At 29.8% G+C, this 57,671-nt stretch carries 57 protein-coding genes, 1 pseudogene and 1 riboswitch (2 of these 59 cut by a window edge); of the genes and pseudogenes, 14 read left to right on the plus strand and 44 right to left on the minus strand.

Features of this window, described 5'->3' with window-relative positions; genetic code table 11:
- The 9 genes in view from ACOTVC_RS01975 to ACOTVC_RS02015 are tightly spaced (at most 11 nt apart) and all read right to left on the minus strand, a layout consistent with a single transcriptional unit that may run on beyond the window.
- Positions 1–264 carry the 5' end (the start) of a pseudouridine synthase family protein gene (locus tag ACOTVC_RS01975; RefSeq protein ID WP_214116414.1) on the minus strand. 489 nt of this gene lie to the left of the window's left edge, so the window shows 264 of its 753 coding nt (coding positions 1–264); the start codon lies at positions 262–264; its stop codon lies beyond the left edge, outside the window.
- Positions 245–1,429 (minus strand): lipid IV(A) 3-deoxy-D-manno-octulosonic acid transferase, encoded by a 1,185-nt coding sequence (waaA, locus tag ACOTVC_RS01980; RefSeq protein WP_421627577.1) that lies wholly within the window; start codon positions 1,427–1,429, stop codon positions 245–247. The genes ACOTVC_RS01975 and waaA overlap by 20 nt, the downstream gene beginning before the upstream one ends.
- A complete protein-coding gene (locus ACOTVC_RS01985) occupies positions 1,426–2,145 on the minus strand; it encodes a zinc ribbon domain protein (protein ID WP_039628482.1) in 720 nt (239 codons plus the stop codon). Before ACOTVC_RS01985 ends, waaA begins: the two co-directional genes overlap by 4 nt.
- 11 nt (positions 2,146–2,156) lie before the next feature.
- Positions 2,157–2,882, minus strand: a complete 726-nt coding sequence (locus ACOTVC_RS01990) for a Nif3-like dinuclear metal center hexameric protein (RefSeq protein WP_214099102.1) — start codon at positions 2,880–2,882, stop codon at positions 2,157–2,159.
- Positions 2,860–3,732: a glycine--tRNA ligase subunit alpha gene (gene glyQ / locus ACOTVC_RS01995; protein ID WP_087690711.1), complete on the minus strand. Its 873-nt coding sequence runs from the start codon at positions 3,730–3,732 to the stop codon at positions 2,860–2,862. Before glyQ ends, ACOTVC_RS01990 begins: the two co-directional genes overlap by 23 nt.
- Positions 3,729–4,235 (minus strand): DUF3972 domain-containing protein, encoded by a 507-nt coding sequence (locus tag ACOTVC_RS02000; RefSeq protein ID WP_039618600.1) that lies wholly within the window; start codon positions 4,233–4,235, stop codon positions 3,729–3,731. The genes glyQ and ACOTVC_RS02000 overlap by 4 nt, the downstream gene beginning before the upstream one ends.
- Positions 4,236–4,244: 9 nt before the next feature.
- Positions 4,245–4,739, minus strand: a complete 495-nt coding sequence (purE, locus tag ACOTVC_RS02005) for a 5-(carboxyamino)imidazole ribonucleotide mutase (protein WP_039641771.1) — start codon at positions 4,737–4,739, stop codon at positions 4,245–4,247.
- Complete coding sequence (locus tag ACOTVC_RS02010; RefSeq protein WP_087690713.1) at positions 4,736–5,992, minus strand: peptidase U32 family protein; 1,257 nt, start codon at positions 5,990–5,992, stop codon at positions 4,736–4,738. The genes purE and ACOTVC_RS02010 overlap by 4 nt, the downstream gene beginning before the upstream one ends.
- Positions 5,989–6,696 (minus strand): hypothetical protein, encoded by a 708-nt coding sequence (locus ACOTVC_RS02015; protein WP_039641775.1) that lies wholly within the window; start codon positions 6,694–6,696, stop codon positions 5,989–5,991. The genes ACOTVC_RS02010 and ACOTVC_RS02015 overlap by 4 nt, the downstream gene beginning before the upstream one ends.
- Positions 6,697–6,894: 198 nt before the next feature.
- On the opposite strand from ACOTVC_RS02015, the gene glnA reads away from it, so the two are divergent.
- A complete protein-coding gene (gene glnA, locus ACOTVC_RS02020; RefSeq protein ID WP_214116416.1) occupies positions 6,895–8,325 on the plus strand; it encodes a type I glutamate--ammonia ligase in 1,431 nt (476 codons plus the stop codon).
- A gap of 29 nt (positions 8,326–8,354) precedes the next feature.
- Here glnA and purU read toward each other — a convergent pair whose 3' ends face one another.
- From purU to ACOTVC_RS02090, 14 genes are all read right to left on the minus strand, one after another.
- Positions 8,355–9,182, minus strand: a complete 828-nt coding sequence (gene purU, locus ACOTVC_RS02025; protein ID WP_421627581.1) for a formyltetrahydrofolate deformylase — start codon at positions 9,180–9,182, stop codon at positions 8,355–8,357.
- Positions 9,183–9,184: 2 nt separating this feature from the next.
- Positions 9,185–10,288, minus strand: a complete 1,104-nt coding sequence (locus ACOTVC_RS02030) for a CCA tRNA nucleotidyltransferase (RefSeq protein ID WP_421627583.1) — start codon at positions 10,286–10,288, stop codon at positions 9,185–9,187.
- Positions 10,257–10,694, minus strand: coding sequence for an effector protein CiaD (gene ciaD / locus ACOTVC_RS02035; RefSeq protein ID WP_421627585.1), 438 nt, complete (start codon positions 10,692–10,694; stop codon positions 10,257–10,259). The genes ACOTVC_RS02030 and ciaD overlap by 32 nt, the downstream gene beginning before the upstream one ends.
- On the minus strand, positions 10,691–10,939 hold the full coding sequence (locus ACOTVC_RS02040; RefSeq protein WP_087691144.1) for a hypothetical protein: 249 nt from the start codon (positions 10,937–10,939) through the stop codon (positions 10,691–10,693). The genes ciaD and ACOTVC_RS02040 overlap by 4 nt, the downstream gene beginning before the upstream one ends.
- A 63-nt stretch (positions 10,940–11,002) precedes the next feature.
- Positions 11,003–12,175, minus strand: a complete 1,173-nt coding sequence (locus ACOTVC_RS02045) for an MFS transporter (protein WP_421627586.1) — start codon at positions 12,173–12,175, stop codon at positions 11,003–11,005.
- A 2-nt stretch (positions 12,176–12,177) separates the two neighbouring features.
- Complete coding sequence (locus tag ACOTVC_RS02050) at positions 12,178–12,345, minus strand: hypothetical protein (RefSeq protein ID WP_087685005.1); 168 nt, start codon at positions 12,343–12,345, stop codon at positions 12,178–12,180.
- 2 nt (positions 12,346–12,347) lie between these two features.
- A complete protein-coding gene (locus ACOTVC_RS02055) occupies positions 12,348–12,683 on the minus strand; it encodes a chaperone NapD (RefSeq protein WP_087689859.1) in 336 nt (111 codons plus the stop codon).
- The gene (locus tag ACOTVC_RS02060; protein WP_087689861.1) at positions 12,670–13,596 is read right to left on the minus strand and encodes a WD40 repeat domain-containing protein; all 927 of its coding nucleotides are present in this window, start codon (positions 13,594–13,596) and stop codon (positions 12,670–12,672) included. The genes ACOTVC_RS02055 and ACOTVC_RS02060 overlap by 14 nt, the downstream gene beginning before the upstream one ends.
- Before the next feature lie 4 nt (positions 13,597–13,600).
- The gene (locus ACOTVC_RS02065) at positions 13,601–14,119 is read right to left on the minus strand and encodes a nitrate reductase cytochrome c-type subunit (RefSeq protein ID WP_421627588.1); all 519 of its coding nucleotides are present in this window, start codon (positions 14,117–14,119) and stop codon (positions 13,601–13,603) included.
- A complete protein-coding gene (napH, locus tag ACOTVC_RS02070; protein ID WP_039641794.1) occupies positions 14,109–14,900 on the minus strand; it encodes a quinol dehydrogenase ferredoxin subunit NapH in 792 nt (263 codons plus the stop codon). Before napH ends, ACOTVC_RS02065 begins: the two co-directional genes overlap by 11 nt.
- The gene (napG, locus tag ACOTVC_RS02075) at positions 14,897–15,646 is read right to left on the minus strand and encodes a ferredoxin-type protein NapG (RefSeq protein ID WP_039641796.1); all 750 of its coding nucleotides are present in this window, start codon (positions 15,644–15,646) and stop codon (positions 14,897–14,899) included. The genes napH and napG overlap by 4 nt, the downstream gene beginning before the upstream one ends.
- Before the next feature lie 2 nt (positions 15,647–15,648).
- Positions 15,649–18,423 (minus strand): periplasmic nitrate reductase subunit alpha, encoded by a 2,775-nt coding sequence (gene napA, locus ACOTVC_RS02080; RefSeq protein ID WP_087689863.1) that lies wholly within the window; start codon positions 18,421–18,423, stop codon positions 15,649–15,651.
- Between the two features lie 170 nt (positions 18,424–18,593).
- Positions 18,594–19,388, minus strand: a complete 795-nt coding sequence (flgG, locus tag ACOTVC_RS02085) for a flagellar basal-body rod protein FlgG (protein ID WP_039626513.1) — start codon at positions 19,386–19,388, stop codon at positions 18,594–18,596.
- A 17-nt stretch (positions 19,389–19,405) separates the two neighbouring features.
- Positions 19,406–20,218 (minus strand): flagellar hook-basal body protein, encoded by an 813-nt coding sequence (locus ACOTVC_RS02090; RefSeq protein ID WP_039641801.1) that lies wholly within the window; start codon positions 20,216–20,218, stop codon positions 19,406–19,408.
- 134 nt (positions 20,219–20,352) lie between these two features.
- Here ACOTVC_RS02090 and rpoD point away from each other — a divergent pair, with 134 nt between their 5' ends.
- Positions 20,353–22,230, plus strand: coding sequence for an RNA polymerase sigma factor RpoD (rpoD, locus tag ACOTVC_RS02095; protein WP_039618635.1), 1,878 nt, complete (start codon positions 20,353–20,355; stop codon positions 22,228–22,230).
- 20 nt (positions 22,231–22,250) lie between these two features.
- Here rpoD and ACOTVC_RS02100 read toward each other — a convergent pair whose 3' ends face one another.
- Complete coding sequence (locus ACOTVC_RS02100) at positions 22,251–24,344, minus strand: RNA degradosome polyphosphate kinase (protein WP_214116292.1); 2,094 nt, start codon at positions 24,342–24,344, stop codon at positions 22,251–22,253.
- A 227-nt stretch (positions 24,345–24,571) separates the two neighbouring features.
- Here ACOTVC_RS02100 and nrfH point away from each other — a divergent pair, with 227 nt between their 5' ends.
- Both nrfH and ACOTVC_RS02110 read left to right on the plus strand, forming a co-directional pair.
- Complete coding sequence (gene nrfH / locus ACOTVC_RS02105; protein WP_039618639.1) at positions 24,572–25,066, plus strand: cytochrome c nitrite reductase small subunit; 495 nt, start codon at positions 24,572–24,574, stop codon at positions 25,064–25,066.
- A 16-nt stretch (positions 25,067–25,082) separates the two neighbouring features.
- Positions 25,083–26,900, plus strand: a complete 1,818-nt coding sequence (locus ACOTVC_RS02110; protein ID WP_039618641.1) for an ammonia-forming cytochrome c nitrite reductase subunit c552 — start codon at positions 25,083–25,085, stop codon at positions 26,898–26,900.
- Positions 26,901–26,927: 27 nt separating this feature from the next.
- On the opposite strand, the gene thiC is transcribed toward ACOTVC_RS02110, so the two are convergent.
- The 3 genes from thiC to rpe form a co-directional block, all read right to left on the minus strand.
- The gene (gene thiC, locus ACOTVC_RS02115; RefSeq protein ID WP_257906241.1) at positions 26,928–28,226 is read right to left on the minus strand and encodes a phosphomethylpyrimidine synthase ThiC; all 1,299 of its coding nucleotides are present in this window, start codon (positions 28,224–28,226) and stop codon (positions 26,928–26,930) included.
- A gap of 45 nt (positions 28,227–28,271) precedes the next feature.
- Positions 28,272–28,375: riboswitch (TPP riboswitch) on the minus strand.
- Between the two features lie 32 nt (positions 28,376–28,407).
- Positions 28,408–29,172, minus strand: coding sequence for a 3'-5' exonuclease (locus ACOTVC_RS02120; RefSeq protein ID WP_039641808.1), 765 nt, complete (start codon positions 29,170–29,172; stop codon positions 28,408–28,410).
- Entirely contained in the window at positions 29,169–29,816 is a 648-nt protein-coding gene (rpe, locus tag ACOTVC_RS02125; protein WP_039641812.1) for a ribulose-phosphate 3-epimerase, read from the minus strand. Before rpe ends, ACOTVC_RS02120 begins: the two co-directional genes overlap by 4 nt.
- Before the next feature lie 142 nt (positions 29,817–29,958).
- Between rpe and rpmB the strand changes: the two genes are divergently transcribed.
- The 5 genes and pseudogenes from rpmB to ACOTVC_RS02150 all read left to right on the plus strand — a co-directional run bounded on the left by rpmB (position 29,959) and on the right by ACOTVC_RS02150 (position 32,733).
- On the plus strand, positions 29,959–30,153 hold the full coding sequence (gene rpmB, locus ACOTVC_RS02130; RefSeq protein WP_039618647.1) for a 50S ribosomal protein L28: 195 nt from the start codon (positions 29,959–29,961) through the stop codon (positions 30,151–30,153).
- A 25-nt stretch (positions 30,154–30,178) separates the two neighbouring features.
- Positions 30,179–31,306 carry a potassium channel family protein gene (locus ACOTVC_RS02135; protein WP_039641814.1) on the plus strand — a complete coding sequence of 376 codons (1,128 nt, stop codon included), beginning with the start codon at positions 30,179–30,181 and terminating at the stop codon, positions 31,304–31,306.
- A gap of 48 nt (positions 31,307–31,354) precedes the next feature.
- Positions 31,355–31,570: a YdcH family protein gene (locus ACOTVC_RS02140; protein WP_039641816.1), complete on the plus strand. Its 216-nt coding sequence runs from the start codon at positions 31,355–31,357 to the stop codon at positions 31,568–31,570.
- Between the two features lie 431 nt (positions 31,571–32,001).
- Positions 32,002–32,283, plus strand: a pseudogene (locus ACOTVC_RS02145) (methyl-accepting chemotaxis protein); the annotation flags it as partial.
- A 102-nt stretch (positions 32,284–32,385) separates the two neighbouring features.
- On the plus strand, positions 32,386–32,733 hold the full coding sequence (locus ACOTVC_RS02150; RefSeq protein ID WP_373274444.1) for a CZB domain-containing protein: 348 nt from the start codon (positions 32,386–32,388) through the stop codon (positions 32,731–32,733).
- Between the two features lie 13 nt (positions 32,734–32,746).
- Here the strand turns inward: ACOTVC_RS02150 and ACOTVC_RS02155 are convergent, their stop codons facing one another.
- The 3 genes from ACOTVC_RS02155 to groES form a co-directional block, all read right to left on the minus strand.
- Positions 32,747–33,316: a nudix-type nucleoside diphosphatase gene (locus tag ACOTVC_RS02155; protein WP_039641820.1), complete on the minus strand. Its 570-nt coding sequence runs from the start codon at positions 33,314–33,316 to the stop codon at positions 32,747–32,749.
- Positions 33,317–33,427: 111 nt separating this feature from the next.
- Entirely contained in the window at positions 33,428–35,065 is a 1,638-nt protein-coding gene (gene groL / locus ACOTVC_RS02160) for a chaperonin GroEL (protein ID WP_214097520.1), read from the minus strand.
- 13 nt (positions 35,066–35,078) lie between these two features.
- Positions 35,079–35,339, minus strand: coding sequence for a co-chaperone GroES (groES, locus tag ACOTVC_RS02165; RefSeq protein WP_039641825.1), 261 nt, complete (start codon positions 35,337–35,339; stop codon positions 35,079–35,081).
- 162 nt (positions 35,340–35,501) lie between these two features.
- On the opposite strand from groES, the gene ACOTVC_RS02170 reads away from it, so the two are divergent.
- Positions 35,502–38,045 (plus strand): hypothetical protein, encoded by a 2,544-nt coding sequence (locus ACOTVC_RS02170; protein WP_421627593.1) that lies wholly within the window; start codon positions 35,502–35,504, stop codon positions 38,043–38,045.
- A gap of 29 nt (positions 38,046–38,074) precedes the next feature.
- Here the strand turns inward: ACOTVC_RS02170 and hpf are convergent, their stop codons facing one another.
- The 13 genes from hpf to yajC form a co-directional block, all read right to left on the minus strand.
- The gene (gene hpf / locus ACOTVC_RS02175; RefSeq protein WP_214099114.1) at positions 38,075–38,593 is read right to left on the minus strand and encodes a ribosome hibernation-promoting factor, HPF/YfiA family; all 519 of its coding nucleotides are present in this window, start codon (positions 38,591–38,593) and stop codon (positions 38,075–38,077) included.
- An 80-nt stretch (positions 38,594–38,673) separates the two neighbouring features.
- Positions 38,674–39,354, minus strand: a complete 681-nt coding sequence (locus tag ACOTVC_RS02180; RefSeq protein WP_214116875.1) for an endonuclease III domain-containing protein — start codon at positions 39,352–39,354, stop codon at positions 38,674–38,676.
- Positions 39,351–42,290 carry a DEAD/DEAH box helicase gene (locus ACOTVC_RS02185; RefSeq protein ID WP_421627594.1) on the minus strand — a complete coding sequence of 980 codons (2,940 nt, stop codon included), beginning with the start codon at positions 42,288–42,290 and terminating at the stop codon, positions 39,351–39,353. Before ACOTVC_RS02185 ends, ACOTVC_RS02180 begins: the two co-directional genes overlap by 4 nt.
- A complete protein-coding gene (locus ACOTVC_RS02190) occupies positions 42,280–42,684 on the minus strand; it encodes a bactofilin domain-containing protein (RefSeq protein WP_039618668.1) in 405 nt (134 codons plus the stop codon). Before ACOTVC_RS02190 ends, ACOTVC_RS02185 begins: the two co-directional genes overlap by 11 nt.
- Complete coding sequence (locus tag ACOTVC_RS02195; protein ID WP_236681335.1) at positions 42,612–43,523, minus strand: M23 family metallopeptidase; 912 nt, start codon at positions 43,521–43,523, stop codon at positions 42,612–42,614. The genes ACOTVC_RS02190 and ACOTVC_RS02195 overlap by 73 nt, the downstream gene beginning before the upstream one ends.
- On the minus strand, positions 43,510–44,679 hold the full coding sequence (locus ACOTVC_RS02200) for a Mur ligase family protein (protein ID WP_087684994.1): 1,170 nt from the start codon (positions 44,677–44,679) through the stop codon (positions 43,510–43,512). Before ACOTVC_RS02200 ends, ACOTVC_RS02195 begins: the two co-directional genes overlap by 14 nt.
- Positions 44,676–46,049: a hypothetical protein gene (locus ACOTVC_RS02205; protein WP_087684993.1), complete on the minus strand. Its 1,374-nt coding sequence runs from the start codon at positions 46,047–46,049 to the stop codon at positions 44,676–44,678. The genes ACOTVC_RS02200 and ACOTVC_RS02205 overlap by 4 nt, the downstream gene beginning before the upstream one ends.
- 1 nt (position 46,050) lies before the next feature.
- Positions 46,051–46,548 (minus strand): LPS assembly lipoprotein LptE, encoded by a 498-nt coding sequence (gene lptE, locus ACOTVC_RS02210; protein WP_039641839.1) that lies wholly within the window; start codon positions 46,546–46,548, stop codon positions 46,051–46,053.
- Positions 46,545–48,974, minus strand: coding sequence for a leucine--tRNA ligase (leuS, locus tag ACOTVC_RS02215; RefSeq protein ID WP_421627598.1), 2,430 nt, complete (start codon positions 48,972–48,974; stop codon positions 46,545–46,547). The genes lptE and leuS overlap by 4 nt, the downstream gene beginning before the upstream one ends.
- An 8-nt stretch (positions 48,975–48,982) precedes the next feature.
- On the minus strand, positions 48,983–49,324 hold the full coding sequence (locus ACOTVC_RS02220) for a DUF6394 family protein (protein WP_039618681.1): 342 nt from the start codon (positions 49,322–49,324) through the stop codon (positions 48,983–48,985).
- Positions 49,325–49,326: 2 nt separating this feature from the next.
- Positions 49,327–50,298, minus strand: a complete 972-nt coding sequence (secF, locus tag ACOTVC_RS02225; protein WP_214099119.1) for a protein translocase subunit SecF — start codon at positions 50,296–50,298, stop codon at positions 49,327–49,329.
- Positions 50,298–51,878 (minus strand): protein translocase subunit SecD, encoded by a 1,581-nt coding sequence (secD, locus tag ACOTVC_RS02230; protein ID WP_421627600.1) that lies wholly within the window; start codon positions 51,876–51,878, stop codon positions 50,298–50,300. Before secD ends, secF begins: the two co-directional genes overlap by 1 nt.
- Positions 51,871–52,146 carry a preprotein translocase subunit YajC gene (gene yajC / locus ACOTVC_RS02235; RefSeq protein ID WP_039618686.1) on the minus strand — a complete coding sequence of 92 codons (276 nt, stop codon included), beginning with the start codon at positions 52,144–52,146 and terminating at the stop codon, positions 51,871–51,873. Before yajC ends, secD begins: the two co-directional genes overlap by 8 nt.
- Between yajC and ACOTVC_RS02240 the strand changes: the two genes are divergently transcribed.
- Complete coding sequence (locus ACOTVC_RS02240) at positions 52,116–53,438, plus strand: apolipoprotein N-acyltransferase (protein WP_421627601.1); 1,323 nt, start codon at positions 52,116–52,118, stop codon at positions 53,436–53,438. The two genes, yajC and ACOTVC_RS02240, sit on opposite strands and share 31 nt — an antisense overlap.
- Before the next feature lie 10 nt (positions 53,439–53,448).
- Here ACOTVC_RS02240 and metK read toward each other — a convergent pair whose 3' ends face one another.
- On the minus strand, positions 53,449–54,642 hold the full coding sequence (metK, locus tag ACOTVC_RS02245; RefSeq protein WP_039628549.1) for a methionine adenosyltransferase: 1,194 nt from the start codon (positions 54,640–54,642) through the stop codon (positions 53,449–53,451).
- Between the two features lie 131 nt (positions 54,643–54,773).
- Between metK and sstT the strand changes: the two genes are divergently transcribed.
- The 3 genes in view from sstT to ACOTVC_RS02260 are tightly spaced (at most 9 nt apart) and all read left to right on the plus strand, a layout consistent with a single transcriptional unit that may run on beyond the window.
- Positions 54,774–56,000: a serine/threonine transporter SstT gene (gene sstT, locus ACOTVC_RS02250; RefSeq protein ID WP_214115309.1), complete on the plus strand. Its 1,227-nt coding sequence runs from the start codon at positions 54,774–54,776 to the stop codon at positions 55,998–56,000.
- Positions 56,001–56,009: 9 nt separating this feature from the next.
- The gene (locus ACOTVC_RS02255; protein WP_214099123.1) at positions 56,010–56,888 is read left to right on the plus strand and encodes an aspartate carbamoyltransferase catalytic subunit; all 879 of its coding nucleotides are present in this window, start codon (positions 56,010–56,012) and stop codon (positions 56,886–56,888) included.
- Between the two features lie 4 nt (positions 56,889–56,892).
- A protein-coding gene (locus ACOTVC_RS02260) for a M3 family oligoendopeptidase (protein WP_214099124.1) crosses the window boundary here: on the plus strand, positions 56,893–57,671 show its 5' end (the start). 943 nt of this gene lie beyond the right edge of the window; the window shows 779 of its 1,722 coding nt (coding positions 1–779); the start codon lies at positions 56,893–56,895; its stop codon lies beyond the right edge, outside the window.

A 57,671-nucleotide genomic window follows, 5' to 3' on the forward strand; every position in this document is an offset into this window, starting at 1 on the left:
TAATTTAGCATTATAAACACTTTCTAAATTCTCACTAATCTCTCCATAAGGCTTATTTAAAGCTATGATTTTATCATCTTCAAAAAGTATTTTTGCTTTTTTTATTTTTTGCACAACAAATCTTGTTTTAGAACTCATCAAAGCTCTAGCTATAACAACCTTTTTGCCCATAGCAAAAACACAGCCTTTGTCAATCAAATCTTTTGCTGCGTTATTAGAAATTTTTTCTTGCACTGCAAGCAATTTATAAGCTTTTTCTTGCATCTAAACCTTCTTTTATACTTAATATAACTTCACTTAAATCACTTTGTTCTTTAAGTTGTGCTTGTGATAATTTTTGCTTTAAAAAATTATTTATATCTTTTACACTCTCACAAATATACAAATCATCAACTTCTTGATATAAACTTTCTTGATTAAAAAAATATTTCCCTGAGATAATAACATTATTCCATCTAGCTGCTTCTATGGGATTATGCCCACCTATATTATCTACAAAAGAGCCACATAAAAAAACCACATCACTAATCTTATAAAAACTTTCTAGCTCACCTAAAGTATCTAGTAATAAACATTTGGTATTAAAAAAATTTGCAAAATCATTTTCACTTAAAGTAAAGTCTGAAAATTTTTGCATATTATAGTGGTTTTTTTGACAAAAATCTTTTAAATTTTTCTCAACCTCACCAAAGCGCTCTGGATGTCTTGGAGCAATAATCAATTTATCATTTTCTTCTAAATTAATTTCATCAAGCAATAATCGCTCTTCATTTTCATGTGTACTAGCAAATATAATAATCCTAGCTTTAGGTTTGGAATAGTTTTTCACTTGCTCTTGTTTTATATTAGCTTTGATATTTTTATATGCTATAATATTTTTAGCACCCAAATACTCTAATCTTTCCTTGTCTTTTTGACTTTGTGCAAATACAACATCAATATATTTAAAAATCAAACGATAAAAAAAACTAAAGCGCCTATAGTTTTTTAAAGATCTATCACTAATTCTAGCATTTAATAAAATCACTTTTGCATTATAAAATTTAGCCATAAACACAAGCATAAGCCAAAGCTCTGCTTCAAAAATAATCAAAACTTTGCAAGGTCTCATCCAAAAAGGCACAAAAATTTCAAATGGTAAAAAATTTACATTTTTAGAATATCTTAAAGCTTCATTAAATCCAGTTTGCGTGATGGTTGAAATTTTACAAGTTGGAAAAAGTTTTATTAAAGGAATAAGGCTTTTAATCTCACCAAAGGAACAAGCATGAAAATACACATCACCTTGTTTTTGTCTTAAATTTTTGTAAAGAAAAAACCTTGATTTTAATGATATTTTATACTTTTCCTTGCAAAAACTTAAAATCAATAAAAAAGGAGCTGCAATTATATATATAATCACAGCAAAAATATAATAAAAAAAAATCAATTTTGATTTTCTTCTTTTTCTTTGTATAAAATTCTTCCACAATGTGGACAAGTTACGATTTCATCGCCTTTTAAAACTGCTAAATAAGTTTTATCATAAATTCTCATAAAACAACCATAACAAGCATGTTTTTTTACAGGAACTACTGCAGTATTTCCCGCCCATTTTCTAATTTTTTCATAAAAAGTTAAAACTTTTTGGTTTATTTCACCTACTAGTTTTACCTTTTTATCATAAATTTGTAATCTTTCTTTTTCGATATCTACCAAAACAGTTTTAGTTTGAGCATCGATTTGATCCACTTCATTTTCAAGTTCGCTTCTTTTTGCTTGTAATTCTTGTATAAACTTTTCTTTATTTTCTAAAATTTTATCCAATCTTTCAATTTCTTCATTTGCTGCATCAAGTTGTTCTTTAGCTATATCCTCTTCAATTTTTAAAGCATTTGCTTCTTTTTCAGTTTTTACTGCTGCACTTTTTTTTGCTATTTCTTTTATTTTTACACCAAATTCTGCAATATGATTGTTGTTTTGAATTTTTTGATTTTCTATATCTTTAATATCTTTCTCAAAACCTGCAATTTCCTCTTCTGTTTTATCAAGCAAATTGCGTTTTTCTTTTAAATCTTTTGTAGCATCTTCTACTTTATTTGCAAAACCATCAAGTTCTTTATCAATTTGCGATAAAGCTATAAGTTGTTCTAAATATTTACTCATTGAAATTTTCCTTAAAAATATTGAAATGGATTTTTTGAAACTGATATTATAACTTCTAAATGAAATTTTTGCAAATCTTTTGCTAAAATTTTACCAAAACAAGATTCGCTTTCATAGTGTCCTATATCAATCAAACTAAGTTTATTATGATAACTTTCCAAAGCTTGATGATATTTAAAATCTCCACTTAAAAAGCAATCTGCCTTAACACTAGAAATTAAATCTCCACCACTGCCTGTGCATATTGCTAAAGTTTTAATTTTCTCATTACCTGCATTTACAACTCTTATACAATCAAGCTTTAAACTTTTTTTTACATGATTAATTAAATCACTAAATTTAAAATCAACATCACAATAAATTAAAAACTCATTTTGTTCTTTAATCTTAAAACCTAAAATTTCACGAGCGAAATAAGCATTTAAATGACTTAAGTCAAAATTCGTATGCATAGCGATTAAGGCTATGTTTTTTTGTATCATTTTAGTAAGAATATTTTGCGGATAAAACACCCCGCTTAAGTTTTTTAAACCTTTAAAAATCAAAGGATGATGAACTATAAAAAGTGAATTTTCACGTGCATTTTCAATTAAATACATATCCACATCAAGAGCAAGATAAATTTGACTTACTTCTTGATCTAAAGTTCCAAGTAATAAGCCACTATTATCCCATGAACTTTGCGTGTTAAATGGGCTAATAGTATCCAAATAATCATAAATTTCTTTGATTTTCATCTAAACTTTCTTTATACACCGAGGCACAATTTTTAGATAATTCTCTAATTTTAAGCATAAAGTCTTGTCTTTGAGTTACTGAAATAGCTCCTCTTGCATCAAGCAAGTTGAAAGTATGTGCTGCTAACATACAATAATCATATGCGGGTAAAGCAAGCTTTGCTTCTAATGCATTTTTACACTCATTATAAGCATTTTCAAATAGCACATTTAAAGTTTTAACATCACTTACTTCAAAATTATATTTACTAAATTCAAACTCACCTTGCTTATGGACATCTTTATAAGTAATTTTTTCACCGTTAAATTCATTCCAAACTATATCATACACATTATCTACATCTTGTAAATACATTGCAAGTCTTTCTAAACCATAAGTAATTTCAGCACTTACTAAATCTACGCTTATACCACCAACTTGTTGAAAATAAGTAAATTGTGTCACTTCCATACCATCAAGCCAAACTTCCCAACCTAAACCCCAAGCGCCTAAACTTGGACTTTCCCAATTATCTTCAACAAAACGAATATCATGCGATTTTAAATCAAAACCTAAATTTTCTAAACTTTTTAAGTATAATTCTTGAATATTATCAGGACTTGGTTTAATCAAAACTTGAAATTGATAATAAGCACCTAGTCTATTAGGATTTTCTCCATATCTTCCATCAGTTGGTCTTCTACTTGGTGCTACATAAGCAGTTGCCCATGGTTTTTTTCCTAAACTTCTTAAAAAAGTTGCCGGATGAAAAGTCCCTGCACCTGCTGGAAAATCATAAGGTTGCATAATAGCACAACCTTGCTTTTGCCAAAATTCTTGCAAATTTAATATCATTTGAGAAAAGGTCATTTTTCTTCCTTTATTTCTTCTGGCTTTTCAGGCGAATTTGCATATAATTCTACTGTTTTATTCCACATCATTTTATATTTTCTTTTTAGAAATTCTACTTCATTGCGCGCATATTTAAGTTGCTCGTTAAGATTTTCTATAGTTTTTCTATCCTCATCATAAAGTTCTTGCATAGAATAAAGAGCATCTTTTAAAAATTTATTCTCACCTTTTAAAGCTTCTAAGGTCTCATCCTTAGCATCAAGAACTTTTTCATGTAAATTTAAAATAGTTCCTATGGTTTTTTCTACAAAACTTTCTCCTGCTAAAGTCATAGAGTTTACCATAGCAGGTTGTTTTGAGCTCATAGGTACCACACTAAAAGTTCCTTGGTTGGCTTCTATATAAATTTTACCCTCTTCTTCTTTGAAATTTAAAGCACCATTTGCCATCATTCCTTTTACAACATCTTCAGATAAATGCACTAATTGACAAAATTCTTTTAATTCCAAGTAAGTTTGCATATATGCTCCTTAAAGAAAAACTTCAATTGTATTAGAATCTTGGATTAATTTTTCTTGTTGTTTTTGTCTATCTTCTAGTAATTTTTGCACTAAAGATTCATCTTCTATTGCTAAAATTTGTACAGCTAAATAAGCTGCATTAATAGCTCCTGCTTTACCTATAGCTACAGTTGCCACAGGAATTCCACTTGGCATTTGGACAGTTGAAAATAAAGAATCCATGCTTGCTAAATTACTTCCTGGCATAGGTATACCTAAAACAGGTTTTGTTGTGTGTGCTGCAACAGCTCCTGCTAAATGTGCCGCCATGCCCGCTGCGGCGATAAATACTTTAGCACCTTTGTCTTCTGCGTTTTTAATGTATTCTTGGGTTCTTTGAGGACTTCTATGAGCTGAAGTGATTAAGATTTCATATTTAACATCAAATTTTTCCAAAATTCCCAAAGCTTCTTTCACTATATCATAATCACTCTTGCTTCCCATCAATATAGAAACAAATTTCATTCAACACTCCTTCTTAAAAAGCTAAATTCTGGAAGCTTAAATGGTAAAGCAATTTCGTTTTCATTACCACTATGAATTTCACTAAATTCTTTATTATTTTTGGCTAATAATTGTTTAAAAACTATAAATTTTTTACCATCATTTTCATAAATTAAGCCTAATTTATTTTCTCCTAATTCTATATTAGAATTAACCGGGGCTAAAATTTCATATTCTTTGTTTAATTCTATTTTGCCTTTACATTTAAAAAACTCACCATCTTCACTAATAGCATGCACTTGATGAGTTCCTTCTTCTATACTTGTGTTATGGTTAATAGAATCTGTTTTTTCATAAGCTCTTGAAACTAAATATCCATCTGTAAAACCTCTGTGTTTTAAAGTATGGATTTCTTTTTCGTATTTAATAGCATCAAAAGTATTTTGCAATACATCTTGCACTGCCATTTTATAAGTTCTTGTGGTCAAAGCTACATAATACTCACTTTTTGTTCTGCCTTCTATTTTAAAGGCATGAGTACAATTTTCTTGCATAATTTTTTGAACATATGAACTTAGATTTAAATCTTTAGAATTAAATACATGTGTGCCATTTTCATCTTCTTCTAATCTAAAAAGCGTATTTGTTTCTGGATTTTTCGCATAAAGCTCATAGTTAAACCTACAATCATTTGCACAAGAGCCACGATTACTCATGCGTCCACTTTGCACTGAACTTATTAAACATCTACCAGAATATGCAAAGCACATAGAACCATGGACAAAACTTTCAAGCTCGATATCGCAATTATTTTTTAAATCTTTTGCATCTTTTAAGCCAAGTTCCCTTGCTATAACAACACGCTTTGCGCCCATATCTTTATAAACTTGAGCGTCTAAATAGTTTAAAATATTAGCTTGGGTGGATACATGAAGATTAATTTCAGGTGCAAGTTCTTTAACTAAACGCATAGCACCCACAGAAGCTACTATAAAAGCATCGGGTTTCATTTCTTTTAATTTTAAAATATGTCTTTTTAAACCCTCAATTTGCGAACTAAAATGAAAACCATTAATAGTTACATAAATTTTTTTTCCTCTTGCATGAGTATAATCAATAGCTTCTTTAAAAGTTTCATAATTAAAATCTCTAGCAGTTCTTGCTCTTAATGAAAAATTACTCACTCCTGCATAAACAGCATCAGCCCCATAAGCTAATGCTATTTTTAATTTTGTAAAATTTCCCGCAGGAGCTACTATTTCAGGAATAATCATTTTTTTCCTAAACTTGCGATTAATGCCTCAATATCATCATTACTTACAACATCTGTAGTGGAATCCCCTTGAATATGCACAGCTGAGCCAACACGTTTTTCATCATCAATTTTACCTTCAAACAGACTACTCATATATCTACTTAAAGCTCTCATAACATTAATAACACGCTCGATTTTTTGACGATGAATATCTTGATATTGCATAGCATCCATTGCCATCATAACCTCATCTTGTCCAGTTTGTAAACAACCTGTAATCTCATCTATAATATTTTTAGCATTGTTATTAGTTTCTATAGCTTCTTTAAAACTTGCAACATTAGGAAATTTCGCATTTAGTTTTTCAAAAATTTCTATATTTTTATTTAAAGCATCACTAATTACACAAAGCTCATTTTCTGAATTTGCAAAAAAATCATTAATAGCTTCTAATTTTTCCATCATTTCAGTAGCTTTGATTTCACTATCTCTTGTAACATCATCAAGTTGATGCACAACTTTATGTTCTTTACTAGGTGGTGGTGGTGGCCAAGCCATATCTGCCCTTGCTTTATAATCACCATTAATCATTTCTTCTACAATTTGCTGGTTTTTTGCTTCATCTTCATAATCTGTCTCAGGTTTTGCTTCCACATCCTCCGCAGAGTCAAGATCTAAGTCTTCAGTGCTATTCATTAAAGCATCTAATTCTTCTTGAGTCATTGTCACACCTTTTTTAATAATAAAAACTAATGCGAGATTATATTACAAAAAAATATAAACCAATATTAATTTTATTAATTAATTATATAAATTTATATTTTTTACATTTGACTATAAAAAAAATATTAATTTAAACTTAATTTAAAAAAAATATACTACAATCTTAAAAATAAAAAACTAATTTAAAAAGGAGAGAAAATGGGTAAGTTTGTAAATAATATTGATGAATTTTTTAGTTATTGTCAAGGGCATGAAGTAATGTTTGTTGATTTTAGATTTACCGATATGATAGGTACTTGGCACCATATTACTTACAATATAAAAGCAGTTGATGATAAAACTTTCGAAAATGGAATTCCGTTTGATGCAAGTTCTTTGCACGGTTGGCAACCTATAGAAAAATCGGATATGATTTTAAAACCTGATATAGAAAGTGCGTTTTTAGATCCTTTTACAGCAGATCCTACTATCATAGTAATTTGTGATGTATATGATATTTACAAAGATCAAATGTATGAAAAATGCCCAAGAAGTATTGCCAAAAAAGCAATGCAACACTTAAGTGCAAGCAATATCGCTGACATAGCTTATTTTGGTCCTGAAAATGAATTTTTTATTTTTGATAATGTAAAAATAGTTGATTCTTCTCATTGTGCAAAATATGAAGTAGATACTGAAGAAGGTGAATGGAATGATAATAAAGACTTCACAGATAGTTATAATAGCGGACATCGCCCAAGAAACAAAGGCGGATATTTTCCTGTAAGTCCTATTGATTCTAGCGTGGATATTAGAGCTGAAATGGTGCAAGTTTTAGAAAGAGTGGGTTTAAAAACTTTCGTACATCACCATGAAGTAGCACAAGGACAAGCTGAAATTGGTGTAGAATTTGGAAATTTAGTTGAAGCTGCTGATAATGTGCAAATTTACAAATATGTAGTAAAAATGGTAGCACATTTAAATGGAAAAACAGCAACTTTCATGCCAAAACCACTCTATGGAGACAATGGAAGCGGTATGCATGTGCATATGAGTCTTTGGAAAGATGGAGTAAATTTATTCTATGATAAAGAAGGCTATGGAAAATTAAGCGAATGTGCGATTAATTACATCGGTGGAATTTTAGCTAATGCAAGAAGTGTTGCGGCATTTACTAATCCTAGTTCAAACTCTTATAAAAGAATAGTTCCAGGTTTTGAAGCACCTTGTATATTAACTTATTCTTGTCAAAATCGCTCTGCAAGTTGTCGCGTGCCTTATGGTATTAATGAAAAAAGCGCAAGAGTAGAAATAAGATTTCCTGATAGCACTTCTAATCCTTACCTAGCTTTTACAAGCTTGCTTATGGCAGGACTTGATGGCATTAAAAATAAAACCATGCCGGTTGGCCCTATGGATGAAAATTTATTTGCACTAACTCTAGATGAAATTAGAGAAAAAGGTATAGAACAATTACCTCATACTTTAAGAGGATCTTTAGAAGCACTCATTAGAAAAAATGCTTTCTTAAAGCCTGTTATGAGTGATGTGTTTATTGATGATTATCAACATATGAAATTTGAAACACAGGTATGGCCTGTAGAAGCTAGACCAACTGCATATGAGTTTAAAACTTGTTATTCTTGCTAATTTTTGATGCCTTTTTTGGCATCAAAAATTTAAAACACTATTGTTTTATTTTCGTGTATAAAAATCTTATCATCAAACACTAAATCCAAAGCCTTAGAAAAAACATTTTTTTCCACATTACGTCCTGCTTGTTGCATAGCCTGCCAAGAATATTCATGAGTAACCGGTATAACATCTTGGGTGATAATTGGTCCCTCATCTAAGTTATTATTTACAAAATGCGCTGTTGCACCTATAATCTTCACTCCTCTTTCATAAGCTTGCTTATAAGGATTAGCCCCTATAAATGCAGGTAAAAAAGAATGGTGGATATTAATAATTTTTCCTTCAAAATGCTCCACAAAAGATGGAGATAATATTCTCATATATTTTGCTAAAACAATATAATCAAATTCATATTGTTTTAAACACTCTAGTAATTTTTCTTCATGCTCTTGTCTGCTTAAATCCTGTGCTAAAATAGTATGAAAAGGTATGTTAAATTTATCCACTAAAGGTTTTAATATCTCATAATTTGCAATAACTGCTTTAATATTTGCGTTAAATTCCCCACTAAATTGGCGGATAAGTAATTCGCCCAAACAATGAGTTTCTTTAGTAGCTAAAACAATAATATCTTTTTTTCTCCTTGGTGTAATTTCAATTTGTGCATTATCAGGAAGCATGGCTTCAAGCGTTCCTTTAAAAGCTTTTATATCAAGCTCACCTTCTAAATGCGCCCTAAAGAAAAAACGATTTTCTCCAACAAATTCATCATTTTTTATAATATTGATTCTATATTTAAAAATAACATCTGAAATTCTATAAATCAATCCTTTTTCATCACTACTTGAAATTTTTAAAATATATTCATTCATTTTTACTCCTTTATATAGTTTTTTAATTCTTGTAATCTTCTTTTTTCAAGCTCAATCCCAAGTTCTTTTCCACTAAATCCTTCCTTTAGTAAATCATTTGCATTTATTTTACTTTCAAAAGTATGATGATATAAATTTAATTTCTTTGCTTGTGTTATGCGCTCATTATCCCAAAGCCCAAGCCATTTACAAAGTGGAATTTTTAAAGCAATTTTGGCTAAATTAAAATCATCAATTTTACCCAAAATAAACTCTTGTTCGCATTTTTTTAATAGTTCTTTTTTTAATTTTGTTTTTTTAAAAAAAATTTCTTTATTTATATGAAAAAAATTCAAATACAAATACAAAAACAAAGCCTCACTGTAAATTAATTTTTGACTTTGCTCTAAAAGTCTTTCAAATTCTTTATTACAGCTTTGATAAAAAAAGATTTTTTCTTCTAAATTTAAAATTTTAAAATACTCATAAGCTTTATTTAATCTTGAAGTTTTAAAAATTTTATAAAGTTCATTATTAATACGTTCTTTAGATAAATCACTTATATCCATAGTTTGCATTAATTTTAAACTTTCTTTTGCAATTGTTAAATCAAACCTGCATGCAAAAGAAATTCCACGAAGCACTCTTAAACTATCTTCAATAAAACTTTTATCATTAATATGTCTTATAGTCTTTTCTTGTAAATCTTGCAAACCATTAAAAAAATCTAAAAACTTAAAATCAAAAATATTTACCATCAATGCATTAATGGTAAAATCCCTTCTTTTAGCTCCTTCTTGCTCATCATTACAAACTTTTACCTCAAAACCTCTATGACCTGTAGAAATTTTATTTTCATAACGTGCCAAAGCTAGGTCAAATTTTTTATACTTATATACAAAAAAACTTTTTCCTACTCCATTTGCACCAAGTTTTTGCATAAGCTCATCAAAAAGCTTAGGTTCAATATCATAAATTTCTATATCATAATCATCGCTAGATAAATCTAAAAAAGAATTCCTTACACAACCACCTACTAAATAAGCTCTTCGTGTGTAAGGCTTAAGTATATTTTTAATACTTAAAAAATCTTGGTCATTTTTTAAGTCTATCTTCAATCTTTGCAAGCAAAAACTCTAAAAAAGTAATGGTCATATCTAATCTTTTTTCTATATGCTCATCTTTAGTATTTTTTAATCCTTCAAATAAAACCAAAATACGCTCTCTAAGATTTTTTAAGAAAAATTCTTCATTGTTTATAATACTTTCTTCTTTTTCCTCTAAAGCTTCAACCTTAATAGCGACATTTTGTTTATCATCTTTTACTTTTACTTCTAAATCATCTAATTCCTGGATTAGCTCTTGCGTAACCTTACTAATTTCTTCTTTGATTTTTTTCTCTTGAGTATTAACACTTTTTTCTTGAGTAATTTCTTCTATCATAGGAGCAAATTCATCATTTTTGCTTTTTTTGTTATCTAATTCTGAATTAACTTCACTTATGGCCATTTTTGCTAAATCTTCTATATTCATAGTTTTATCAACCACCTTTTAAATTCATTAATTTCTTCTTCACTTTTCATATTGACAAAAAAATCAAGCATATCATAATTTAAATCTTCATGATTAGAGCGCAAGCCACTTAAACGCCTTATAGCATCAATGGCATTTTTATTTTGCGGATCTTGTTTTAATATATTTTTATAAATCTCCAAAGCTTCATCTTTTAAACCTTGTGCTTCATAAATAGAAGCTTCTGTTACTGTATATCGCATTATCAACTCACAAAAAAAATAAAATGTCAAAATTCTAACAAAAAAGACTTTAATTTATTTTAATTTTTACTTAATCACAGGAGCTTTATATGCTAAAAATACAAAAATATTAAGTATTATAGCTACTATAATAAGCATAACAAAACCTAAAGTAAAATTTCCAAAGCTATCATGAAGCATACCTATAATCCAAGGTGCTTGAGCTGCTATTAAATACCCTATGCCTTGCGACATAGCAGAAAGTTTAGCTGCTATAAAAGAATTTGAACTTTTTATAGCAATAAACAATAATGAAATTGTAAAAACCCCACTAGATGCAAAACCTAAAAAAATAGCTGCTAACAACAACACTAACTTTACATCACAAAAAAATACCAAAATAAAACTTAAAACATATAAAAATCCTAACAGCACAATAACAAAACTCTTAGCATGAGTTCTAAGTTTACTTAAAACAACAGGCAATAAAAACGCCACAGGCATGCCTATGATTTGAGAAAGTAATAAAACATTAGAACCAAAATCAATTCCAAAACCTTTTTCACTTATCATCACACTAAGCCAAGCAAAAAGACTATAAGATAAGAAACTTTGTAGCCCCATTACAATAGTAACTTTCCAAGCTGTTAAATTTAAAAAAAGATTTATTTTATTGATACTTTTCTTTTTAGGACGCAACAATCTTTTATTTTTTAAATGCGGAAAATAAAAAATCAAAGCAATCAAAGCTAAAACAACCCAGAAAAACATAGCCTGAGGTACTTCAAAAATTTTAAGCAAGGGAAGTGATAAAGCTACTCCAGCAATTGAGGATAAACCTATAATTGATCCGTATAAACCCATTATTTTATAAGCATTTTTTGCAAATTTTTCTTTTACAAAAGAAGGTAATAAAACATTAGCTATTGCAATGCCTGCTCCAATTAAAAAAACCCCAGAAAATAAACCTATATTACCCCAATAACTTCTAATAAACTCTCCAAAAACAATCAAAATTAAGGCGAAAAACAAAGCTTTAATTTGTGAAAAATACGCTACAAAAAATGATATAAGACCAAAAGCTATTAAAGGTAAGGTTGTTAGCATACCTGCTAGAGCTGAATTTATCTTATAGTGTTCTTGAATGTATTCTATCATAGGACCTATGGAAGTTATAGGTGCTCTTAAATTTAAAGCAAGAGTGATTACAACTAAAATATTAATCCAAAAGAATTTTTTATATGAAATTTGTGCGTGCATGATTATTTTTGATTTAATATATTTTCAAGATATTTTTGTTTATCTTGCTTAGTATCTTTTTGTTCTATTTGTTTTTGCCCTTTTATTATTTCGTTTTCTTTGGAAAAATAAAAATGATCAATAATAAAAATAGAAGATATGATCGCTATCAAAGGTATTAAAAAAATCATAATCAATACTTCCTAAAGACATTACCATAATATTCTATATTATCTTTTTTTAAATTCTCATCAAAAGCATTTGCCTCAAAATTTGCTTTTAAAATTTTTTCTCTTTCTTCATCTAAATCCTGATAAGAAAAAACCATATTAATACTCACTACCCCATCAAGCTGTTCTAATTGTTTATATGCTTTTAACTCGTTATCTAAATTTTCACTTTCTATTACCACTATAATTTTTTCATCCTGAGCTAATTCCACACTACAACAAGGTGTTTGTTGAATTTGCTTTTTAAGTTTTTCTAATTTTTCTTCTTTAGTTAAAATCAACACACTAGAAAGATTCATCTATACTCCAAAATATAATTTTGTTTTCATAACCTGCGCTAATAAACTCATGCTCGTTTAAAAATATAAGATATTCTAGCAAAAAATCTTTATTTTGGAATTTTTTTATCGTTTTTAAATTTTTAGTATCTATAAGTTCTATGATATTTTTTTCATTATCTCCAAAAACTGCTATTGAGCCATCTTTATTTAAAGCACAAGTATAAATCAAAAAATCTCTTTCTATATTTTTTTCTTGGTCTTTTTGCACTATACTTAATTTTCTATCAGTGCTACAGCTTGCAATAATTGTGTTTTTAAAATCAAGTTGATAGATATTATCCTTATGAATATTCTTATAACTTTTTATTTTTTGCCATTTCTTCACATCAAAAAGTATTATTTCGCCACTTTCAAAACCTGCCACTAATTGAGTTTTTGTTTCATTTAAAACCACATCACTTAAGCTTGAACTAGAAAAAGTAAATTTTTTTACAACGCTTTTTGTTTTTAGATCAAAAAGCTCTATATTAGAACCTAACAAGGCTAATAAAATAGTATTATCATCTAAAAACAAAGCCTTTTTCACTCCATCATTAGTTAAATCATGGCTTAAAAGTTGTTTATTTTTGTAAACATGTAATTTTTTGCTTCCAAAATCACCTTCACTTAAAATCAAAATAGCCCCATTTAAGTAATCAATACTATAAATTTTAGGGCTAAGATTTTCTTCGTAAAAATTTTTAATCTTATCAAGTTGAGTAATTTTTTGCATTTTTTTATCTTTAATGAAATATTGATTTATTTCTCCATTATCAAGTCCTATAAGCAAACTATTGTCAGTAAGTTTTAAAGCGTTTAAATTTGAATCAAGTTTAAGCTCATAACTAAATACATAAATACTCATTAGTAAGATTAAAAATATTTTTTTCATAATTTTATTTTACACCCTCATTTAAAACATCCATAAGATTAGATTTTTTCTTTAGTTCTTCACTTTTAAATTTCGCTTCAAAGCTATTTCCCACTAAAGGTTTAGCATCACTTTGTGGTACATGGCATTGCGTGCAATTAAACCTTGCATCACTTACCATGTCTTTGGTGGATCTATTTTTTCTTAAATCAAAATAATGACTGCTTGGAAGTGGCGTAGCTCCAACATCTTTAGCAATAGCCTTATCATGGCAACTTAAGCAAATATTATTATCCTTGGTAATTGGAAGCATATCCTCTAAAGTATGTGGGATTAATGGCGGAGCATTTTCAAATGACCTCTCAATCAAAACAGATTCACCAGCCATTGCTTGAGAATATTTTACATCCAACAACTCTACATTTTCACTTTCTAAACTTGTTTTTCTTAAACCTATATCTTTTAAATCAACACTTTTAACAGCAAGCCCACAAGCACTTATTAAAATAGCTGCTGCTAAGGATAAAAAGATTTTATTTTTCATTTTCTCTCCTTAAATTTATTATACTAAAACCTAAAGCATCATCACCGCAAACATCAATACATTTCCCACATCTAATACATTCACCTGATTTTACATCTTGATTTTCTTTACCTATCATCCAAAGTACTTGCTTTTCAGGACATACTCCAAGACATTTATAACACTTAGTGCATTTTTGTAAGTTATATCTTACTTTTAGCAATGAAAAATGCGAACTTAAAGCCCAAAAAGCCCCTAAAGGACAAAAATGCGAGCAAGTAAATCTTGGACTAAAAAATGTATCTATACAAAAAATAATCAAAGCTACAAAAAGCCAAGAAATACCACCGAAAATAATCCCTCTTTGGATTATTCCTATATAAGAAAATTCCTCAAAAACAGGAAAAGAAAAAAGAAAAGAAAAAATCAAAACAAAAGCCAAAACATAATAACGCAAATTTTTATTTACATTAAAAACTCTTGCTTGATTAAAGCCTAATTTATTTCTAATAAAATAAGCAAAATCAGTAATGATATTTACAGGACAAACCCAAGCACAAAAAGCTCTTCCGGCAAAAATAGCATAAAATAAAAACACTATCAAAGCACCACTTAAAGCCATTAAATCTACTTGCAAACTTGCTAAAGTAAGTTGAATAAACGCAAAAGGATCGCTTAGTGGTACCAAAGAAAATAAAACCGAAGAGCTTAAATTTCCTTTTAATATAAAATTAAATACACCAAAAGAAAAAAAAGTCAAAATAGACAATTGCACTATTCTTCTTAAAATAAGATACTTCATAGCAATTCTCCATCATTAAGATAATCTTTAGCCTTGTTTTTATTGAAATTTTTATCTGTGTTTACATCTTGTAAACGTTTTTCATCTTTTTCATCCCAACCTTTGATGTAATTATCCCCAGCTTTTCCTAAAACAAATTCTCTAGGTAAAACTTTAATGGCTGCTTTTTGTGTTATACAAGCTTTTTCACAAATCCCACATCCAACACACACTTCATGATCTACCACAGGTAGTAAAAATGCATGTTTTGCTGTTCTTTCATTGCGTTTTGTTTCAAGTTTTAATGCTTTATCCATTAAAGGACAAGCTCTATAACAAGCATCACATTGAATTCCCCAATAAGCAACACAACTTGCACTATCAATTATAGCTATACCTATTTTTGTTTTATAAATTCCATCTTTTTGCTCTAGATATTTATGATCTAACGCATTTGTAGGGCAATCCCTTATACAAGGTATATCCTCACATAACCTGCAAGGATTTTCTCTTGCCACAAAAAAAGGTGTACCATTTTTAGCACTATTTTCTAAATTTGCTAGTTTTAAAACATCATAAGGACAAGCTTTTACGCAAAGTCCGCATCGTATGCATTTTGATAAAAATTCTTTTTCATCATCTGCTCCAGGAGGTCTTAAAAAATACTCCTGATTTGAGCTAAATGCTAAACTTGCTAAAAATGCACTTCCGCTTCCTATACATAAAAGCTTGAAAGCAAAGGCTAAAAATTCTCTTCTATTTTTCATTTTTATGCTTTAGTAATTTTTACGGCACATTTTTTGAAATCTGTTTGATTAGACAATGGACAAGTTGCATCTAGTGTAACTTTATTTATATATACATTTTCATCAAACCAAGGCACATACACAAGCCCTTTAGAAGGTTTATTTCTACCGCGAAAATCTACTCTAGCTTTTACTTTACCACGGCGTGATTCTACCCATACGATGTCGCCTTGATTGATTTTCATGGCCTTAGCATCATCTTCATTCATATAACAAAGTGCTTCAGGTACTGCACGGAAAAGCTCAGGAACTCTCATAGTCATAGTTCCACTATGCCAATGCTCTAAAACCCTACCAGTACATAACCAGAATGGATATTCTTTACTTGGTCTTTCAGGTGCTTTCATAAATGGCCTAAAGAAAATTTTTACTTTGTTTTTTAAACTATATTTTTCTTTAGTTTGTGGAGCTAGTAAATCTCCTTTTGGTAATTCTTTAGCAAAATCACCATAAAACGCAAAGTCTGAATTTGGAGCAGCTTTTTTAGCATAATAATCAAATTTAGTATTAAATCTCCATTGAGTTTCTTTACCATTTACTACAGGCCATCTTAAACCTCTTACTTTATGATAAGTATCAAAATCAGCTAAATCATGTCCATGACCTAAGCCAAATTTGCGGTATTCTTCCCATAGATATTTTTGTACAAAAAATCCATAACCTTCAAATTCTTTACCATCGCTACCTATAATTTTTCTTTCATCGCCATTAACATCACTATTATCAAATCCTTTTGCAATAGAATCGTTTGCTTTGAAAGATTTTGCTTCTTTATTAGCAAATAATACATCATATAAAGTATCATCTTCGCTATAACCCATAGCTTTAGCTTCCTCTAAAACGCTTGGTAGGGTAAGCTTGTCATTTACCTTAGTTTCACCCCAAACTTCTTTTAATTTAAAGCGTTTTGCAAATTCCATGATTTGCCAAGTATCACTCATAGCTTCACCCACAGGTAATACTTGTTGCTTCCAATGTTGAGTTCTTCTTTCAGCATTACCATAAGCGCCCCATTTTTCATAAATCATAGCACTTGGTAAAATTAAATCTGCTACCTTAGCGCTAATTCCAGGATAACAATCACTCACAACAATAAAATTATCCATTTCTCTAGCTGCTGCTATCCAGTGATTTGCATTAGCTGTATTTTGCCAAGGATTATTTACCTGTACCCAAGCAAACTTGATATTTCCATCTTCTAAATCCCTCATGATTTTTAAGTATGGAGCGCCTGGTTTAGGATTGATTGTTTTTGCAGGAACTTTCCAAATTTTTTCACTAATTTCTCTGTGTTTAGGATTTGCAACCACCATATCAGCAGGTAAACGATGTGAAAAAGTCCCCACTTCTCTTGCAGTTCCACAAGCACTTGGTTGTCCTGTTAATGAAAACGCACCACTTCCTGGCTTAGCTTGTTTACCAAGTAAAAAATGCACCATATAAGCTTGTTCATTTACCCAAGTACCTCTTGTGTGTTGATTAAAGCCCATAGTCCAAAAGCTTACAACTTTTCTATTTTTTTCTATATATAAATTTGCTAATTCTTGAAGTTTTTTCTTGAATTCTTCTATGCTTTCATTTTCATTACCCTTAGCAACTTTAGCAACATAATCAAGTGTGTAAGGCTCTAAAGCTTTTTTGAAATCTTCAAATGAAATTTCCCAATGTACATCAGGAGTACTTTGGTGTTTCATTTCAAATTTATCGCCTGCTTTTACACCCAAATAAGCCAAAGATACCGCTTCTTCTTCATCTACAATAATAGCATTTTGTTTTGCTACGGTATCTTTTTCACTTGCTTTAAATTTAGGATGGTTTGGATTATTTCTCATTCCATAACCAATATCAGCATAACCTGTTGTAAAAATACAATGTTTTTCAATAAATTCTTTATCCATAGCTTCAGGATGATTATAAACAATCTCCCTAGCGATATAATTCCAAATAGCTAAATCAGTATTTGGCTTGAAAATAATTTCAGTATCTGCTATATGAGAGGTTCTATTAGAAAAAGTAGATAAATTTACGATTTTAACTTTATCTAAATTACTTAGTTTTCTATCACTTACCCTTGACCATAAAATCGGATGCATTTCTGCCATATTTGCACCCCAAGTAATAATAGTATCGGTAAGTTCTATATCATCATAACAACCAGAAGGCTCATCAACTCCAAAAGTTTGCATAAAACCAACAACAGCACTAGCCATACAATGACGTGCATTTGGGTCTATATTGTTTGATCTAAAACCAGCTTTTACTAATTTTGCAGCAGCATATCCTTCTTGTATAGTATATTGACCACTTGCAAAAATTCCAATACCTTCAGTACCTTTTTCCTTATAAGCTTTTTTGAATTGTTTTTCCATTTCATCAAAAGCTCTTTGCCAAGAAACTTGTTGAAATTTTCCTTTTTTATCAAACTCGCCTTTTGCATTTACACGAAGTAAAGGTGTTACTAAGCGATCTTCCCCATACATAATTTTTGCATTAAAATAACCTTTAATACAATTTAACCCACGATTTACTGGAGCTGCCGGGTCTCCTTTTACGGCAACAATTTTACCATCTAAACTTGCAACTAAAATTCCACAGCCTGTACCACAAAATCTACAAACAGCCTTATCCCAACGCCATTTATTCTCAGTATGAGCAAGTACACTACTTGGAACACTAAGACCTGCAACACCACAAGCACTAGCAATAGCGGTATTTTTAATGAAGTCCCTTCTGTTCATTATAATCCCTTGTTATTGTTTGATTTTATGTATTTTAATAATACACGAGCACAATATTACTATAATTATTTTAATTTTTTATTAGAAATAAGAATATTTCGTAGATACTTATAATTAAGAGTTTTTTAATATTTTTTAGAAAGATGTTACATATTAAAACGCTATTTAATTTAGCGTTTTAATTGATTTACAATTCCAAGCATATCATCACTTGTAGTGATTGCCTTTGAGCCTGCTTCATAAGCTCTTTGTCCTGTAATAAGATCAGTCATTTCTTCTACAAGCTGAACATTACTAAGCTCTACAAAGCCATGTTTGATAACAGAAAATCCATTCTCTCCAGCTATACCTGCAATAGGTGCACCGCTTGCATCAGTTTCTACTAAAAGATTATCCCCCAAAGCATGTAAACCTGCTGGATTAATAAAATTAACAAGCTCAATTTGTCCTATTTGGGTTTCAGCTGTATTTCCTGGTTGCATAACAGAAACTGTTCCATCGCTTGCTACGTTAATAGCTGTAGCATCTTCAGGTATAGTCATTTCCGGCAAAAGTCTATAACCATCTGAATTTACAATATTTCCTTCAGCATCTTTGGTAAATTGACCATTTCTAGTATAAGCTATAGTTCCATCAGGCATTTGAATTTGGAAAAAGCCATTATTGCCAGCAATTGCCATATCAAGACCTGAAGTTGATGTTTGTTTTAAACTACCTTCACTAAAAATTTTACTCACAGCTGTCACTCTTGAACCAAGACCCACTTCTATACCACTTGGGTGTTTTGTGGTACTTGAGGTTGAAGTACCTGCATATTTCATCGTTTGATACATCAAATCTGCAAATTCTGCACGCGATTTTTTATAACCTACTGTATTAACATTTGAAATATTATTTGATGTTACATCAATTTGTGTTTGTTGTGAAACCATCCCTGATGCTGCTGTGTATAATGATCTTAACATTTTATCTATCCTTAGTTTTATTTAGTACTTGCTAATTTATTAATAGCTTCTTGATTTAAATCATCCATATGAGATGTCATAACTTTTTGGTACATCTCAACCATCCTATTTGCTTCGATTAATCCTACCATTTCTGTAACTGGATTAACATTAGATCCTTGAGTAAAACCCTGCTTTATAGCATTTGAATTTGGTAAATCTCTAATTTTGCCTAAATTATCAATTTTATACATATTATCGCCATCTTTTTGCAAATCTCTTAAATCATCAACTTGTGCTACGAATAATCTTGCTATATCTTGATTAGACGCACTAATGATTCCATTTTTATCCACATTAATAAAAGAAGTAGAATCCCCTATGCGTATACCATCATTTTCAGGATTATTAAAATAATCACTGCTTAAAACTCTATATCCTTGACGATTGACTAAATATCCCTCATCATCAAGCTGGAAATTTCCATCTTGACTTAATCTTACCTCACCATTGTTTGTTTTAATTAAATAAAAAGTATCCTCACGAGTAAGAGCTAAATCCAAAGGATTATGTGTCATTTTCATAGAACCTACGCTAAAATTTGTATAGATATGATTAACTTGTGGAACTCTATCTATAGTTGTATTTACAAATCTTGCAGCATCTCTTGTGTGATTTTGTATAGGTAACTCATCTTGAGTTTCTTTAAAAATCCTTTTAAAATCTGCAATAACAACATTATCTCTTTTATAGCCACTTGTATTTACATTTGCTAGGTTATTAGTTACAACATCTAAGCGATTAAACTGCGTAACCATAGCACCAGTGGCTTGATAATACCCATTTTGCATTGTTTTTCCTAACTAAAATCTTAATTTTTCACTGACAAAGCAAAAGCTGTTCCAAAATGTTTTTATTTGTTTTTAATTAATCTTTAGGCATAATATTTAGTTTTACACTCATTACTTAAATACAAGGGGTATCCATGGCTAATGAAACCAATGTTTTAGAAGAACTTTTCAAAGAAAACTCTAAAGATTATATCACATATGAAAAACTTGTCAAGTATTTTGCAAAGCTTCCAAATGCAACAAGTGCAAAAAAAATCCGTGATTTAATGGATAAATACAAAGTAGAATTAATCTCCTCAGCCGAAATTGCTAAAAAAAGAAATTTAGAAGAAGCAAAAAAACTACAAGAAGAAAAGCAAAAACTACAAGATACAAGTTTGGAAAATGAATTTGATTTAGCCAATGAAAATGATTTATTAGAATGGAGCAGATCAGACTCGCCCGTGAGAATGTATTTAAGAGAAATGGGACAAATTGCTCTTTTAAATAAAGATGAGGAAGTTGAAATTTCTAAAAAAATTGAACTAGGCGAAGATATTATCATCGATGCTTTTTGCTCTGTGCCTTATTTGATTGATTTTATACTTGATTATAAAGAACCTTTAATCAATAGAGAAAGAAGAGTAAAAGAGCTTTTTAAAAGCTTTGAAGATGATGATAAAAGTGATGATGATAAAAGTGATGATGAAATAGATTCTGAAGAAGAAAATGAAAATGAGGAAAATGAAAACTCAAGCGAAAAAAAACCTAAAAAAACAAGCAAAAAAGAAGACGAAAGAACCTTAAAAGTTATAGAAAGTTTTAAAGCTTTAGAAAAAGCAAAAAAAGAATGGTTAAAAACCATATCTACTATTAATGCAGAAAAAAATGATGATGAATTGTTAGATAAATTAATTATTGCTTTTAAGAAAAATATATTAAAAGAAAAACTAATGGATTTGGGCCCAACTTCAAAACTTATCTCTGAAATCGTAAAATCCATGGAAACAGCTTTAAAAAGTGATGAGGAATTTGACAAAGAATTAAAACGCTTAGAATATCGCTTACCAATGTTTTCAGAAGAATTAAAACAAAGACACCAAGATATTTTAAAAGATATTACTAAGCTTAGCAAAGAAGAAATTGCCGAACGTGCACTAGAAACTACCATGGTAAGCACTTATATGGAGATAAAAAAACTCATTCAAACCAAAGAAGCTAGTCAAAATTCTTTTGATTTAGAAAAAGATCAACTAAAAGAAATTCTAGAGCAAATAAAACGCGGTAAAAAAATCTCAGATGAAGCTAAAACCAGAATGGCAAAATCAAATTTACGCTTGGTTGTAAGTATTGCTAAAAGATATACTAACCGTGGATTACCATTTTTAGATTTGATCCAAGAGGGCAATATAGGCTTGATGAAAGCGGTAGATAAATTTGAATACAAACGCGGCTATAAGTTTTCAACCTATGCAACTTGGTGGATTAGACAAGCCATTTCAAGAGCAATTGCTGATCAAGCAAGAACGATTAGAATTCCTATTCATATGATAGAAACTATTAATCAAATCAATAAAATCATTCGTGAATATTTACAAAAAGAAGGTAAAGAGCCTGATGTAAGCATTATTGCCAAAGAAGTAGGACTTAGTGTAGATAAAGTAAAACAAGTGATTAAAATCACTAAAGAACCAATTTCCCTAGAAGCACCTATTAGCAATGAAGATGATGGTAAATTTGGAGACTTTGTAGAGGATAGAACTTCAATTTCTCCTATGGATCATATCTTAAAAGATGATTTAAAAGAACAAATTGATGAAGTTTTAGATCAGCTTAATGATAGAGAAAAAGCTGTTATTAGAATGCGTTTTGGTTTAATGGATGATGAAAGCGATAGAACCTTAGAAGAAATCGGCAAAGAATTAAATGTTACAAGAGAAAGAGTAAGACAAATAGAAAGCTCAGCTATAAAAAAACTCAAACATCCAAAAGTTGGTAGAAAACTTAAAAATTACATAGAAGGTTGGAAATAATCCTTGCTAAAAAGCAAGGATTAGCTATCCCTAAAAAGTTTCGTTGCTAAATGCGCTGCTCTACTATGATCAGTATCTTTTTTCAAGGTATTGAAAATTCTACTAATATATTCTTCTAAAATTTGTTGAGAATTATTAATTTTTTCTGCTTCATTTAAAGCAACCTTGCGATATCTTCCTTCGCTATCTAACTCATAAGCCAAATCATTATCGCTTAATTGTAGTTTTAAAATTTGAGCTAACTTTGCACGCGAATGCTCATCAAAAATAGGAGTCATTAATTCTAATCTTCTTTCTAAATTTCTTGGCATCCAATCAGCACTTGAAATAAAATAATTTGGCTCAGTGTGTTTAAAATATAAAATTCTAGCATGTTCTAAATATTTTCCCACTATACTTCTAACTTTTATATTTTCACTATACCCTTTTACCCCAGGTCTTAAACAACAAATTCCACGTACAATAAGATCTATTTTAACACCCTTATTTGAAGCATCATATAAAGCTTTAATCACATCACCATCTACCAAAGCATTCATTTTAGCTATGATTACTCCATCTTTTCCATGATTTGCTTCAGTAGCTATCATATCTAAAATTCTTTCTTTGATTTGCTTTGGACTCATTGATAAAGTCTTTAAGCGACGGCTTTTGCTATATCCTGAAAGTATATGAAAAAAAGTTGTGGTATCTTGAGAGTATTCTTCTTTAGAAGTAAAATAACTCACATCAGTATAAATTTTAGCCGAACTTGCATTATAATTACCTGTACTTAAATGATTGTAAATTTTTAATTTTTCCCCTTCTTTTCTAATTACTTGAGCCACTTTTGCATGCACTTTAAAACCTGTAATTCCATATATCACATGAGCTCCTGCATTTTCTAATGATTTTGCCCAATGTAAGTTATTTTCCTCATCAAAACGTGCTTTTAGCTCTACCATTACAGTCACTTGCTTACCATCACTGGCTGCGTCAATTAAAGCTTGAACTATGTTTGAATTTTTTTCTACCCTATAAAGAGTCATTCTTATAGAAACAACCTTAGGATCTTTACTTGCTTCTTTGATAAATTGATACACAGGCTCAAAACTCTCATAAGGCTGTATAGCCAATATATCTTGTTTATCAATTGCGCTAAAAATAGACACATTATCTCCAAAAGGTGGTAAAATCTTTGGTGTATATACAGGGTTTAGTAAGTGTGTAAATTCTTTATTAGAAATGATTTGCCACAATGATGGTAAATTTAAAAGTATGCTGTATTCGTAAATATCTTTATGAAAAATATTCATATGAGAGCTTAAAAATTCGATCAACTGCTCATCTGTGCCTTTTTCTATTTGTAAGCGTATAAAAGCACCTTTTCTACGAAGCTTTAAACCCTGCTCCAAAATCAACATAAAATCATCAGCCTCTTCTTCTTCTATTTCCATATCTGCGTTTCTAGTTACCCTAAAAGCAGCAGAAGATAAAAGCTTATAGCCAGGAAAAATATGCTCTGTATGATAACATACTATACTTTCTATAGGCACATAAATATTCGAACTTACTTGATAAAATCTTGGTAAAACCCTAGGTATGCGTATCATACCAAATTTTAAAAGTTCAGGATGCATAGGATCACAAAGCTTTACTGCCAAAGAAAACGAAAGATTATTTAAATGCGGAAAAGGATGGGTTGCATCAACCGCAATAGGCACTATCACAGGAAAAATATTAGAAAAAAAATGCTCATTGCATTGCTGCTTTAAGTCCTCATCAAGTTCTTCATAAGAACGAATAAATAAATTTTCTTTTTCTAAATCTTGAGTTATTTTAGTAAAATACTGTTCTACTACATATTTTTCTTCGTGTAAATAATTTCTAATGGCTTTAAGCTGCGCAAGTGGGGTTATTTCATCATTACTTGCTGTGCTTATCCCTGCTACAAAAAGCTGTTTTAATCCAGCCACTCTTATCATATAAAACTCATCTAAATTTGTACAGTATATAGCAATAAATTTAAGTTTTTCGAGCAAAGGAAGATCTTTGGAACATTGATCTAAAACACGGGAGTTAAATGCAAGCCAAGAAAGTTCTCTATTAATATACATTGATGGTTGAATTTGCATAATACACCTACCTTATTTTCTAGTATTTAATATTTTAGTATTTCTTTTATTAAAATTTATTTTATTTTTATAATAGTAAATAAAATTATATAAAAAAATAATACTTTTTTTCTCTTATTAAAGAAATAATAAATTATTAATAAACTTATATTTACTTTTTAGGTTTTATAGTGTAATATAATTGCACTTAAGTTCTTGTAACTTAAACTTCATTCAAAGGAGAGACTTTGAAAAAAGCAAACTCAAAACTTTTTGCTGTTTTCCTCTTCTTACTTGTAATTTTAGCAGGTGTGGGAATGTATACTTTCCATAATGCTAAAGGCACTTCTTATTTTAGTGATGCCAGTGAAAGCTGTAATAATTGTCACATTATGAACGAGGTTTATAACGATTATTTAAAAGCTTCACACTCTAAAGAAGTTGATGGTAAACCAAGAGCAACCTGTAATGATTGCCATTTACCACATAGCTTTTTTGAAAAATGGATTGCTAAAGCTCAAAGTGGCTTAGGACATGCTTATGCATTTACTTTCAAACTTGATTCTTTGCCTACGCATTTGAGTGCAAATGCAAAAAGTAAAGAAATAGTCCAAAATAACTGTATAGAATGTCACAAAGAAATTGCGAGTAACACTATCAACCCTACTCTAGATCCACATAAAGATAATGCTTTAAGTTGTGTATCTTGTCACCAAGGTGTTGGCCATAAGAGAGGATTTTAAATGAAAGGAGTATTTAATGAATAACAAAGGCATTTTATATAGTGCTATTAGTGCTACTATAGTAGCTATTGCGGGCGTATTGTGGTTAAATCAAGATATCACAGCCAAAACAAACGATTCAGTAGGTGGAATCATCTCTCAAGAAATTGTAAAACTTGGCGATGAAAACCCTACTTTTGATTATTGGGGAAAGAATTTTCCTGATTATTTAGATATGCACACAACAGTGGAAAAACAAGCACCTAATGCAACAGAATTTGGTGGAAATTTAGCTTATTCAAAACTAATTCGCTATCCACAATTAACTGTTCTTTGGGCTGGCTATCCATTCAGTATTGATGCCAATGAAGAAAGAGGTCACTTTTGGGTTCAAGTAGACCAAATGGATACAGCTAGAAACAATAAAGATTTCTTGAACGCACACGGTTTTGCAGGATTTGGTGGCCAACCAACAGCTTGTATGAATTGTCATAGCGGATGGACTCCTTGGCTTTTAAACAACACCGCAAAAGGTGATTGGGTAGCATTTAACTCTGCAAAATATTGGACTATGATTAAAACAGTTCCTGCAGTAAATGGAGCTAAAGAAAACTCACCTGAGCACAGTGGACCTCATGGTGGAAAAAGAATGGGTGTAACATGTGCAGACTGTCATAATCCAACAGATATGAGTTTAAGACTTACAAGACCAGCTTTAATCAAAGCATTAATTTCAAGAGGTTATGAAGCAGATGAAAAACAAGGCATTAAAGCTTCAAGAAGCGAAATGAGAACTTTAGTATGCTCTCAATGTCACGTTGAATACTACTTCAAACCAACAGGTACCAAAGTAAAAACTATCGGAGAAAGCATAGCTAATGATAGCTCTAAAAAATGGTGGAATGGTACTCAAAAAACTTATGATGAGTTTGATTCTTGGAGAGATGGAAATAAACCAATTGAAATCGAAGTTGATGGTATAGAACTAGCATTTCCTTGGAGTGAGTGGAAAAAAGGTGAGCCATTTAGAATAGAAATGTTTGATGATTATTATGAAAAAAATAGAGAAAATTTCCCAAGTGATTGGGTTCATAAAATCACTAAAGCACCTATGTTAAAAATTCAACACCCAGAAAGCGAACTTTATAGTGGTGGAGTACATGCTGCAAATGGTGTAAGTTGTGCAGATTGTCATATGCCTTATATTAGAAAAGGTGCAAAAAAAGTTACTAACCACAACATCACATCACCTTTAGTTGATATTAACTCAGCTTGCAAAACTTGCCATACTCAAAGCGAAGGCTATTTAGCTAAACAAGTAAAAGATATTCAAAATTCAGTAGCTCATGATTTAAGAACAGCTGAATATTCTTTAGTAAGCTTGATTAAAGATGTAGAAACTATTCGCGCAGAGCTTGGAAAAATGCCTAAATTCCAAACTGATGGCAAAGCAGATGATGCTAAAATTTCAGCTGAATTAAAAGAAGTATTAGAACTACATAGAAAATCTCAAGTAAGAGCAGACTTTGTAGGTGCTGAAAACTCAACAGGCTTCCATAATCCTAGAGAAGCTTCAAGAATGCTTTTACAATCAGTTGATATGTCAAGACAAGGACAAACTAAACTAGTAGAAATTGCAGCCAAAAATGGTATTAAAGATTTCAAAACTTCAAATTTAGGTTTTGAAGATATTCAAAAATTAAATCCAGGTGAAATTCACTATAAAGTAGATCTAAATGGCAACAAAGCAGGCGATCGCTACTATAAACATCAAGAAGTAAATGGTAATCCACCAGCAAAACTTCTTGAAGATGATAAAAATCTAAAACCTTATAATTATAAAGTAATAGATTAATCATACTAAACCCTCGCAATCGAGGGTTTATTCTTTTATCAAACTTACATCCTCGCCTTTTAAAATTTTATTCATAGTATTCATAGCACACATTTTTCCACACATTGAGCAAGAATTAAGTTCTTCAGGTTTTCTTTCATTAAACATTTTCTTAGCCTTTTCTCCATCAATTGCTAATTTAAACATTTTTTCCCAATCAATATCTTGTCTAGCTTTACTCATTTCATCATCTATTTTTCTTTCTTTAGGAAGTTTGGCTATATCTCCTGCATGAGCTGCTATTTTAGTCGCTACTATACCATCTCTTACATCTTCTAAATTTGGAAGTCTTAAATGTTCAGCAGGGGTTACATAGCAAAGTATATCAGCACCAGCTGCGGCTGCAACTGCTCCACCGATTGCTCCACTTATATGATCATATCCTGCACCTATATCAGTAACTAATGGTCCTAAAACATAAAATGGAGCTCCATTGCAAATTCTTTTTTCAAGTTGCATATTAGCTTCTATTTCATTAATAGCCATATGGCCAGGTCCTTCTATCATCACTTGCACATCTTGAGCCCATGCTCTTTTAGTTAATAACGAAAGTTCGATAAGTTCAGCAATTTGAGCTCCATCACTTGCATCATGAGTGCAACCAGGTCTTAGCGCATCGCCCAAAGAAAGTGTCACATCAAATTCCTTGCATATAGCAAGCAAATCATCATAATATTCATAGAATGGATTTTCAGCATCATTCATTTGCATCCAAGCATAAAGAACTGAACCTCCTCTTGAAACTATATTAGTAATCCTATCACACTCTTTAAAAACCCTAGCAGCACGAGAATTTATCCCTGCATGAATTGTCATAAAATCCACTCCACTTTTAGCATGATGATATACTACATCTAAAAAATCTTTTGCTTTAATATCTTTTAAATCTTTTTCTAAAAATCCAACTGAATCATAAACAGGCACCGTGCCTATCATAGCTTTTGAAGTAGCAATTAGCTCGTCTCTAAAACGACTAGTTTTACCATAATTACTAAGATCCATAATAGCTTCTATATTAAATTTATGAGCTAACTCTACCTTTTTCATTTCTTCAATATAATCTACACAATCATTTGAAACACCTAAATTTACATTTACTTTTGTTTTAAGTCCATAACCAATACCATTTGGATCTAGTGCTTTATGATTAATATTTGCAGGAATGATAATTTTTCCACATGCTATATTTTCAAGCAAAAAATCTTCACTTACTTGCTCTTTTTGTGCAACAATTTGCATTTGTTTTGTGAAAATTCCTTCTTTTGCATAAGACATTTGAGTTTTCATTTAAATTTATCCTTAAAATAAAATTTGGATAAATGAAGGGTATGTGAGTAGTTGATAAATTATCCCAACGCTAGCATTACCTAGTTCTGGTGCGGTCTAAGCTTTTAGCTTACTCTCAGCCTGTATCACAAGCTCCCGTCATTTATGCAAAGCAAGTATAGCAATAAATACAAAACAAAATTTATTTTTTTATTTGATTTTTAGCTTGCTTGCTAAAATGTAACAATTCTTCGGTAGTTTTTATATAAAAAGGAATTTTTTTAAGACAGTATTTTAAAATTTCGCTTGCAGCCAAAGCATCACTTAAAGCTCTATGATGCTTACTTTCAATACACAAAAACTCTTTTAGAGCATCAAGGCCGTATTTGGGACTTTCAATGCATTTTTTAGCTAAATCAATAGTACATAATCTTCTATTTAAAAGTACTCCAAAATCATTTTCATACATAGCTTTAGATATAAAATGATAATCAAAACGCACATTATGTGCTACAAAAATGCTATCTTTTAAAAACAACTTAAAATCACTTAACACAGTTTTTAAAGAAGGTGCATTTTCTACCATATCCAAACTAATCCCTGTTAATTCTGTAATATTTTCAGGTATGCTTTCTACTTTTATAAAACTCTCAAATCTATCAATTTCTTTACAGTTTTGAATTTTCACTGCACCTATTTCTAAAATTTGACCACTTTTTATCCCACCGGTGCTTTCAATATCTACTACACAAAAAATCTCATCTTTTATTTTTGTATTTTTACTTTTCAAACACATACAATTTTGCGCATTAAGCTCTACCCCTAGTCCTAAAAGCTCAAAAATATATAAATCAAAATCATAGTGATTTAGTTCTTCTATTTTCTCAAGCTCTTTTAAAACCCAAGGAAAAGGTTTGTTTTCTTTACTTAGCTTGATGATTAAATCATCGATTTGTTGTTGGCTCAAAATTCAAGCTTTAAAGAATTGATTGCTGTTTTTTTATCTTGCGAGGAAAAGATATAACTACCTGCGACTAAAATATCAGCTCCTGCTTCATCCAAATCAGGCGCATTTAAGCCATTTACCCCACCATCTACTTCTATAAAAACTTTAAGATTTTTTCTATCTATCATTTCTCTTAACTGTCGAATTTTATCATACACTAACAGCAAAAAGCTTTGCCCACCAAAGCCTGGATTAACACTCATTAAAAGCACCATATCTACAAATTCTAAAATATGCTCTATACTTGAAACTGGAGTATGTGGATTTAAAACAATGGCAGGATGAATACCATTTTTTCTTATATACTCACACACCCTAATAGGATGACTCTCAGCTTCTAAGTGAAAGCTGATAAATTTTGGCTTTATTGGGATAAATAAATCTACAAAACTGCTAACATTATGTACCATTAAATGTACATCTAAAGGCACTGAAGTAATTTTTGAAATATTTTCAACCACACAAGGACCAAAAGTAAGATTTGGTACAAAATGTCCATCCATCACATCAATATGCAATAAATCAGCCCCTGCTTGAGACACTTCTTTAATTTCATTTTCTAAATTTAAAAAATTTGCAGACAATAAACTTGGTGCTACATACATTTCATATCTCCAATAAAAGTAAAAAATAATTTTATCATACTTATTATCAAATTTTCTTTATGTATTTTTGGTAATATTTGAATTTTTTAAGCTTGTTTTAGATACAATGCTAAAAATTATTTTTATTTCATAAGGAAAATTTATGTCAAGAATTTGCCAAATTACAGGAAAAGGACCTATGGTAGGTAACAATGTTAGCCATGCTAACAATAAAACAAAAAGACGCTTTTTGCCAAATTTAAGAACAGTTCGTATCACTTTAGAAGATGGAACTACTAGAAAAGTTAGAGTAGCTGCTTCAACTTTAAGAACGCTTAAAAAACAAAGCGGTAAATAATCCTTAATATAAACGAGGAATTGTTATGTCTTTTTTGAAAAAGCTACAAAAATTCCTCAATTGGTCCCCATCCCCAAAACCTTCGATTAATCTTAACGACGAGCTTTATGAACAGCTTAAATTTTTAAGAATTCCTCTTATTGCTGTTGTAATGATGACATTAATTGGAGCTTTTGGCTATATGCTTACAAGCAATTACAACCTTAACGATGCTATTTATCAAGCTGGCATGACTTTTACCACTTTAGGTTATACTGAAGTTAATCCCATACCAACAGCAGGTAGAATTTTTACCGTTGTATATGTATTATTGACTTTTACAATATTTACTTTTTGCATGGGTTTGGTAATAGAAATAGTAAAAAAAGGTGTTTTGTCTAAGATTATCAAGGAAAGAAGAATGCTCCATAAAGTTGCAAGATTAAAAAATCATTTTGTAATATGCTATCATAATGATTTTACTATTGAATTAGCACAGCAATTTAGAGAAAATCACATTCCTTTTGTTGTAGTTGATGAAGTTGAAAATTTTAGTGAGATTGCTGAAAAATATAATTATCCTTATTATATAGAAAGCGCGCCTCATACTAATACGGCCTTTTTAAAAACCAATCTTTCTAGTGCAAAAGGCGTAATAACCCTTAGTAATAACATAGCAGATAATATTGCTATCATTGCTTCAGTAAGATTATTTGAAAAAGAACTACAAAGAATTAATCCTTATTTTATACTAGCTAGCTCAAGTAATGAAGATGAAACAGAAAAACTTAAAAAACTTGGAGCTAATTCTATAGTTTCTGCCACCAAATTAGTCGCACAAAGACTTAGCGCAATGTCAGCTAGGCCAGATATGGAAAATTTATTGGAAAACTATCTTTATAAAAAAAATAGTCCTATCGATTTAGAAGAAATAAAAATACCTGATGAATCATGGGTAAGATTTAAAAGATTAAAAGAAATTCACCTGAGAGATATGGCAAATGTAAGCATAGTAGGAATTATAGAAAATAAAAAATTTACTCCTATGCCAAGAGGAGATACTTTAATCGGCACTAGTGCAAAATTATTACTTATTGGTACAGCTGATAGTATAAAAATAGCTAAAAAAATTATCAAAAACAAACAAAAACCTGACGAGTTAAAATATATTTAACTTATTTTAAGTTATAATTAAAACATCAATTTAAAAAAGGAGACTTATATGCTACACGAATTTAGAGATTTGATTACTGAATTAAAAGGCAAAGATTTACATTTTGATAAGCTTTTTGAAGAACACAATAAGCTTGATCACAAAATTAAAGATGCAGAAGAAGGTAGAATTCATTTAGATAGTTTGGAAATTGCAAATTTAAAAAAAGAAAAACTAAAATTAAAGGATGAGTTAAATATTTACTTGTCAAATTATAAAAAATAATTCTCTGTGAAATTTTACTTTAATAAGGATAAAACATGTTTGGAAAAAAAATCAATCAAAAACAAGAGGTTGAGAATTTAAAAAATAGAATCAGGGAATTAGAAGAAGAAAACAAAAAACTTCTTTTAGAAAAACAAGAATTAGTTAAAAAACAAAAAAAGGAATTAGAAAATACTTGCGTAAAAACTGAACTTGAAACTCATCTCTTAGAAATATTATTAAAGGGTGTTTTAAAAGGTATTGCAAATGTCCAAAATGATATGCAAGAAAATGTTGACAAAGCTGAGATGATTTCACAGTATTCTGATTCTTCTTTAGAGGACATGCACGAATTAAATTCTATCACTCATTCTATTATATCTTCACTTCAAAGTATCATCGAATCAGCTAATCGTTCAAGAGATACAGCAGGTAATCTACACCGTAGTGTTGATGAAATAACCAACGTTATCAATTTAATCAAAGATGTGTCAGATCAAACCAATCTTTTAGCATTAAATGCTGCTATTGAGGCTGCTAGAGCGGGTGAACATGGTAGAGGTTTTGCTGTGGTTGCAGATGAAGTAAGAAAACTTGCTGAAAAAACACAAAAAGCAACTTCTGAAGTAGAATTAAACATTAATCTATTAAAACAAAATGCTGATGAAATGTATGGACAAAGCGAGCAAGTAGAAAAGGTATCATTAGAATCCAACGAACACATAGTTCAATTTTCTAACAAATTCACTCAACTTATCTCAAATGCAAACTCAACTAGCTCACATGCTAAAAGCATCACTTCTGAAATATTTATATCTCTAGCCAAGTTAGATCATATTGCATTTAAACTTAATGGTTACAACGAAATCATTCATGCTTCAGGTAAAACTTTATCTGACCATTTAAGCTGTAGACTTGCAAAATGGATATCAGGTATAGGCAAAGAAAGATTTTCTAACGGAAGAGCTTTTGGAAAACTTAATTTACCACACCAAAAAGTTCATGAAAACATCAACCAAGCAATTACATTAGCTAGCGAAGAGAACACAAGTAGCAAATTAGTACAAAATCAAATTTTAGATAAATGCGCCAATGCTGAAAAATCTTCAGAAGATTTATTTGAAATCTTTAAAGAAATGCTTAACGAGCAAGATTCAAATATTAAACATAAAGATGAAAAATAAGAATAAGGTAAGATTAATTCTTACCTTTAAACCACAAATACGCATATTCAAGCAAAGGAGTCTTAATAGGATTTTCTTTTGAAAATTGCTCAAAGTCTTTTCTTTTTATCCACACTGCTTGAATATCTTCTCCATCAATTCCACCACCGTGGCCAATTTTATCACCTTCACTAATTTCAGCATAGAATAAAAACTGTCTGCTAACACCTGAGCCAAAACCTGTATAAAACTCCCCTATTTTTTCCATATATTTAGGTGCATAACCTAATTCCTCTATACATTCTTCTTTAGCTATTTCCTCCAAACTCAATTTTTTATCAACAAGCCCTGAACAAAGCTCTATACTAAAGCCCATTTTTTCTAATTTTAAATTATTACGTTTTTGATAATCCCATAAGGGAATTCTAAATTGCTTTACAAAAACAAAAGAATCTTTTTGAGTATGATACAAAAAAACAGAAACACTATCTAATGCTTCTATAAAATCCCAAGTATATTTTTTATTATCTTTGCCTATATAAGTATATCTTTTAGGTTTAATGTATTTTGAGTTGGAAAATTGCTCTTCTTGTAAGTTTTTCATGTAAAATCCTTGTAGTTTTACATCTATTATAACAAAAATAAAAATCGGGGTAGAAAAAAAGAGTGAGTTGCTTTACACAAAAAGCAACTCAAAAGCAGCAAAAAGATGGTGTTACATCATACCACCCATGCCTCCCATACCGCCCATGCCACTCATATCAGGCATAGCAGGTTTATCTTCTTTGATTTCACTAATTGTAGCTTCAGTTGTTAAAAGCATGCTAGCCACTGAAACTGCATTAAGTAAAGCCACTCTTTCTACTTTAACAGGATCAATAATACCACTTTCAAGCATATTTACATATTCACCTTTTGCAGCATCAAAACCAGTGTTTTCTTCCTTACTATTTTCTACTGTATTTACAACTACACCTGCATCAAATCCAGCATTTTCAGCAATTTGTCTTAAAGGTGCTCTTAAAGCTCTTTCTACAATAGCTGCACCAATAGCCTCATCACCTTCTAAATTTAAGCTAATTTTTGATTTTGCTTTGATTAATGCAGCACCACCACCTATTACTATACCTTCTTCAACAGCAGCTTTTGTAGCACTTAATGCATCATCAACTCTATCTTTTTTCTCTTTCATTTCAGTTTCTGTAGCAGCACCAACTTTAATTACCGCTACACCGCCACTTAATTTAGCAAGCCTTTCTTGTAATTTTTCTCTATCATAATCTGAGCTTGTTTCAGCAATTTGAGCTTTGATTTGGTTGATTCTTGCGTCAATATTTGCTTTTTCGCCTGCACCATTTACAATAGTTGTATTATCTTTATCAATAATCACACTTGAAGCTTGACCTAAATCTTGGATACTAGCACTTTCTAAAGTTCTTCCAAGCTCTTCAGAAATCACTTCACCACCTGTTAAAATAGCAATATCTTCAAGCATAGCTTTTCTTCTATCACCAAAGCCAGGAGCTTTAACTGCTGAAATATTTAAAACACCTCTTAATTTATTTACAACTAAAGTTGCTAAAGCTTCACCTTCAATATCTTCAGCTATAATTAAAAGTGGTTTTCCTGTTTTTTGAATTTGCTCTAAAATAGGTAGTAAATCTTTTAAATTAGCAATTTTTTTATCAAATAACAAAATAAATGGATTTTGCAATTCAGCTGTCATTTTTTCAGTATTTGTAATGAAATATGGACTTAAATATCCTCTATCGAACTGCATACCTTCAACTACATTTAATTCATCATCGATTGATTTTGCTTCTTCAACAGTGATAACACCATCTTTTCCGACTTTTTCCATAGCATCAGCGATTAAATTTCCGATTTTCTCATCTGAATTTGCAGAAATTGTCGCAACTTGAGCAATTTCTTTTTTGTCTTTAACTTCACGAGAAAGTTTTTTAAGCTCAGCCACTATAGCTTCGCAAGCTTTATCCATACCTCTTTTAACTTCGATAGGATTAGCACCTGCTGTGATATTTCTCAAACCTTCTTTAAAAATAGCATGTGCTAAAACTGTTGCTGTTGTTGTTCCATCGCCTGCTTGATCAGCTGTTTTACTAGCTACTTCTCTAACTAAAGAAGCACCCATATTTTCTAAAGAATCCTTTAATTCTACCTCTTTAGCCACACTCACACCATCTTTTGTGATAGTAGGAGCACCAAAACTTTTTTGGATTAATACATTACGACCGCGTGGCCCCATAGTAACTTTTACTGCATCATTAAGTTTTTTAACACCTTCATAAAGTTTATTTCTTGCTTCATCTGAAAAAAATATTTCTTTTGCCATTTTTTATCCTTTTTTATTTAATAATCCCTAAAATATCATCAATATTAAGAACTAAATACTCTTCATTGTCAAGTTTTATTTCAGTTCCGCCGTATTTTGCAAACATTACTTTATCATTTACTTTAACATCTTCTATTTCTTTACTCACTGCAACAACTTCACCATTTAGTGGTTTTTCTTTAGCATTATCTGGTATAATAATCCCAGAAGCAGTAGTTTTCATTTCTTCTAAGCGTTTTACTAAAATACGCTTTCCTAGAGGTTGAAAATTCATTTTTTATCCTTTCTAAAATGTGCCATTTTTAGCACTCTTTGTTTTTGAGTGATAGAATTATACATTAAAGAAAGTTAATTGTCAATAAATTAAGTAAAATATATCATATAAGTTTAGTCTATATCACTAAATTTATATGATATATCATTATAAAGGTTTCTTATGAAAAAAATTCTTTACGTTCTTTTAGGTGTAGTATGTGTAGCATTGCTAGCCATATATACATTATTATTTACAAGTATGGGTAATGCTTTTTTAAAACCAAGAATCGAAACGATTATTGCTCAAAAAAGCGGTATGAATGTTAAATTTGAAAATTTTAAAATTAGTTTTTCTCAACTTGACATTAAAGCAAATATTGATGATAAATTTTTTGCTAACATTGAAGGTGGTATATCACCTTTAAGACTAAGATTTGATTTAAACTATCTTTTAGGTCTTAAACAAAATTATATTCAAAATCTTGGCTTAAAAAGCGATAAAGATTTTACATTTAAGGGTGATGTTGTAGGTAAAAGTAGTAATTTTTCAGTAAAAGGCAATGGATTTTTATTTGATTCTAATCTTAGTTTAGATGCAAAAATCGTTGATTTTTCTCCTATAAATCTTGAATTTATTGGAAAAAATATAGATTTAGCCCAAATTTTAGATTTTGCTAATCTACCAAGATATGCTCAAGGAAAAATTAGTATTATAAGTGATATACAAGCTAAAGATTTAAAACCAAATGGCAATGCTTTGATTAATTTTTACACAAGTTCTATCAACAATACACTAATCGAGAAAGATTTTAATCTAAGCTTACCAAAACAAAGCTATATAAAAGGTGAAATAAGATCTTTAATCCAAAACAATGAAGTTATATCTAAAAGTGAAATTTTAAGTAATTTTTTTAAACTTTACACACAAAAAAGTATTTATGATATAGCAAAACAAAGCTTAACTAGTGATTTTGATATCAAAATAGATGATTTTAATCAATTTTCATCTTTAGCTAAAATAAAACTCCAAGGCAAAAGTCAAATTCAAGGTAATTTACTTTTTGCAAACAATCAATTACAAAAATTAGATGCTAACTTACTTGGATTTGGTGGCAGCTTAAAAGCTATTTTAGAAAATAATAATCTTAACATCAATACAACCAATATAGAAGTAGCAGAGCTTTTAAAGACTATCTCTATGCCTGCTTTTATTAATTCTAAATTAATTTTAGATTTAAAAGCGCAAGGACTTGATTTTAAAAATTTCAATCTAAATACTAGGTTAAACAGTGCAAATATAAATGTTATAGAATTTAAAAAACTAAGCAATCTTGATTTTCCAAAAACAACTTTTAATCTACAAGCTAAAGCAAATGCAAAAAATTCTTTGATTAATTATGAAGCTCTGCTTGATTCAAACATAGCAAAAATATCTCAGCTAAAAGGCTCTTATAATCTTACAAATAAAGATTTAAAAGCACAAATTAGTGCTTTTGTAGATAATCTTAACAAATTAAAACCTTTAACCAAACAAGATCTCAATGGACCTTTAAATTTAGATGCCAAAGTTGATCTTAAGGCAAATCAAATTCAAAATCTTGATGCAAATATTAAAATCATGCAAGGGCTTATCAATGCAAAATCTAATGGAAAAAGTTTACAAGCAAAGGTTGATAATATAAAATTAGAGCAACTTTTTCCTTTAATAGGACAAAAAGTTTTAGCTTATGGATATATAAATGCTGACATTGATTTAAAAACACTTGATTTTAGCAATATTAATGGCGATTTTAAAGCAATCATTAATTCTTCTTTTAATGAAGTAGAATTATCTAAGCTTTTAGAGAAAAAATTTCCAAAGAATACTTCAGCAAAAATAAATCTTGATGGAAAAATTTCTAAATCAATCATTGATTTTAATGCTAAAGCTCTAAGTTCATTTGCAAATATTAATTCATTAAAAGGAAAATTTGATCTTAATCAAATGGCTCTAGCAAGTACTTATAATATTTCATTGCAGGATTTTTCTAAGCTAGGATTTTTAGTTGATAGAAACCTAAAAGGCAAGGCTGATTTTGAAGGAAAATTTGATTTTAAAGATGCTTTAATAGATGCAAGCATTAATAGTAAAAATATATTCAATGGCTCATTAGATGCTACTTTAAAAAATAATATTTTTAACGCTAAAATGCAAAATACTGATCTTTCAAATTTAGCTCAAAGCTTAGATTTGCCTGATTATTATCAAGCAAAATCAAATTTAAGTATTGACTATAATCTTTTAAAAGAAAGCGGTGTGGTGCTAATGAACTTAGCCGATGGGCAACTTAAGAAAAACCTCATCACAAGCGCTTTAATGTTACTTTTACAAAAAGATATCACGCAAGATGTATATCGCAATGGTGAAGCCAAAATAAATATCAATAAAAATCTTATAGATTTAAATTTAAACCTAGTGGCCGATAGAGGCAATATAAACATCAACAAAGGCAAAGTTGATACAAAAAGTACTAAATTAAACATTCCTTTTAATATTGTTATTGATAGAGCAAATTTCAAAGGAATTATAAAAGGAACAACACAAGATCCTAAAGTAAGTCTTGATACAAAAAGTGTGGTAAATTCTATTGTTAATACAATAGGTGGTAATGCTAGTGATGGTGCTAAAAATACAGGTAAAAAAGTAGATCAAGCAATAGATAAAATCTTTAATAAACTCTTCTAATACATCTAGCCTTAAAAAGGCTAGATTTTTTAAAATAAACCAAATCTACCATCTTTTTTCTTATATAACACTCTCATTTTTGCATCTATGTCATTAAAAACTAAAAATATATCTTTACTCGCTTTTAGCTTTTCTAATGCTTCTTCAATTTCTAAAGGTTTATATAATTCAAGTTCCGTTGGAACTATCTCATCTTCTTCAATCACGCTTGGTAATACTAAATTTTCTTTTATCTCATCTTGATGCTTATGGGTGATATTTTTATCATGCAATCTTCTTAAAACCTTAGAAATTCTATCAATGGCCAAATCTATAGCAGCATACAAGTCTTTATCTTTTTGCTTTACAACCACTGTATTAATACCAGCTAAGTTAATGCTAAATTCAGCCCAAAATCCTTTCTTTCCATGCCTTTCATCAGCACTTATAACACAACGCGCAGAAATCACATCTAAGCCATATTTACTTAAAGCATCAAAGCTTTTTTCCACATACTCTTTTATAGACTCAGTTAGCTCAAATTGCTTTCCAACTATACTTGTATTCATTACTTCTCCTTTTTATGAAGTTAAATACATTATAGCACTTTAATCGTAAAAAAAATTAACTTTTTAAATAAAAAATAAATTTAAAATTTTAAAGGCTCTAAAATAAGCACACCATCTACTGAAAGTTTTTTTCCTTGAAAATGCATTTTACAAAAAGAAACAATTAAAGCATGAAAAATTTGATAAAGCTCGTATAGTTTACATTCTTTTTTTAGTAAAACACATAACTCTCGTTGATTTTTAGCTATGTCTTTTTTTAAAAAATCTGCCAATTCATCATAACTTTGGCACTCATAACCTAAATAATTAGCTATTTTTGCACTATAAGCATCAACTACTAAAACTTCTTTTTTACATATATAATTTAAAATTCCATCTGCACTTTCTTGACCCAAGCCTTTAATACTTAAAAGCCATTCTCTATCTACTTCTTCTTTAAAAAGTTCAAAAGAATTAAAATCTTGGAAATATTTTTGAGCGAAATTTTTAATGTATTTTGCTTTGGTATTATAAAATCCACTTGGCTTTATTAAAAGCGCTAAATCTTGAGTGCTTAAAGTTAATAAATCTTCCATCTTGGTAATATTTGCTTGTTTTAAATTCGTCAAAGCTTTTAATACGTTTTTCCAGTTTGTATTTTGAGTTAAAACCACAGAAATTAAAATTTCAAACTCGCTTAAAGTGTTATTTTCTAGCCATTCAAAATCTTTATAGTCAATATTTACATTAACTAAAGCTTTAAAAATTTCATATCCGCTCATGCTTTTTCACTCTTTCTTAAATACATCAAAATAGCCTCAATTACATCATCGTCGTCTTTGCTTTTTGCTTTAATGATTTCCTTACTCTCATCATCTTTTACAAAACAAATATTTTGTTCATAATTGCTCACTAGCTTATAATGCTTGCTAGCTAAAATTTTTATGATGATTAAATCCAAAAACTGCTTTGTGAAAATATCAGGCTTACCAAAACGATCATTCATCTCACTTTCTATCTCATATACCTCATTAACACTCATACACTTACTAAGTCTTCTATAAAGTTCTAATCTCAAACGATCTTCACTAATATACTCACTATTTAAAAAGGCATTGATATTAAGCTTTAAATCTATTTTTTTCTCTTTAATTTCTTCTTTTTTACTTAGCTTATTAATTTCATCTTCTAACATCTTAAGATACAAGCTATAACCAATTTGCTCTATATGCCCACTTTGATCCACGCCTAATAAATTTCCACCCCCACGAATTTCTAAATCATGATAAGCAAGCACGCTTCCTGAACCTAAATAAGAATTACTCTCTAAACTCGTAAGTCTTTTTAAAGAATCTTTTGTGATTTTTTCCTTATCTTCAATCAAAAAATAGCAATATCCTTGCTTAGCGCTACGCCCTACTCTTCCTCTAAGTTGGTGTAAATCAGCCATACCAAAACGATCTGAATTTTCTACTATAATAGTATTTGCATTTGCCAAATCAATACCACTTTCAACTATAGAAGTACAAAGCAACAAATCATATTCTTTGTTTTCAAATTTAATCATTTCTTCTTCAGTAGTTTTTGCATCAATTTTAGAATGCAAGATTAAAATTTTTAAATTCGGAAATAAATCTAAAAGATATTTTTTACACCCATCAATACTTGCTATATGATTGTGAATATAAAAAATCTGTCCTGCTCTTCTTAATTCTCTTGAAATGGCTTCTTTAATCAAAGCATCATTACTTTCTCTAACAAAGGTACGCACATCCAAGCGATCCTCGGGTGGAGTTTGTAAAACACTATATGATTTTAAAGAACTAAGAGCTTGATTTAAACTTCTTGGTATAGGCGTTGCTGACATAGATAAAATATGGGAGTTTTTACTTAGTTCTTTGAGTTTTTCTTTTTGTTTTACACCAAATTTATGCTCTTCATCTATCACAACTAAACCCAAATTTTCACACTCAACGCCTAAAAGAGAATGCGTTCCAACCACCACACAAGGTTTATTTTCTTTTAAAAATGCCAAAACTTGTTTTTTTTCTTTAGCACTAGTAAAACGATCTAGCTTAAAAACCTCTATATTAAAAGAATCAAATCTTCGTTTTAAGGTTTTAAAATGCTGAGCTGAAAGTAAAGTAGTTGGTACAAAAAACAAAGCCGTATAGCCACTTTTTACACAAGTAAATATAGCGTTCATAGCAACTTCTGTTTTACCAAAACCCACATCACCGCTTAAAAGCCTATCCATTACCTGCATACTTTTTAAATCTTGAGTGATTTCTTGGCAAACTTGACTTTGATCTTTAGTATAAAAAAATCCCGCTTTATTGATAAATTCATCTTGTAATTCTTGAGAAATTTTTAATTCTTTTGCCTTTATCAAAGCTCTAGCCGCTGCCAAAGAAACTATATTTGAAGCAATGGCAAATAGTTTTTCCTTTAATCTTTCTTTGATTTTTAGAAAACTTCCTTTTCCAAGCTTATCAAGCAAAGGCACACCACCACTTGCACCGATATATTTATCAATCATATACAAATTTTCAACAGGCAATAAAAGCTTGTCATTATTTAAATACCCAAGAGCTACAAATTCTTTTTTTGCTCCTGCAATTATAATAATCTCAAGACCTAAAAATTTAGCTATACCATAATCTTCATGCACAACAAAATCCCCGACTCTAAGCTCATCTATTACCAAACTTGCTTTTCTAACTCTTTTACTTTTTTCTTTTTTATTTAAAGAGATGATAAGCTCATCTTGAGTACTTAAATTAATTCTTTCTTGAGATATTTTTAATTTAATATTTGGAAATTCTTGTAAATTTAAAGCTTTAAACAAAGCTTCATTCTTTGCTAAAACAGTAATTTTTTTATCTTTATGAAAAGTGAAAAAATCATGATTATAAGAACTTACTAAATCTTTACAAAATCTTGGTTCAGGTAAAATATTTTGATTAATTTTACTAATATCTTCTTCAAAATCATTTATATCAAATTTTTTTATGCTTGTGAAATTTAGATCTAAATAATTACAAAAATCATCAATACACCAAAAACCTAAAGAATTAACATCATTGATAATGCTTTGACTTTGAAAATTTTGAATTTTTTCTTGTAAATTTTCATATTGCTCTTGATTGAAAGCACTCAAAAATGGACAAATCTCAATCTTTGAAAGTTCATTTGGGATTGATTTTTGTGTATGAATATCAAAATATCTTATACTTTCTATCTCATCTGAAAAAAGCAAAATTCTAAAAGGTTGTTCTTCGTTAATCGCAAAAATATCTATAATATCCCCACGTATTGAAACTTCGCCCTTATCTTGAACTATGTCTACAAACTCATACCCACTATGTAAAATTTCTTCTTTAAATTTCTCTAAAGCAAGAAGTGAATTTCTTTTAAGAATAATGTTTTTTAAATGCTTTTTTCCAGGGAGTTTTTGCAAAATTGTTTTTATAGGAGAGATTAAAATTTTATTTTCACCTTCTTTATGATAAGCACTCAATACTTTACAAATTTCAAAAAGCTCTTTAGAAAAAGAGCGCAAATCACTACCAAATTCTGCTCTAAAATCAGGTAAAATGAAAGTTTTTAAATTTAAAAATAAACAAACTTGAGCTAATTCATCTGCTTCTTTATCATTCTCACAAACTATTAACTCAGTTTTGTTGCTTAATAAATATTCATATAATTTAGCTTGCATTTTCTGAATTTTCTATACTCACATCGATAGTTGCAAGCTCTTCATCTTTTTCAATGATTTTACTACTTCCGTTAAATTTTCCACCATTTTCAATGCTTAATTGTTTAACTATGATATTGCCATTAAGCACACCACCAGATAAAATTTCTAAAGAATCAACTTGCATTTCTCCTTCAAAAACCCCATTAATCACTATCTTACTTGCCTTAACTTGTCCTTTTAAAACACCACTTTTGCCTATTACTATCACATTAGAAGAATTAATTACCCCAGTAATTTCTCCATCTAAGTGAAGCATAGAGTCAAAATAAAATTTTCCCTCTATTTTTGCTCCATTTGAAATGACTGTAGTTTCGGATACTGTAGCAATAGAGCCTTTATTAAAGATTGCCATGGAACTCTCCTTTCTTTTTCAAAAATTTGTTCATAATTTTTTCGGTTTAAATCTATAAAAATTTTAGGATCTAAAAGTTTATTAATAAATCTAACCTCATAATGCAAATGCGGCCCCGTAGAAAGACCAGTATTTCCTGTATATCCTAATAAATCACCTTTTTTTACAAATTGTCCTGCTTTAACAACATCTTTGCGCATCATGTGTGCATATACTGTTTTAAAACCAAAATTATGGATTAAAATTACTGAATAGCCATAACCATTATTACTATATGCAGCATATTCAACCACTCCATTTGCAGGTGCATAAATTGGGGTATTTAAAGCTGCTCTTAAATCTATACCTGGATGAAATTCTTTTTTATTTAATATAGGATGATGACGCCATCCAAAATTACCTGTGATTCCATTATCTTCTATCACATGTCCATTTGGAATTTGTGTTAAAAATAAATAAGCTTGATCGTTAGTAAGTTTAACTTTTTCTAATCTTTCTGGTATATCTAAGCTCTCATCTTGCTTTAAACCTAAATTTTCTTCAATATCTGCAAGTTGAGTTTGAAGTTCATCATATAAAGCTGTTTTTTCTTCTAAACTTTTTTGCATGCTTTCATTTTGAGAAAATAATTTAGTATTTTTTGAAGATAATGCTTCTTGTTCTTTTAAAAGTTCTGAACGCTTATCTGCTAAATAATTAATATATAAAGCGCCCAAAACTATAACAACAAAAACAAAAGTAGTAAAATAAATAATTACTTTTTTTATAATCTGACTTAATAAAAAATGCCTAGAACCATTTACATCTGTGATAGTTAGCGTAAATTTATCTTTCATTATAGCCTCTTAAAAAATTTTCTACCAATACAAAAGAACCAAAAACCAAATACAACTCATCTTTTTTTATTTGTTCAAATTTTTGATAAGCGATATCTAATTTTTCTAAATTTTCTAGCAAAACAGAACCTGCCAAAGGTCTGTCTTTGCTTTCATACTCATAAATTTCAACTATTTTTATTATAGGCTTTAAAGCTCTTAAAATTTTATAAGAATCTTTATCTAAAAAGCAATTATAAACTAAATGAACTTTTTTTTCCTTGAAAATTTCAGCTAAAGCTAAAGCAGCCATTTCATTATGACCCACATCAATAAAAATATTTTGACTTATTTGCTCACATCTTCCTTTTAAATCGAGTTTTGGCAAATTTTTGATACTTTGAATCAATTCTTTTTCATTTTTGGCACAAATTTTAGAAAAAACTTCTAAGGCCAAAAAAAGATTATCTTTTAAAAAACTTACCAAATTATATTTTTGAATATATTCTTGCACATAAGGATAAATGACCTTATTTTCATCTAACGCACTAATATCTAAACTAGTTTGTTTTAAATTAGCTATTTTTTTAGCTAACTCTAACACTTTTGTTTCTTGCTTATGATTAATTAAAGCTTTAGTGCTCATGGCTTTTAATTTTGTTCTTGCTATTTCTTCTAAATTTTTACCCAATAAATCTTGATGATCAAAACCTATTTTAGTAAAAACACTAAAATTTATTTCAAAAACACTTGTAGCATCATACTCTCCACCTACTCCAGCTTCTAAAATCACATAATCACAATCTTTAAAGATAAAAAAAGCTAAAAAAGTAGCATACTCAAAATAACTAAGTTTTTTTATATCTTCCAAAAAAATACTTTCTAATTCTTCATGCGCCTTTTCCAAAAGCTCATTACTTGCAATTTTGCCATTTAACCAAAATCTTTCATTAAATTCAAAAATATGCGGACTAGTGTAATGTCCTACTTTATACCCTTGCCCTAAGAGTAAAAGTGCTAAAAATCTACCCGTACTTCCTTTGCCATTAGTACCAATGATTTGAATATTTTTGGTTTTTGGGATGTTTTTTTTATATTTTTCATACATACTAAACATAAAAAATCTACTGATTTTTTGCACATACATAGTTTTTTGCGAAAGCGTTTGTTGAAATTTCATACTAAACTTTTTTGGATTAATTCTTTTAAAATATCACCATCTGGAAATTCTTTTTTTTCTATACAAGAAGATAATAAAACAAGCTTAACCACTTCTTCTTTATAAATAAATTTATAATCATCTATAAGCTTCAAGGCTTTTTCTGTAAAAATTTGAGCACTTTCTAAATTTTTACCTGGAAGTATAACTAAATAAGAACTTTCATCTAAAATCCAAATTTCAGCCAAATTTTTACATAAACCTTTAAGAATTTTTTTAAATTTTCCACTGATGGTTTTAAAACTATCAATACCATAAGCATTAATAACATGTTCTATATTATTGATTTTAAAAAAAGATAGGGCATAATTAACCGCATAAAGCTTATAGTTTTCATCAAGTTTTTTAAGCTCTTGAGCAAGATTCCATTGTTCTCTTTGCTCATCATCACTTGTAGCTTGAATTTGAGTTTTAATTTGAGCTATTTGCTCATTTGCATATAAAAGCTTATCTTTTAAAGTGTCAAAATTAATCTGCACATTACCATTTTCATCTTTAGTTAAAGCATTGATAAATTTTACATCCTCTTGACTATTATCATAAAGCTTTGATACCATTTCATTTAAGCTTTCTAAGTGCTGATTAAAAAAAGAAAGATTTTTTTGTATATAGTATTTATCTATTGCTTCTTTTTTTTGTAGCATCAAACAGTACTCATGTGCAAATTCTTTTCTAGCAATTAATTTAGGATTTTCTTTTAATTTTTGTTTAAATTGCTCTACTTCCTTGCTCTCGCCAAATAAAGGCTCTAAAGAAACTAATAAAAGTTCAGCTTGTTTTTCATAAGAGCGTTCTTTTAGCATAATGATAAGCTTTTCTACTAAAGCGTGAAAATCCAAAAACGCTCGGATATTAAATTCTTCTAATTTTTTTAAAAGCTCATAATCTTCATAAGATTTTTCAAGTTCTCTCCATTTAGCTCTTAATAGATATATGGTTTCTAAATCCATAGCTTGAGATAATCTGTGTTGAGTAATTTGAGCTAGTTCTTTGATTTTTTTATCTTTACTAATACTAAGCTGCTGAATGATTAAATCAAGCAAAGCATAAACATCTTCATATTTTCTACTTACCTGCCTATTGAGCCTAGAGACTAAAAACATCAAAAACTCATCAATAGTTCGAATACTCTTTCCTTTTAATTCTTGTTTATAAGAATCATCCAAAAGATTGGTATATTTTTCTATTCTAGCTTTATTGGAGCTCATAACCCCTGCTTTTTTAGCACATTCTTCAAATACTTCGCTATAATTTTCAGGTGTTGGATATAATTTACGCTCTTTTAATTTTATCAATGTTTCTTTTGCAATTTCATTGATATGGCTTGCCATTTTATTTATAACCCTTAATAGCTATAATAGAAACAAATTCATCAAAAGCCTGACTTGATGCGTTTTTAATCGCTTCAAATCTTGCTTGATCACTGATGATAGAGTTTGGATTAATATCAAAATTATAACTTCCTTTGGTATTTACAATTTCTTCCTTGCCATTTTTATAACGCAATATAAACTCCAAATAAAGCTCTGCTTTATAATTAATTACATAACCATTTTTATCATAAACCATAGGATGAAATTCTAATTTTTTCATCGTAACCACAATAGAGCTATCTGCATTATACTCATCTGTGATTTTTCTACCAAGCTTATTAAGCATGGCTTCTCTTAGAATGTCTGTTATGTAAACACTGTTTTCAGGATCTTGTTTGCTAATATTGATTTTTAAAAATACATTTTCACCCAAAACCCTACTTGCCATCTGCGAAGAGGGAATATATCCACAAGCCATGATAAAAAAAGCAAAAAACAGCACTAGATATTTTTTCATTTAATCACCAAATTTACCAATTTCTTATCAATATAAATTTCTTTTACTATGGTTTTACCCTCCAGCCATTTTGCAACATTTTCTTTAGCTAAAGCTAAAATCTCATCTTTTTTAGCTTCTGAATTTATTTCAATCTGTGCTCTTTTTTTACCATTAACACTAATAGCTATATTAAAACTATCTTTTATAAAAACTTCATCTTTTATTTTTAATACTTTAAAATTTTCACATTTAAACAAATACTCACTAAGCTCAAAACAAACATGAGGGATGATAGGCTCTAAGATATTTAAAATAATATAAAAAGCTTCTTTTGAGACTTCTTTATGATTTATAGCATTTAAGGCATTCAAAGCTTCCATACATGCAGCTATTAAGATATTAAAGGCAAAGCTTTCTTCATAAACTTCAAAAGATTTTTTCAAAGCTTCATATACTTTTAATCTAGCATATTTTTCTTCTTTATTTAAACTTTGATGATCAATCTCTTGCAATTTTCCACATTCTAAACTCATAGCTTTTTCATAAAGCCTATTGATAAATTTAAACGCACCCTCTAATGCACTATCATTCCATTCAAGTTCTTTAGCAGGTGGTGCAGCAAACAATATAAACAATCTTGCGCTATCTGCTCCATATTTTTCTATAATATAATCAGGATCAACCACATTCCCCTTAGACTTACTCATCTTAGCACCGTCTTTAGTGACCATTCCTTGGGTTAAAAGCCTATTAAAAGGCTCATCATCTTTTAAATAGCCTAAATCCCTAAGTGCTTTTTGAAAAAATCTAGCATAGAGTAAATGTAATATTGCATGTTCAATACCGCCAATATATTCATCAACATTCATCCAATAATTAACACTTTTTTCATCTACTGCTTTTTCTTGCCATGTTTTATCATCACTTGCAAAACGCGCAAAATACCAAGAACTTTCAAAGAAAGTATCTAAAGTATCGCTTTCCTTTTGTGCTTTTTTACCACATTTTGGACAAATGCACTCTTTCCATGTTTCATGCTTATCAAGTGGATTTCCTTCTCCATTTATCACCACATCTTCAGGCAAGGTAATAGGTAAATTTTCTATTTTTTGAGGAACTATACCACAAGAATCACACTTAATCATTGGTATAGGAGCTCCCCAATATCTTTGTCTAGAAACACCCCAATCACGAATTTTAAAATTGGTAACCTTTTTACCAATACCTAGTGATTCAATTTTTAAACTAATTTTTTCTCTAGCATCATTGCATTCTAGTTGATCAAATTCGCCACTATTAGTTAAAACACCTTCTTTTAAAGTGTAGCATTGCGCATCATTTTCATCTTTATAAATTACTTTTTTTATAGCCAAATTATAAGTTTTTGCAAACTCATAATCTCTTTCATCATGAGCAGGTACGCTCATAACAGCGCCACTACCATAATCACTTAAAACAAAATTAGCTATCCATAAAGGAATTTTTTCTTTACTTAGTGGATGGATTACATAAAGATTTAAAAAATATCCTTCTTTTGGTGCGGCTTGTCTTTGGCGTGGTGTTTGGTTTTGTATAATTTGAATTTTAGCTATAACATCTTGATCTAGTAGTTTTTTATCAATTAATTCATTTACTATTTCATGATCAGGCGCCAAAGCGATGTAAGATACTCCATAAATAGTCTCAGCTCTTGTGGTAAAAACATTGATTTTTTTTGCACTGATTTTATCATTTTCTTCTATATCAAAATCAAAACTAAGCCCTATGCTTTTACCTATCCAATTTTCTTGCATAATTAGAACTTGACTTGGCCATTTTCCTTCTAATTTTTTAAGATCTTGTAATAATTCATCTGTATAAGCGGTAATTTTTACATAATATCCTGGCATTTTTTTTCTAATGACTTCATGTCCACAACGCCAACATTTACCATCTTCAACTTGCTCATTTGCTAAAACTGTTTTATCATTCTCACACCAATTGACTTCAGCTTCTTTAGTATAAATCAAACCTTTCTCATACATTTTAATGAAAAATTCTTGCTCAAATTTAGTATATAAAGGATCAGAAGTAGCAAGCATTCTTTTTTTGGAAAAAGAAAAACCCAAAGAAGCAAGCTCATTTTGCATATAATCAATATTCTCATAAGTCCATTTTTTAGGATGGATACCGTGTTTAATCGCAGCATTTTCAGCAGGCATACCAAAACTATCAAAACCTATAGGATGCAAGACGTTAAAACCTTTTTTTCTATAATACCTAGCCATAGCATCGCCTATGCTATAGTTTCTCACATGCCCCATATGAATTCTACCGCTTGGGTATGGAAACATAGATAAAATGTATTTTTTTGGTAAAGAAAAATTATCTTTTGGTTCAAAATATTCTTTTTCTTGCCAAATTTTTTGCCATTTTTTTTCTATTTTACCTGCTTCATATGCCATTTTCACTCCTAATTTTCTTCTTGGTTTTTTACTGAATCAACTATAACTAAAATCATTGAAAAGATATTAGCTATCAAAGCACCAATTGCTAAAGTATAAACCATAACATTAGCTTCTGGATTAATTTGTATCAAAGCAAAAGCAGGAATTAAATGCAAATCAGCCACCAAAGAGCTAGCAAATAATTCAGCTGCTAAGAAATTTCTAACTCCAATTTTCAATAAAGTAGAAATTAAATTCACACAAGCTGCAATAAATAGCGCAACTTCATTTTGATCATATAAAAATCCTGCGGTTGTAGTTAAGCTCATTAGAGCAAAAAAGATATAAATAACCTTACCCCAATTCATTTTTACACTGTTCCTTTTTCATACATCGCTCTTAATTTTTCTTTTTCTTGTTTTTTCTTTACTTTTTCTAATTCTTTTTGGCGATACTGTGCAACGCTAAATTTAAACCATAAAAGTGCTGGACTTGCTACAAATATAGAACTTGCAGTACCTGCTACAATACCCACTATCATAGTTAGAGCAAAACCTTCTATCATAGATCCACCAAAGAAATAAAGCACTACAACAGTAATTAAAGTTAATCCCGTTGTTAAAGTAGTTCTTGATAAAGTTGCAGAAACTGATTCATTAATAATTAGATCAAGTTTTGAATTTTTACTTGTTTTAATACCTTCTCTAATCCTATCAAAAATAATAATCGTATCATTTAAAGAATACCCAAGCACAGTTAAAACAGCTGCCAAAATATCTAAATTTACATCTATTTCAAATAACGCAATAGCACCCAAAGTAATGACTATATCATGAATTTCACACACAATAGAAGCCATAGCAAAACGCCATTCAAATCTCACTGCCAAATAAATCAAAATAGCAATCAAAGAAATTCCAACCGCCATAAAACCTTTATTACGCAGTTCATCTCCTACTTTTGGACCTACTACATCCACGCGGCGCACTTCAAATTTACCTGTATCTTTTAATAAATTTGCAATACTTACTCCAATATCACTTCCCAAGCTATCACTACTTCCTGAAAAACGAATAATCACTTCATTAGCACTACCAAATTCAGTAACACTAGCTCCTTTTAAATTTTCATTGATAAACAAAGCTTTACGAATTTCAGTCAAAGGAGCTTTTTGCTCGTATTGAAGTTGCACCAAAGTTCCACCAGTAAAATCAATACCAAAATTCAAACCCTTAGTAAAAAGGATAAAAATAGAACCAAAAAATAAAATAAAAGACAAAGAGATGGCTGCAAATCTCATTCTCATAAAATCATAAACATGTTTTTGACTAAAAAATTGCATTAAGGTCTCCTATATCCAAACCATAATCTTGTATTATTGCTTTTTTCCATACGGTTCATAAACATTTCAAACATACCATGAGTTCCAACAATAGAAGTAATCATCGAAACTAAAATCCCAATACTCAAAGTTACCGCAAAACCTTTTACCGCACCTGTTCCATAAGCATAAAGCACCACTGAAGTAATTAATGAAGTAATATTAGAATCTAAAATCGCACTCATTGCGTGTTTATAGCCATTTTCAACACTTTGTCTTATACTAGCACCTTCTCGCAATAATTCTCTAATTCTTTCATTAATAATAACATTAGAATCTACTGCCATACCTACAGTAAGCACAAGTCCTGCCATACCAGGTAAAGTTAAGGTTGCACCAAACATAGCCATTACAGCAATAATCACTAAAATATTTGCCACTAAAGCAATATTAGCAAAAATTCCTGCTATGCCATAATACATCACCATAAATGCAATAACTAACATAGAAGCACCTGCTAAGGCTATCATACTCATTTTAATACTATCAGCACCCAAAGATGGTCCAACACTTCTTTTTTCAAGCATTTTAACCGGTGCCAAAAGCGCCCCACTTCTTAAAGCAATAGCCACATCATGAGCTTCTTCTACGGTAAAGCTACCGCTAATTTGACCACTACCTCCGCCTATTCTTTCATTAATTCTTGGAGCTGAATATACTTTATTATCTAAAACTATAGCTAAGCGTTTGCCTACATTATTTCCTGTATAGTCTCCAAATTTTTTCGCACCTTCTGAATTTAAAGTAAAATTAATCACAGGAAGATTATTACTTTGTGCAAAACCTACTTTTGCATCTGTTAGCATAGAACCATCAAGAATAGGTATAGATTTTACTAGATATTTAATTTGAGGATTTTTTACATCTTCAAAAATCAAATCTCCATATTCAGCAGCTTGAGCTGGAGTAAGATTATTTACCTGATCCATTCTAACATCATCTACTTCCATTAATTGCAAATGTGCAGCTTTTGCGATAAGTTCTCTGGCTCTAGCCTCATCTGCAGCAGTTTTAATACCTGGAAGCTCGACTAAAATTTTATCCTCACCTGATCTTGCTACATTTGGTTCTGCAAGGCCAAATTGATCAAGTCTGTTTCTAATGGTTTCTACAGCTTGTAAAATAGCTTGTTCATGAGTTAATTTAATTTCTTCTTGGGTTAAAGAAAGTGTGTAGTGTAAATTTTCATGTGTAACAGCCAAGCCTTTAATGTCTTTTAATAACAAATCAACCTTAGCTACATCATTTTCATCTAATAAACTAAATTCAATACTAGTATCATTTACTTTGATTTTATCAACAATAATATCTTCTTTATTGATAGAATAACTAAGAGAAGAGGCTATGGATTTAACCTTTGATTTAACCGCCTCTTCTACTTCTACACCTAATAACATATGCAAACCACCTTGCAAATCAAGTCCTAGGTTGATCTTAGCACCACTTTGGGTTTGCATAAAAGAAGGTATAGAAAAAACTAATCCTATAAGAAAAACTACAAAGAAAATAATACTTCTATAGGTAATTTTTCCACTACGCATCAATTTTCTTTGCTATAAAATCTCTAGAAATTTTTACAACTACATTTTCATCATTAAGCTTAACTTTGATAAAATCCTCTTCTGGTTTTACCACCTCGCAAATTATCCCACCATTTGTGATGATTTTATCTCCTTTTTCTAAAGATGAAACCATTAATTTGTGGTCTTTTGCTTGTTTTTGTTGTGGTCTAATAACCAAAAAATAAAAAATCGCAAAAAGCACAATGAGAGGCAACAATGAAGTCCAAATATTTCCGTTTTCTGCCATTTCTTCCCCTTTTTTTAAAGTTCATAAATTCTAATTCTACCACTTTTAAAATAATAAAAGCCTTTTTTTCTGCACTTTTATTGTCAAATTTTATTTATTTTTCTTTTTTTGAAAATTTACTTTTTGAATTTATTTCACCATTTTTAAGTATATATGGTTTGGTTTTATTGCTAAGAAATAAAAGTAAAGTAGGATATTTTTATACCGGATTTTTTGTAGGAATTTTATGGTTTTGGTGGATAGCTTTATCATCAATTTATTTTGATTTAGCCTATTTAATTCCTTTAGAAATTATCTTAATAGGATTAATTTATGGATTTTTATTTTTAGTATGTTTTTTTCTTAAATATGATTTTTTAAGACTTTGCGGAATTTTTTTACTTAGTTTTATTCATCCTTTTGGTTTTGATTGGCTAAATTGGGGTGTTTTAAGTGTATATGGAATCTTTGATGCAAGTTATCAAGGCATTATAGCTATGTTTTTGGTTGCTTATTTTTATTATGAAAAATACATTTCAAGATATTATAAGATGGCAATTATTTTAATCCTTATTCTAATTGGAGCTCAATACAATCAAAAACAACCACAAACACTAAATTTAGACTATAAATTAATCCAAACTAATATCTCCCAAGATCAAAAATTCATACAAGAAAATTTACGAACTCATTCTAAAGATATATTTTATCAAATCAATCAGGCCATAAAAGAAGGTAAAGAAGTAATTGTTTTTCCTGAAACTGCTTTTGCCTTTGCTTTAAATAAAGCTCCAAGTTACTTGCAAGCCTTAAAAGATTTATCAAAACAAATCATCATCATCACAGGTGCTATAAGTACCACACCTAATCATCTATACAATAGCACTTATGTATTTGACAATGGCAATATACAAGTTTTTAACAAACACTATCTTGTACCTTTTGGAGAAGAAATTCCTATATTTAAAAACTTTTTTAAAAAATACTTTTTAAATATTGATGAATTTTCAAAAGGAAAAGAATTAAATCAATACACTCTAAATAATCAACTCATCACTAATGCTATCTGCTTTGAAGCAACTAAAGAAAAACTTTACAAGAACTCAAAGATCATCATAGCTATTTCAAATAATGCTTGGTTTAATTTTTCAAGTGAATATAAATTACAAAATTTTCTAATGCGTTTTTATGCAAACAATTATAATGTAAGCATATACCATGCAGTTAATGGAAAAGAAAATGCAGTAATTAAGCCAAAAGAAGTATTGATTTTAAAGATAAAAGAAAAACTTTTAAAGCAAAATGAAGCTTAAAAGCTTCATTTTATAATGCTTTAAATTCATCAAGAGCGTCTAATTTTTCCCAAGGATAATCAGCCTGCCCCACTTGACCACGAGCAGCTACATCAGCATACATAAAAGTATCTTTACTTGGTTTATCAAGATTGAATTTATTTTTAATCCAATTTGGAGTTAATGGGAAAGTTTTCATTACAAAATCACTTAAAATATCATCATTTAATCTTGTGTTTGTTCCCATACAATCCACACTTACAGAAGTTGGTTTAGCTACACCTATAGCATAAGAAAGCTGCACTATGCATTTTTTAGCAAGCCCTGCTGCTACGATATTTTTAGCAAGCCATCTTGCAGCATAAAGCCCACTTCTATCAACCTTAGTATAATCTTTAGAAGATTGCGCACCGCCTCCTATTGGAGCATAGCCACCAAAGCTATCTACTATAAGTTTTCTTCCTGTTAAACCACTATCATGTAATGAGCTGTGATTTACATATTTTCCCGTTGGGTTGATTAAAATTCTTGTTTTTTCTGGACAAAAAAGCTCTTTTGGTAAATTTGAATCTAAAATCAAATCCATCACTAAAGCTCTTAAATCTTCTATTTTCATACTTTCAACACAAGGAGCTGAAACTACAATAGTATGGATGCTTTGAGGTTTGCAATTTTCAAAATTTTCTTTATTTACATAATCAATCGTAACTTGAGTTTTAATATCTACTCCAAGTTTATCAGGATTGTTTTTTGCAAACTCATATACTTTATCGCAAAGCATTCTAGCATAAGAAATAGCTGCTGGCATATATTCTTTTGCTTCATTACTTGCAAAACCAAACATTATCCCTTGATCACCTGCTCCAATTTCTCCATCTTCTTGATCAACACCTTGATTGATATCAGGACTTTGTTCATTTAAAAATACCATTACATCTAAATCATCAGGATGTAAACATTGCTTTTTACTAAAATGCGGATGCCCATCATAGCCAATATCCGCTAAAGCTTTTTTTACGATATTTTCATAATCTTGTTTTTCTAGTTTATGTTTTGATTTAATTTCACCACCAATTACTACTTTATTTCCTGCTACAAAAACCTCACTAGCAACCCTTGAGTCTTTATCATGAGTTAAAAAAGCATCCACTATAGAATCGGCTATAATATCAGCGCATTTGTCAGGATGTCCTGCACTAACAACTTCAGAAGTAAATAAATACATATTTTATATTCCTTATCATAAAAATGATAGCTCTATTCTAACATAAGCTAGCTTAAAAATAAAAAAGCTTATTTAAGCTTTACTTTGTTAGAATAAATTAAAAAATTTATCACTACAAAAAAAGGTAAGAAATGAGTTTATTTTCTTGTGCAATCAAACGCTATAAAGATGGAAATCTTATTTTACAAATTTGCATAGGTATTGTTTTAGGAATTTTAGTAGGTGTTTTTTCTAAAGATTTAGCTATTTTTGCAAATATTTTTGGTGCTTTATTTACAGGAGCTTTAAAAGCTATAGCGCCAATTTTGGTTTTTATCTTAATCTTAACAACTATTTGCACAAAAGAATTTAACCATGGAAGTGAAAAAATAAAACATATCATTTTCTTATATATATTTGGAACTTTTTTAGCTTCTTTAAGCGCAGTTAGTATAAGCTTTGTCTTTCCCGTAGAATTAGTATTAACCGATATTGAAAAAGCCTCCACCACAAGTCCTGCGCATATAGGCGAAGTATTTAAAACCTTACTTTTTCAAATCGTAGATAATCCTATCCACGCTTTATCTTCAGGAAATTATTTAAGCATATTAGCTTGGGCTATAGGCGGAGGTTTTGCCCTAAGACATTGCTCTAATGATGCAAAGCAACTTTTTACTGATATCAACGAAGGTGTGTTAAAAATCGTTAAATTTATAGTCAAACTTGCTCCTTTTGGAATTTTTGGACTTGTAGCAAATTCAGTTGCTCAAACAGGAGCAGCAGGGCTTTTAAGTTATATTAAATTATTAATAATTTTAGTTTTAACTATGTTTTTTGTAGCCTTTGTGATTAATGCTTTAATTGTTTTTGCTTATACAAAGAAAAATCCTTATCCTTTGATTTTTATTTGCTTAAAACATAGTGCTGTTTTTGCATTTTTCACAAGAAGTTCTGCAGCAAACATCCCTGTAAATATGGCACTTTGCTCTAAATTAAATATCAACAACAACCTATATAGCATCTCCATTCCACTAGGCGCTACAATTAATATGGCAGGAGCAGCTGTAACCATTGCTATATTAAGTCTTGCAGCAGCTCACACAGTAGGTATTGAAATAAATTTTTTACAAGCTATACTTTTGAGTGTTTTAGCTGCATTTGCAGCTTGTGGAGCTAGCGGGGTTGCCGGCGGTTCGCTTTTACTTATACCGCTTGCTTGTTCTTTGTTTAATATTGATTATGACATAGCTATGCAAGTAGTTGCGGTTGGTTTTATCATAGGGGTTATTCAAGATAGCGTTGAAACAGCTTTAAATAGCTCAACGGACGTTTTATTTAGCGCCATTTGTTCAGATAATGAGCTTAATTTAAAAATTTAAGGAGGGCTTATGAGGCATTTAATCACTACAAAAGATTTTAACAATGATGAAATCTTAGCTCTATTTAAAGAAGCAAAAGAATTCTTAGATGAAAAACCACGTACATTTTTAGAAGGAAAAAGCGTTACAACAATTTTCTTTGAAAATTCAACGCGCACTCAATCAAGCTTTGAAACAGCCGCAAGAAGACTGGGTGCTAAAGTTTTAAAATTAGATGTTTCAAGAAGTAGTTCAAGTAAAGGTGAAACACTTTTTGATACTGCTGCAAATTTAGATGCAATGGCGCCAAGTGCTATTGTAGTTAGACACAAAAACTCAGGTGTGCCTCATACTTTAGCAAATTATACTCATTGTCCTATAGTTAATGGAGGCGATGGTAAACATGCTCATCCTACCCAAGCCTTACTTGATCTTTTTACTATAATGGAGCATTTTGATTATAATGTTAAAGGTAAAAAAATAGCAATAGTAGGAGATATTAAAAACTCACGCGTTGCTGCTTCAAATTTAGAATTATTACCTCGTTTTGGTATAGACATTACCCTAGTAGCCCCACCTCATTTTATGCCAAATTATCCTATCAAAAAAACAAATAAACTAAAAGAAGTTATTGATGATATTGATATTATCATGAGTCTTAGAACACAAACTGAAAGACACAATATCCCAACCTATGCATCGCTTAAAGATTATGCAAATGATTTTTGCATTAGTAAAGATTTAATAAAAGATAAAAATCTCATTATCTTGCACCCAGGCCCTGTACATAGAAACATTGATATTAGCGATGAAGTAATGGCTGATAAAAGATGTAAGGTTTTAACTCAAGTTAAAAATGGTGTTGCCATTAGAATGGCTGTATTAAAAAAACTCATTTTCGAAAGCTAAAATCATGCAAAATTGGAACTTAAGTACATTATTTAAAGATGAGCAAGAATTAAATCTTTTTTTACAAAAAACCCAAGAAGAAGCTTGTGAATTTAAAAAACAATATGAAAATAATCTTCATAGTTTAGACAATGAGCAATTCTTACAGGCTTTAAAAAATTATGAAGAATTAATCTTAAAACTTTCTCATATACTAACCTATGTATATTTAAATTTTGCTCAAGATACAACCAAAGGTGCTTTTTATGCAAAATATGAAAATTTAAGTAAAAAAATAGAAGAAAATCTTTTATTTTTTGAACTCGAATTTTGCGAATTAAAAGAAGAAAAAAATAAAACTTTCATCACATTTTGCAAAGATTATGAGTTTTATTTAAATAATCTTATCAAACACAAAAAACACAATCTTTCTAAAAAAGAAGAAAGAGTTATCCTAGCTCTATCAAGTACAGGTTCAAATGCATTTGCAAGATTATTTGATGAGACATTTAGTGCTTTAAAATTTAATTTTGAAGGGCAAAAATTGAGCGAAGAAGAAATTCTAAGCAAGCTTTATGATAAAGATAGAAGCATTAGAAAAAAAGCTTCAAAATGCTTTAGTAAAACCTTGAAAAAACAAAACAGGCTTTTAGTATATATTTTTAATATGATTAAAAGCGAACTTGCTAGTATTTGTGAGTTAAGATCTTATGAAAGTCCAGAAACCCCAAGACATATAAGAAATCAAATTTCTAAAAAAAGCGTTGATGCGCTTATTAGTGCTAGTGAAAATAGTTTTGATAT

It is taken from the genome of Campylobacter sp. GB48 (assembly GCF_049221845.1).
GTDB classification, from domain to species: Bacteria; Campylobacterota; Campylobacteria; order Campylobacterales; family Campylobacteraceae; genus Campylobacter_D; species Campylobacter_D lari_C.

Coding starts and splice junctions, on each gene's coding strand:
- secD (WP_421627600.1), bottom strand. CDS start 51,878: ATGCGTAGTGGAAAAATTACCTATAGAAGTATTATTTTCTTTGTAGTT.
- ACOTVC_RS02220 (WP_039618681.1), bottom strand. CDS start 49,324: ATGAATTGGGGTAAGGTTATTTATATCTTTTTTGCTCTAATGAGCTTA.
- ACOTVC_RS02170 (WP_421627593.1), top strand. CDS start 35,502: ATGAAAAAAATTCTTTACGTTCTTTTAGGTGTAGTATGTGTAGCATTG.
- ACOTVC_RS02010 (WP_087690713.1), bottom strand. CDS start 5,992: ATGATTATTCCTGAAATAGTAGCTCCTGCGGGAAATTTTACAAAATTA.
- ACOTVC_RS02190 (WP_039618668.1), bottom strand. CDS start 42,684: ATGGCAATCTTTAATAAAGGCTCTATTGCTACAGTATCCGAAACTACA.
- ACOTVC_RS02050 (WP_087685005.1), bottom strand. CDS start 12,345: ATGATTTTTTTAATACCTTTGATAGCGATCATATCTTCTATTTTTATT.
- ACOTVC_RS02185 (WP_421627594.1), bottom strand. CDS start 42,290: ATGCAAGCTAAATTATATGAATATTTATTAAGCAACAAAACTGAGTTA.
- yajC (WP_039618686.1), bottom strand. CDS start 52,146: ATGGCAGAAAACGGAAATATTTGGACTTCATTGTTGCCTCTCATTGTG.
- ACOTVC_RS02060 (WP_087689861.1), bottom strand. CDS start 13,596: ATGAAAAAAATATTTTTAATCTTACTAATGAGTATTTATGTATTTAGT.
- rpmB (WP_039618647.1), top strand. CDS start 29,959: ATGTCAAGAATTTGCCAAATTACAGGAAAAGGACCTATGGTAGGTAAC.
- napA (WP_087689863.1), bottom strand. CDS start 18,423: ATGAACAGAAGGGACTTCATTAAAAATACCGCTATTGCTAGTGCTTGT.
- ACOTVC_RS02135 (WP_039641814.1), top strand. CDS start 30,179: ATGTCTTTTTTGAAAAAGCTACAAAAATTCCTCAATTGGTCCCCATCC.
- rpoD (WP_039618635.1), top strand. CDS start 20,353: ATGGCTAATGAAACCAATGTTTTAGAAGAACTTTTCAAAGAAAACTCT.
- purE (WP_039641771.1), bottom strand. CDS start 4,739: ATGAAATTTGTTTCTATATTGATGGGAAGCAAGAGTGATTATGATATA.
- hpf (WP_214099114.1), bottom strand. CDS start 38,593: ATGAATACAAGTATAGTTGGAAAGCAATTTGAGCTAACTGAGTCTATA.
- leuS (WP_421627598.1), bottom strand. CDS start 48,974: ATGGCATATGAAGCAGGTAAAATAGAAAAAAAATGGCAAAAAATTTGG.
- ACOTVC_RS01990 (WP_214099102.1), bottom strand. CDS start 2,882: ATGAAAATCAAAGAAATTTATGATTATTTGGATACTATTAGCCCATTT.
- ACOTVC_RS02155 (WP_039641820.1), bottom strand. CDS start 33,316: ATGAAAAACTTACAAGAAGAGCAATTTTCCAACTCAAAATACATTAAA.
- glyQ (WP_087690711.1), bottom strand. CDS start 3,732: ATGACCTTTTCTCAAATGATATTAAATTTGCAAGAATTTTGGCAAAAG.
- rpe (WP_039641812.1), bottom strand. CDS start 29,816: ATGTATGTAGCACCAAGTTTATTGTCTGCAAATTTTTTAAATTTAGAA.
- groES (WP_039641825.1), bottom strand. CDS start 35,339: ATGAATTTTCAACCTCTAGGAAAGCGTATTTTAGTAAAACGCTTAGAA.
- flgG (WP_039626513.1), bottom strand. CDS start 19,388: ATGTTAAGATCATTATACACAGCAGCATCAGGGATGGTTTCACAACAA.
- ACOTVC_RS02140 (WP_039641816.1), top strand. CDS start 31,355: ATGCTACACGAATTTAGAGATTTGATTACTGAATTAAAAGGCAAAGAT.
- ACOTVC_RS02255 (WP_214099123.1), top strand. CDS start 56,010: ATGAGGCATTTAATCACTACAAAAGATTTTAACAATGATGAAATCTTA.
- ACOTVC_RS02180 (WP_214116875.1), bottom strand. CDS start 39,354: ATGAGCGGATATGAAATTTTTAAAGCTTTAGTTAATGTAAATATTGAC.
- ACOTVC_RS02015 (WP_039641775.1), bottom strand. CDS start 6,696: ATGACTCAAGAAGAATTAGATGCTTTAATGAATAGCACTGAAGACTTA.
- ACOTVC_RS02200 (WP_087684994.1), bottom strand. CDS start 44,679: ATGAAATTTCAACAAACGCTTTCGCAAAAAACTATGTATGTGCAAAAA.
- ACOTVC_RS02045 (WP_421627586.1), bottom strand. CDS start 12,175: ATGCACGCACAAATTTCATATAAAAAATTCTTTTGGATTAATATTTTA.
- ACOTVC_RS02090 (WP_039641801.1), bottom strand. CDS start 20,218: ATGCAAAATGGGTATTATCAAGCCACTGGTGCTATGGTTACGCAGTTT.
- napH (WP_039641794.1), bottom strand. CDS start 14,900: ATGAAGTATCTTATTTTAAGAAGAATAGTGCAATTGTCTATTTTGACT.
- ACOTVC_RS02205 (WP_087684993.1), bottom strand. CDS start 46,049: ATGGCAAGCCATATCAATGAAATTGCAAAAGAAACATTGATAAAATTA.
- ACOTVC_RS02100 (WP_214116292.1), bottom strand. CDS start 24,344: ATGCAAATTCAACCATCAATGTATATTAATAGAGAACTTTCTTGGCTT.
- ACOTVC_RS02055 (WP_087689859.1), bottom strand. CDS start 12,683: ATGAATCTTTCTAGTGTGTTGATTTTAACTAAAGAAGAAAAATTAGAA.
- ACOTVC_RS02000 (WP_039618600.1), bottom strand. CDS start 4,235: ATGCAAACTTACTTGGAATTAAAAGAATTTTGTCAATTAGTGCATTTA.
- purU (WP_421627581.1), bottom strand. CDS start 9,182: ATGAATGAATATATTTTAAAAATTTCAAGTAGTGATGAAAAAGGATTG.
- ACOTVC_RS02240 (WP_421627601.1), top strand. CDS start 52,116: ATGAAGTCCAAATATTTCCGTTTTCTGCCATTTCTTCCCCTTTTTTTA.
- ciaD (WP_421627585.1), bottom strand. CDS start 10,694: ATGAATATAGAAGATTTAGCAAAAATGGCCATAAGTGAAGTTAATTCA.
- sstT (WP_214115309.1), top strand. CDS start 54,774: ATGAGTTTATTTTCTTGTGCAATCAAACGCTATAAAGATGGAAATCTT.
- metK (WP_039628549.1), bottom strand. CDS start 54,642: ATGTATTTATTTACTTCTGAAGTTGTTAGTGCAGGACATCCTGACAAA.
- secF (WP_214099119.1), bottom strand. CDS start 50,298: ATGCAATTTTTTAGTCAAAAACATGTTTATGATTTTATGAGAATGAGA.
- napG (WP_039641796.1), bottom strand. CDS start 15,646: ATGAAAAATAGAAGAGAATTTTTAGCCTTTGCTTTCAAGCTTTTATGT.
- ACOTVC_RS02110 (WP_039618641.1), top strand. CDS start 25,083: ATGAATAACAAAGGCATTTTATATAGTGCTATTAGTGCTACTATAGTA.
- ACOTVC_RS02065 (WP_421627588.1), bottom strand. CDS start 14,119: ATGAAAAATAAAATCTTTTTATCCTTAGCAGCAGCTATTTTAATAAGT.
- thiC (WP_257906241.1), bottom strand. CDS start 28,226: ATGAAAACTCAAATGTCTTATGCAAAAGAAGGAATTTTCACAAAACAA.
- groL (WP_214097520.1), bottom strand. CDS start 35,065: ATGGCAAAAGAAATATTTTTTTCAGATGAAGCAAGAAATAAACTTTAT.
- lptE (WP_039641839.1), bottom strand. CDS start 46,548: ATGAAAAAATATCTAGTGCTGTTTTTTGCTTTTTTTATCATGGCTTGT.
- ACOTVC_RS01985 (WP_039628482.1), bottom strand. CDS start 2,145: ATGAGTAAATATTTAGAACAACTTATAGCTTTATCGCAAATTGATAAA.
- glnA (WP_214116416.1), top strand. CDS start 6,895: ATGGGTAAGTTTGTAAATAATATTGATGAATTTTTTAGTTATTGTCAA.